We start from the raw sequence: 56627 nt of genomic DNA, 5'->3' as shown, positions 1-56627 counted from the left end.
AATAGCAGCGATATCGATCTGTTGGCGCGATTAATCCGTGCGGAAGCGGAAGAGGACGGGGATCTCGGGATGCTGATGGTGGGAAACGTTGGCGTCAATCGGATTTTGTCCAACTGCCTGGACTTTAGAAACATTCGGACCATGCGACAAATGGTGTTTCAGTCCCCCGGCGGATATGAAGCCGTTCAAAGACCGTATTTCTATCAACGTGCCAGGGATAAAGAGCGCCGTCTCGCCAGACGTGTAGTCGGTGGAGAACGACAGCATCCGGCATCCAGAGCATTGTGGTTTTTCCGCCCGACCGGCGGCTGCCCGCCCCAGTGGTTTAACCAGTTCAATACCGGACGATTCAAGGCCCACTGTTTCTTTGCGCCTTCAAGAACCGATTGCCCTCGCGTCTATTAAGAGTATGCGCCATCTTCATCTCAAGGCAGTGTTTCAGACAGATGTTTGGAGAAGCGAAACAGTAGAAGGAGAGATATGAACATGCAAAACCCGTATATTCAGCTTGCTAACCTGCAATACCCCGGTTATGACACCACTCAGTATTATCAACAAATGATGCCTTATCAAATGACGCCTCAGCAAGTAATGCCACAACAGGTCATGCCTCAGCAAATCACACCCATGCAGCCAAGCGGAACCATGATCCCGGGCATGACACAAACACCAGGAGCTTTCGTAGAAGAATCCTATATTGAGAACATTCTGCGCGCCAACTTGGGAAAAGTGGCAACCATCTACATGACCTTTGAAAATAACTCCCAGTGGAATGCCAAGGTCTTTAAAGGTGTTTTGGAAGCGGCCGGCCGCGATCATATCATCATCAGCGATCCGCAAACAGGCAGACGCTACGTCCTTTTGATGGTCAATCTGGACTACATTACTTTCGATGAAGAGCTGAACTATATCGCTCCTACCCTGCCGCCGGGAGTTCGTTAATAGAAGAAGAGGACCCGGCGCTTGAGGCTCCGGGCCTTTTCATGTTCGTTATTTCAGTATAAGATGTGTACCCTGGGCAGCACCAGCAAGCCTATCCCTGATCCGATCGCTGGTACCGCTTGAATCACGCAACCAAAAGCGGATGTCCTGGAATGAGTGATCGAGAATACAAAAAATCCTCATCCATTCGGGTGAGGATTTCTTTTTGCCTAAAGATAAATTAACCACGATCTTCGCATGACAAAAACTCGTCTCTGTCTTCTGTCAAAAACCTGCTGCCCGTCATTGTCCGATTTTGTCTTTTGCGGATCGCCAGAGTATTGATCAATTGGGATAGTCGCGCTATTTTGTCTTCATCCATGGTAAATTGCACACCATATTCTGTCAGATCTCCGCCCGCTGGTATCGAGCGGACCACATATCCGAACATTTTGATTGACTGCTGCAGGATAATGGTTTCGAATTCCAGCACGACATTTGGGCTAACAGGGAGCTGCAAATTGGTTTGAAACCGAAGTCCTCCTGCCCCCATGTCTACGATCAATACGGACGCCGCACCTGTCTCCAGCGTTTTGCCATTTACACGGACGATGGTCATATCCGCGCACAGCGGTGGATCTAAGTGTAATCGATAGTAATGACGAGCATTGTTCTCTACACTACTATGCATGAATAGACAGCACCTCAGGAGGTTGAACATGCCCAACCTAATTTTGTCACAATTTTACCATATCTGAAGGCCTATGGACAGTCACCTGCGCTTTTTTCCTGTTTTTTTCTTGATCCAAATGTCCTCGGGCTTAATAGGATAATTTTCCCATAAATATTGAAAATCATACTCCAGCGTATCGTTCTTCACAAAACGGAATAGGAGTTCTACCACTACCCAAACGAATAACAGCAAGGCGCATGTACCAAAAATGGCTTCAGGCATGTCCGCGACCCCCTTCCCTTGATGCTTCATTTTATGCACCCAGGAGAGGGAATATTCAGAAAATGTTCACTTGACTAAAAAGCTGTCATACAAACCGGTGGCTCCTGTGCCGCAAACAACCGATTCACGACATCTGCATAGGAGGGATCTGAAATGGTGGCAAGCTCGTACTGATGCAATCGCTTGAAAGAAACAGCTCCAACCAGTAAGGAGGAAAACGCTGCAATGTCCATCGCAATTTCCACGTCCCAATCCTCCCGATCATTCAATGTGGCTCGCCCATTGTTAAATTGTACGAGCAGACTGCCATCGTTCTCCGGCAAAAAGCTGTCGCGCACAGTCAGCTTCAGCCGGCACGTCTGTGCACCGAAGTCACGGTGGGAAAGCTGTTGGAACGCTTCCTTGGTATCCAGTACCCGATACATGATGCCGACTCCCGAGGCATGACTTTCGTGATAGACATGCGGAATCATGCGCTCGCTCCCATTTCCGGGATCGGCAAGCAGATGGTGAAACGAATCATCCTGCGTGCGAATGACAATGCGATGGATCTGATCATTCTGACTATGTAAAAATGCAAAGAAACTGGAGAGCACCTGCGGATTTTCATAGACCAGCTCCTTCACCACCAGGTTATTGAGCAAATTGTTCTCATCATGTGCCTTTTGAAAATGATAGACAAGATAGCCCAGCAGCTCTCCGTTTTCCCGGTACCCCACAAACAGATGCTCCGGATTGGCAAACAGCTGCTCGCTTTCAAACGCTGTCTTTGCCATCATCCCATGCGTCCGTTTCATCACGCGTTGATAGCAAGCGACAAGCTCATCACGATCCTGGCTGGTCAAATAGCAGAGCGACTGCTTGCTCCCCTTATTGGGCAGGCTCGCTGGTTTTACCCGATATTCATGCATCTTCGCGCCAATGCCAAAGCCCATATTTTTGTAAAAATCGACCCGGAATGGATACAGGGCGGCAAAGGCGGTTCCCTTACTGCGATAGTCGCGCAGATAGAAGGCGATCAGATCTTTGGCGACCTTTTCTTTTTTATGCAGCAAATCAACAGCGACCATACCCACGCCCCCCACAGCCACCTCTTCGCCAAAGAGATTCATCCGATAATCATAGAGCCTCATTCCCCCCAGCATTTGCCCCTCCCGAAAAAGGCCAATCAAACGCGAAGAGCGATCTTCATGAATGACCTTCTGCATACGGGCCATCATCTGTGCGTGCCCATCAGGGGTATACCATTTTCCGGACGGATATGCTTGTGCCAATATTCGGACAAATTGTTCCAAATGATTCTCGTTAAGCTGGTGGATCTGATTCATTTGTGTTTCCCCTTTCGTTTTGACAGAACTTTCCTTACATTCAAAAATATTTTATCGCATTTCGCCCAAAAAGGAAATTCATGTTACACTTCAATCGATGATGCTTGGATGGGAAAGGAGAAAAAGAAAATGAATTGGTTACTTGCGGGACTCGCCATGTTGGGAGGTGTTTGCGTCGGGTTGCAAGCGGCAATCAATGGTCAGCTGGGAAAAAAGATCGGCTCATTGGAAGGGGCATTCGTCTCGTTTGCTGTGGGCACACTGGCGCTCTTGCTCGTCATGATCTTCTTCGGAAAGGGAAACGTGCTTTCTGTCATGAACTTGCCAAGGTGGCAGCTCACCGGTGGACTGTTGGGGGCCGTATATGTAGTGGCATCCGTCCTTGCCGTTCCCAAAATCGGGGTGGCAACCACATTGATGGCAGTCGTCAGCGGTCAGTTATTGATGAGTGCCATCATCGATCATTACGGCCTGATTTCGGGTCAGCAGATTCCGTTTGATTGGAAACGCGCGCTGGCCCTCGTCCTGATGGCGGCAGCTCTCTATCTGTTTACGAAACGATAAACATCACCTCGTATGCGAGAACCCGTTGCTCCTTCCCTTAAGGAGCAACGGGTTCTATTTTTTCCTATTGTTTTCCCCGCGCTTCATAGGCGGCTTTTACCTCGGCCGCAATCTCGTCCTTTTCCGCTTGGCTCAAAATCAAGCTGACCATCGGAAAAAAGTAATGATCCTCTTTCTCGATATGCTTTTTCAACAGATAGGCCAGCAGGTTCATCTTTTGCACCAAATCCTTGCTTGGCTCAGCTGCATTCCGCGTTGTAAACAGCTCGGCCGCATCCCGGAAATTTTTGCGGATCGTCCCGTGCTCCTGCAGCAGCTTCATGCATGGTCCCACTTCATCCGTGGCAAAATACCTGCTTAATCTCGGTAAAATGAAGGTCTCTTCGTAATAGAAGTGCTGGGAAAGCTCTGTTTCAATCTCGCGAAGCGCCTGCTGATAAATCTCCTCGTCATATTTGATCCTTACTTGATCCATCAAATGACCCAGGGCCGCATGCTCTTCTACAAAGCTGTGCAGCTCTGGGGCTATGATGGAATACACACGTTCATATTCTTTTTCCGTAACAGTTTGCCAATCATTTAGATCTAATTTCGGCTGGTATCCAGACGTCTTCATGAGCGGTTCAACTCCTTGTGTAGCTTGCCCTTTCTATCAGCATACCGTTTTTTTCGAAACAATACTGTGAGAAAGATCACATTCCTTTTTTTCATTTTAGGACTAGTAAAACACAATATATATGGTATTCTATTAATCATCACCACAACATATAGTGTCTATCATTCTAGCAATACGTACATACACGAAAGGGGCTATCCGCCATGACAGCTCAACTCAAGCAATCTTTTTTGGACAAGTTTACCGGAGTGGATCCAAACTGGGGCGCACTCGGCTGGTTTACCTACAAACGAACCTATGCGCGGGAAAATAAGCGGGAAGGACGCACGGAGGATTGGAACGAGACCATCCGTCGGGTCGTGGAAGGCAACGTAAACATGATCCCTGGAGACCCGCTCGTCAATGATGCATACATGGAGAAGATGTATCAACAGATTTTCCATCTCGTCTGGACGCCGCCGGGACGCGGATTGTGGATGTCTGGCAGCGAGTTTGCCAAACGGACGGGCGACGCGATGAACAACTGCTGGTTCGTCCAAACACGCCCTTATCATTATGGCAGCACCAGCAAAATTTTTACCCGTACCGCGATCCAACCGGATAAGGCCTACGCTTCCTATCCGTTTATTTTCACCTTTGATCAGCTGATGAAGGGTGGCGGTGTCGGCTTCAGCGTGGAGAATCGGTTGCTGGAGCAAATGCCGGCCGTGGCGAATGAAGTGGCGATCTCCTTTTCCATCGCCGAGTCCCACCCCACCTATCCGGAAATCAAAGCGTTGTCCGCACAGCATGGCTTCTCGCTGAACCAACCGAAGCAACCTGCTGACGTCGAGCTTCTCATCGCCGATTCCCGCGAAGGCTGGTGCGAATCCCTCGCTGTCGTGATCGATCGCCATTTTGTCGGCACACCGCAGACGCTTTCCTTCGATCTGACTGAGCTGCGTCCACGCAACGCGGATATCAAGGGATTTGGCGGCAAAGCGAGCGGCAGCGGTCCATTGGTTGAGCTGCTCGTATTTGTCAGCGACATGCTGAATAAACGCCAAGGCAAACAGCTGTCCTCCAAGGATTGCACCGATATCTACAACATGATCGGCCGTACCGTGATCGCCGGAAACGTCCGTCGCAGCGCAGAGGTGGCGCTTGGCGATGCTGCCGACACCAGCTTCATCAATATGAAAAACTGGCGCCATACCGAGCATCTGTGGGTCTATGAAGGCAATGAGCGCCGTCTCAAAACAGCAGAGGAAGTCATGGCGGATACCTCCCTTTCCCGTGAAGAGGCGGAAGATCTGCTGTATGATGCCTGGGCGCAAAACAATCATCGCTGGAGCAGCAACAATTCTGTCATAATCGACGATCCGGCCCGCTACGACTTTGGCATCATCGCGCCAGCCATCGAAGTAAACGGAGAACCGGGCATCTACAATCGCTTTTTGGCCCGCAATTTCGGCCGGATCATCGACGGCTACCAAGAAAACTGTGACCCTGCCGATGGCGGCAACCCGTGCATGGAAATCTCGCTCGCTTCCTACGAGCCGTGCAATCTGGCGGAGCTTCATCTGCCGAAGCTGCTGGAGCATGGGCTTGATCCGGCAGACGTGCTGCCGCTCATGGTCCAGTATGCAAAACGGATTACCTTTGCCCAGTATGATTGGGAGTCTACCCGGGAGATTGTGAGCAAACATCGGCGGATCGGCATCTCACTGTCTGGCATCCAGGATTGGATCGTAATGAAGTGGGGAAAAAGCGCGATTAAGGAATGGCAGCTGTATCGGGAAGAAGACTGGGACGATATGGTCTGGAAACATCAAAACCGCCAACCGTACGCGGTCGTCGAGCAATTGCCGGAACAGTATGACGGTTATGCGGAGCCGGTCTACCAGCCTGAAATCATCGCGGAATTACATCGAATGTACACAATCGTCAAACAGGCGGATGAGGATTATTCCCGTCTGCTGTCCGAAGTGGTGGGCTATGAGGTGCAGCCGTCCATCAAGCTGACGACGGTGAAGCCGTCCGGCTCGGTCAGCCTGCTGTCGGGGATCACACCGGGCATTCACTGGTCCTACTTTGAATATGGCATCCGGCGGATCATGTGCCAAAAAGGGGACGTGCTTGCCGATCTGGCTGTGGAATGCGGGTATCATGTAGAGGATTCGGCTTATACCCCGCAATCGGTCGTGGTGGAGTTCCCTTACAAAGCATCATCGGCTGGTCTGCCGGGCTTCAAGTCGTGCGCGGATATTACCATTGAAGAGCAGTTCGCGATGCAGGCGTTGTTCAATATTTATTGGGCGGATAACATGGTATCATGCACGATCTCGTTCCACGAGCAGGAACGCGGGAAAATCGCCAAGCTGCTGGAGCAATACCGGATGCGGATCAAATCGACTTCGCTCCTCCCCTACAGCGGCCATGGCTACAGCCAGGCTCCTTATGAACCGACCAGCAAGGCGGAGTATGAAGCACGGCTCGCCAAAATCAACATGCCGATTGAGGAGTTTTACAAACGTCTGCGCTCCACGCAGCAAATCCAAGATCATGAGATGACATTGGCAGAACTGGCGGAATGTGTGGGTGGAGCTTGCCCGATTCGATAAATAGATAGATAAGGGTGGAGATTCAGATGCTTACCTGAAATCTCCACCCATTTTCTTTGGAGCCGTTTAACAAAAAAACGGATGCCGGAGCACCCGTTTTTTCGCTGTCAAACGGTTACCTAACCGAGTGACTACTCCCTTCAACGGTGAACGTTATTTCATGTTCATCCGAGAAAATTTGGCATATAAGAAGAATCCGGTGAAGATAATGACAATCCCCGACCAGAAAAACCACATCTGGACCCCATACTTATCGACGATCGGACCTGCCAGCGCTAATCCGATCGGTGAGGAAAGCAACGTGATGCTCGTCACGAACGAAATCACGCGCCCCAACTTTTCAGGCTCGTATGCCCTCTGAATCATCGCCATGTACGGCCCATTGAAAAAAGGCGCGGCTGCTCCCATAAAGAACGATAGAATCACGAATGCATAAAAGGCACCGCTATGAATCAGGCCACTAATGACACAGGTAATGCCAATCATGAGCAGACTCAAACTCATATATGCCGTGTCCTTCCATCTCGAAGCGAAAACGGACAGCATGGCGCCGCCAAGGATCATCCCGATGCCGAAAACAGCCTCCACGATACTCCCACTGTATCCTCCGCGTTCAAAATGTGAGAACGTCATAAGGGGAAACAACGTCGCAAGCGGCATAAACACGATGCCGAAGATAGCAGTAACGATCGTGATAACAACGATCGGCTTCACGGTAACGAATGCCTCCCAGCCCAGCTTGAATTCCGCGAAAAACGAAGGCGTTTGGGCAACCTCCACTCTCGGTTGGTGAATCGTGACAAGCATTAGCATGAGATTGGCGAACAATGCCCCAACCACATCCAAGAAAAGTACCGTTCCAAGGGATGCAGCCGAGTAGACCGCAATGCCGAGTGCGGGGCCAAGCACACTCGAAAAGGAAAAGACCATTTGATGCCAGCCTGCCACACGTGTCAATTGATCTTCAGGTGCGATGAGCGGAATGGACGCTTGGAATGCCGGGGCATGAAAGGCGGAAGCTGCTGAGCGTATCATGAGGATCACATACACGATCCATACGCTCGGATCTCCAAAAAAGAAATATGCTCCTAAAAGCAAGCTGAAGACCGCTATGACGCTGTCCGCGATGATCATCGTTTTTTTGCGGTTCCACCGGTCAAGCCAGACTCCGACGAATGGTCCCAGCAGCGCTTGAGGCAAGAATGCGGCAAGTCCCGCAATCATCAGTACCGCAGCCGAACCGGAAGTTACGGTCAAATGCCATATGATCGAAAACTGAACCATGGAAGACGTTAAAATTGAAATGATTTGTCCGCTGAATATGATCGCGAACGATTTTTTCCATTGAAGATGCATGCTAGTTGGTCTCCTTTTTTCCAAGCGTTTTACCGGACGCTTGCGGATGCTATCGAATAGATATCATTAGAGTAACTTGTTAGTTCGTCCAAACATCCAATCAAATTTCAGCACTTCCGAATGATTTTTTTATCCTTGATCTCGAATACAGTATCGGCAACGTTCTCTAGCAAGCGGACGTCGTGCGATATGAAAATAATGGTACCTGTATAGTCTTTCATCAAATTTTCCAGTGCTTCCACTGCGGGAAGATCGAGAAAATTGCTTGGTTCATCCATAAGCAAGATGTTGTATCTCCCGAGCAGCATTTTGGCAAGCTGTAATTTCATGATTTCCCCACCGCTCAATACAGACAACTCTTTTCGCACATCATGCTGAGAAAATCCCAGAGCTGCCAGTACAGCGCGAATTTCCGACATCTGGTAATCACAGTTTTCCTGCATGAACTCCATGACACCCTGATGACGGTCAACTTTGTAACCGTTTTGCGCGAAGTAGCCGATTGCCGCTTTTGGTGATATAGAAATGCCGTCTTCACGATCCAGTATCATTTTGAAAAGTGTTGTTTTTCCTGTTCCGTTTGCACCCGTAACCGCTATCTTGGCGCTCAACGGAAATTGGAAAGAAGCCTTGTCAAAAATGACCTTGTCGTCTACCCGTTTGCAGATCTCGTTCCCCGCAATTGGAAAGGGATTGTGAAGTTCTAACGATTTGCTCTGACGGAAATGGACGGGACGAATCGCCTCTCGAGGTTTCACATCACCAAGGGATTCGATTCGATGCTCCATATTTTTTGCAGCATTATGGAGCTTCTTCTGCTTACTGCCCACAGTTTTTTGATGGCCAAGTCGACCGCCGCTTTCCGAGCTGTTTTTTCTTGAAGCTCCTTTCGCCTTTTGGTCCATTTTTCGAGCCTGATTCTTTTTTTCGGCGATGGCTTTCTCCAGCCGGTCTCGTTCAGCGATAAACTGCTTATATTGTGCAGCCTGGTTTTTTTGTTCCTCTTCTTTTTGTGACAAGTAGTCAGAGTAGCCGCCCCAATACTCGGTAATCTTTCCGTCTTTCAACTCCCAAATTTTATCGACCACTCTATCGAGGAAATACCGGTCATGACTAATGACGAGCAAAGCGCCCTTGTAAAATGCAAGCTGGTTGATCAAAAAGTCGATACCTTCACGATCGAGATGACTCGTCGGTTCATCGGCGAAGATACCATGCACTCCTTCCGACAAAGCCTGTGCAATTTTTAGCCGTGATTCTTCACCGCCGCTCATATGCTCCATGTTCAGTTTGTCTACGCCAAGCTTGCCCAGTAATGCTTGATCCACTTCTTCATGAATGACAACATCATCCAGCTGCGGAATATAGGTAAAATTACCCTCCCTCACAATTTTCCCATGTGGCAAGGGAATTTCCCCCAGCAATACTTTTAGCAGCGTGCTCTTCCCTGCTCCGTTCGCACCGACCAATCCAATGCGATCATATTCATGAAGTTCCAAATCCTCAATCTCTAATACATCGCGACCCATATATTCCACGTGAATACCTTTTGCTTTCATTAACAAACTCATTATGATAACCTCCTTCATTAATCGCAGTTCTCTGTTCGCAGGATAACCTGCGATTTTTGAAGGGAGGATTATATGAAGAAGTACCAATGCATATATCGCATTGCTTTAGCCCCTTTCATGCTTTTGTTATCAACAAGAAACACCGATACCGCTTGGTTGAATAAAGAACACTTGTTTTTGGCAATAAAAAATGCAGATCCAAACCCACAAAGCAGGCTTTGATCTGCATGAATTACGAATACGGACACGGCGAAAAAAGCATAGCAAAAAAAGCTATCCGATATCGCGATCTATGTCTCCAAACGTAAAAATAAGCAGCTCAAAAAAGCCCACAGTTGTGGTAAAATCCGCTTTTTTATAGCCAGCTTATCGAATACGCATGGAGTGTAGCATAGATAACGTTCCTCCTATTGTTTAATGGATTGAATATTAACATGGACTTCACCTGCTGTCAATAAACCCTACAAGCCTCCACACATACATCAAATTTGCAGCACATAGGAGCAGCTATGGTTTCGCGCAAAGATTGGGGAAGGAGCCTAGTTTTCTATTCATCCGAAAAATCGGATGTGCCTGAGCTGTGTTCCATACCGATCCAGCAGCTTCCTAAGCTTTCCTCGTCGATCAGGTTGCAGTGGAATATTCACCATAGCAGCAATTTTTTCAACAACTTCCTCAATTGTCATTTGATCCGTTTCAAGATGGTCCCGGAAACAGTCGTGGGCAAGACCTTCGATACATCGATCGATTTGCTGCGCTGGCCAGGAACGTTTTCCTTCCCCTCTGGTGCGTAATCTTTGCAGCAATGTTTCTTTGGAAGCACATAAGGCAAAGTGATGGACCGTTACTCCATCCATTCGCAGCCTGCCTATGATTTCCTGGAAATATTGCGGATTGACGACGGTCATGGGTACCAAGATCGTTCCGTCGACTTCATCTGCGAGATAGGCTAGCATCGAATAAGTAGATTCACGCCACATTGGATAGTCTTGAAAGTCGGCCTTCGCCGCTTCCTTGGGTACATTTTTCCGTATGTAAAAGCCAGCCTGCTCGGGATCGAAAACATAAGAATGGGGTATTCTTCGGTGCAGTTCATGGGCCGTCTGTGTTTTTCCCGAGCCGAATGCGCCATTGATCCAGATGATCATCCTTGTCACCTCGTTTCCTCCTTGTCATTCCTGAATAGTTCCCACGCCGAGAGGAACACTCTCCTATTCCAAAAGGATTGTACCATCCGTTACGATGTTTGCTGTACTTACGAAAACGGATAAAAATCGAAGGGCGTGTAACGATGAATCATATGAAAAATCGGGTAAATCCTCCCTCTCCTCTATTGCGTAAAGCGCTGCAGCTCATTCAAGCCAACCTGTTAGAGGCTGCCCGGCATACGCTTTCCCAGATGGTCGGCAATACTACTCCCCATGGACCAGCGGAAGACGTCCTGTCCGACATGTTTGCAGCCGCCCTTTCCAAGCGGCTTACCGATGAAGCTTCCGCGGGGATCAACCTTTATCTCAAACAATACGAGCATGCTCAAATCGATTTGTTTAACCTTGCTGCTCAGCATCTGCCCTTCGTCGGGCAACCGGGGATCGTGGCCAACTCCTATTTGGCGCAGTTCATTGCAGGTCAAGAGGAGGTTACCCTGCTGGAAATCGGCATCGGTACGGGTAGGCAAGTATTGGACCTCCTGCAATTGCTGGAGCAAAGAAACGCCCTGCCGCGCAGCTTGACGATATTCGCAATCGAACCGATGGCCGACGTATTGGAAGCGGCAAAAGGAACGATCGCCAACGCATGCAAACGACTGGGTGTGGAGCTTTCTTTTCACGCGATTCCCCGTTTTATCGAGCAATTATCCACAGAGGAAATGAAAGCTCTGACCACCTATAACGGCCGACTTTGTGTGAATGCAGCATTTTCCCTGCACCATATACACGGAAGCAGGGCAGACATTCTGCGCAGCATCCATGCATTGAATCCGTCCGTGATCGTCCTGTGCGAACCGAATTCGGATCATTACGAGCCTGACTTGGTGAAGCGCTTTGAAAATGCCTGGGCGCACTTTGGAGCCGTTTTTGCTTTTATCGATCAGCTTCAGCTATCCCATGCGGAAACCGTTTCGCTGAAGATGTTCTTTTACCGTGAAATTGAGGATATCATCGGCAACCAAGAAGCATCGCGGTATGAACGTCATGAACCAGTCGGGACTTGGGTGAATCGTCTGCAAGCTGCAGGGTTTCGCACACATACATCCCGTGAAGCGCTTCGTGACATCACCGCCCACGCTCTCATCACCCCGAACCTGTACGAACATTATGTCGGATTCGATTATCAAGCCGAGACACTGGTCGCTGTGATTTGTGCTGTTCCTCGGTAATCTACCTTAGCCTTCTGTCCGCTTTTTCATGGCTGCCAGACGAATGAAAAATTCATCCCGTTCCCTGAGCTTTTGGACAACCGACTGTTCGTCATAGGCATAGATCCCTTTTCCTGTCTTGGTTCCCAAATCGCCCTTGTCTACACATCTTTCGATCACGTCAGGCGCCCGTTCCGATTTGTCCAATACGGGCGCCAAATTGTCGATGACCCGTTTCCACGTATCGAGACCGCCAAAATCGGCTGTTTCAATCGGACCGATGAACGACCAGCGGAAACCGGGACCTGCCGTTACCGCGAGATCAATATCGGCAGCCTCCGCCACTCCTTGTTCCATGAGGAAAAACGCTTCTCGCGCCAGTGCTGCTTGCAGGCGGTTGGCGATAAAGCCGGGCACGTCCTTTTTTAAAAGAACGGGAGACTTTCCAATCGCTTTCATCAGCTCGATGGTGGCCTCAACCACGTCCCCTGCTGTCTGTTCATGTCTGACAATCTCCACAAGCGGCACTAACTGAGCGGGATTAAAAAAATGCGTGATAATCATCCGGTGCGGGGTGGCCATCTTTTCCGCCAGGCGGGCAATCGGAAAGGTCGAGGTATTGGAAGCGATGATCGTATTCGGCTTTGCGAGACGTTCCAGCTTTTCATAGAGCTCCCATTTCATCTCGATTACTTCGGGAATGGCCTCGGTAATAAAATCTGCCTCTTGAACGGCTATGGCCAAATCTGTTGTAGATGTGATCCGGTTCAATGCCTGTTGCTTGCTCGCTTCTGTAATGATCCCTTCTTGGACCAGCAGAGACAAATGATCAGCAATGGCCTTCCACGCTTTTTGCAGATACTTCTCCTCTACGTCGTACATTGCGACCGGATAACCTGCCAGCGCATACAGCTGTGCGATACCATGTCCCATTACCCCTGAGCCGATGACTGCGACTTTTGTAATCATGTGCTCCTCCTCTATCCACTTGGTTATTCCTCTCCATCATAAGCGCAATCAGGAAAAGGGGAAAGTTTCCATTTGTTCGTGCCATAAAAAAGATGGCCCCAACCGATTGCTGGGGCCATTCATGTATGCGAATCACGTCAGATGCTGAGCTTTAATAACGTATCTTGTTCTTTGACCGAAAGCTCGGAGGTTGCCGCAATCTCCGTATAGTTAGCGGTATTGGTAATAATGATCGGCGTAACGGCCTGGTATCCGGCCTCCCTGATTTTGTCCAGATCGAACTCCAGTAGCAGATCGCCCACTTTTACCTGATCGCCTTGTTTAACATGAGCGTGGAAGAACTTGCCGTCCAGTTGAACGGTATCGATTCCCACATGGATCAAAATTTCCGCTCCGCTTTCGGAAACCAGTCCGATCGCATGCTTGGTTTTGAACGCTACGACCACGGTTCCGTTGACAGGTGAGACAACCTTTCCGGCACTCGGTTCAATCGCGATGCCTTTGCCCATCGCTTCCGATGAAAAGGCCGGGTCGGACACACGGGATAATGGAATCACAGTCCCTTCCAACGGGCTGGCGATCTCTTCGCCTGCTGCTACTCTCGCATGTTCCGCAGTGTCCTGCGTTTCCTCTTCCTCGACCGGATCTTCAAAGCCCAAAATGTACGTCAAAGCCGCAGAGACGACAAAGGCGACTGCGATACCCAGGAGAAGACCGGTGAATCCTTCGCCGCCAGGACCGTAGAAAATCGGGAGTGTCAACAGGCCGGGAGCACCTGATGCGAATGCTTTCGTACCTGCCTGCCCGATAATCGCCCCACCTACGGCACCACCGATGATTCCGGCGATAAACGGACGTTTTAACGGCAAGGTTACCCCGTATACAGCCGGCTCGGTAATTCCGAAAAGGGCAGTCAGCGTAGCAGATCCCGCTAATGTTTTGAGCTTTTTGTTTTTCGTTTTCAGCATGACCCCCAATGCGGCGCCGGTTTGGGCAAATACCGATGCGGTTGTCGCCGGCTTGATGCCGTCGCTGCCGTTCACGGCGACGTTATTGATAAAAATCGGAACCAAGCCCCAGTGTACGCCGAAAATAACGAGCAGCTGCCAGGAGGCTCCCAGGATCGCTCCGGCGATTAACGGACTAAACGAGAATGCCGCGAGAATGGCATCCGCGATCCCGTTCCCTACATTGACGCCGATGGGTCCGAACACGATCAAGGTCAACGGCACCATGACGACCAGGGAGATCAGCGGTGTGACAAAGTTCTTCACACTTTCATGAATGTAGCGATTACATACTTTCTCAAGCTTACTCATGACAATCACAGATAAGATTATCGGGATTACGGTAGAAGAATAGCTCATCATCGTGACCGGTATGCCGAAAAACGTAGTGGCTACCTTTTCCGCCTTGAGGGCGACAATCGAAGGATAAAGCAGCGCCCCGGCGATGGTTACTGCCGTAAAAACGTTGCCGCCGAACTTTCTTGCTGTAGTGATCGCCAACAATACCGGCAGGAAATAAAACAGGCTGTCTGCTGCTGCCGCGAGGATGATATAGGTCGTTTCTTTTGGGGACAACACACCTGCATTGCTGGCAATGAGCAATAGCCCTTTCAGAATCCCTGCCCCAGCCATCACACCGAGCAAAGGAGCGAAAATGCTGGAAATGACATCGACTGCCCGGCCAAAGAAGCTGCCTTTTTTCCCTTCGCTTGCTTGGTCTGATTTATTGGAGTCGGTCAATAGGTTGGAAATTTTCCCGATAGCGTTATACACCTCAGGAACGGTATTTCCAATGACCACTTGAAATTGTCCGCCGCTCTCCTTAACGGTAATAACCCCTTCTGTTCTTTCCAATTTTCCCTTGTTTGCCTTGGAAACATCCTTTAATACAAAACGCAAGCGGGTGGCGCAGTGAACGAGCGATTTCACGTTTTTCTCTCCACCGACCAGCTCTACTATCTCTCCCGCCAATTTCTCGTACTTCATGACTTGCACCCCCGTTTTTTCTTTTTGGCAAACAAAAAACCTAAGCCATTGGAAACAGTGGACATCGGTCCAACTATTTCCAGCGACTTAGGTTTTGCCTGCATAACCAGTAACAATCCCAGATTGTCATAATGAAGTTGTTATATTTCAATAATACTAAATTTTCCGTAATTGTCAACGTTTTCATTGAAATTATTTCGGTGGCGTCTATCGATTGACGACCCTTTCAATGTGAATCGTCAAATACAGCATTTCTTCGTTCGTGAGCGTGTGATTGTATTCCTTTTTGATATAATCCTTGATTTTCTCGGTACAGCTCGCCGCCTCTTTATGCTTTTGCTTAATCATGATATACAGGTAATCATCATCATTGTCGTAATGGGTTCCTTGAAACACACGCTGGGCGAAAAAGCGCAGATGGGTCACAAAGCGATGATAGTTTAACGAATCCTCTTCGAATTCGACGTTGAAATGATATTTTACGATGGTGATGATTCTTTGGATGAACTTGGTGATGTTCATCGTGTTGGTCATTTCTTCATTCATTTCGGCGTTGATGATGTGGATGGCAATGAAGCCCGCTTCGTCCTCGGGCAGAGCGATTCGAAACTTTTCGTTGATTTGCTCCAATGCCTTCAGCCCAACTGAAAACTCTTCTTTATACAGTTGTTTGATTTCCCAGAGCAGCGCATTCTTGATTTCGATCCCTTTTTGATGCCGCTCCATGGCGTAATTGATATGATCGGTGAGCGAGACATAAATGTTTTCATTCAGCTTTTTGCCCAATACATGTTTGGCGTACTGAATAATTTCTTCCACCACGACCATTAGATCCATCGGGACTTCACGGAGCAGCAGCTTAAAATTTTCGGACGTTTGCTTGTTTTTCAAGGCAAACACTTTTTGGATGCGATCCTTCTGTACCTCTTCGCCTGGTTTTTTCTGAAAAGCGATCCCTCTTCCCATGATCACAAGCTCCGTACCATCATCCTGTAATACGCTGATTACATTGTTATTGATAACCTTTGCAATCTTCATGGCCCTTTTCCTACCTCAATATGGGAGATTTGATGTTGAACGATGTCCGTTTATAAGTAAAAAAACCCAAGCCACAACAAGCATAAGACCCTCTAGTGGTCTTACCTTGCTACGTGACTTAGGTTTTGCCTGCATGACCAGTAACAATCCTAATCGTTCTTCCTATTCTCCTCTATCATAGCCATGCCCCCGCTGTTTTGTCAACGCTTTCAAACAACTGCCAGAAATCACAGAAATCCGACTTCGCAGCGGACTCCCGTGATCTTGTCGTACAGACAGCTTATTCGCTGCCCAAATTTTGCCCATTGGACTGAATCACGTTTTTATACCAGGCAAAGCTCTTCTTCTTGATTCGTTTTAACGTTCCATTCCCTTCGTTGTCCCGATCCACGTAGATGTACCCATAACGTTTTTTCATTTCCCCTGTGGATGCGCTGACGATGTCAATTGGACCCCAGCTTGTATATCCGATAATCTCTACACCATCTTTGATCGCCTCCGCCATTTCCGCGATGTGACGTCTCAAATAATCGATCCGATCATCATCGATGATTTCCCCGTCAGGTGTTACCTCGTCGACCGCGCCCAGTCCATTCTCCACCACAAACAGCGGCTTTTGATAGCGGTCATATAATTGGTTGGCAGTAATGCGGAAGCCTTTCGGATCAATCGTCCAGCCCCACTCCGATTTCGCCACATAAGGATTGGCGACCGAGCCAAAGACGTTGCCGCTTGTCGTATTTTTAATCACTTCCGGGTCCGTACTGGTTGTACGGCTTGAATAGTAGCTGAAGCCAATGTAATCGACCGTATGATTTTTCAGGATCGCTTCATCCTCTGGCTCCATTTCAATCTTCAGCTGATGATCGGCGAAGAATCTTTTCGCATAGGCCGGATATTCCCCGCGCGACTGCACGTCAATGAAGAAGTACGATTCGCGATCCTTTTGCATCGCCTGAAACACGTCTTCGGGATTGCAGGTATACGGATAAAAGGAGCCTGCCGCCAGCATACAACCGATTTTGGCATCCGGAATGATTTCATGACACGCCTTCACCACCAATGCACTCGCGACCAGCTGATGATGGGCAGCCTGATACTGAATTTGCTTATCGATTACGCCATTTTCAAACACAAGTCCTGCGCCCAAGAATGGCAAATGAAGCAGCATGTTGATTTCGTTAAACGTCATCCAGTATTTCACCTTGTCTTTATACCGGGTAAAGACCGTTTTGGCGTATGTTTCAAACAGACCGACAAGCTTGCGGTTTCTCCAGCTTCCGTATGTTTCAATCAAGTGGACAGGCACATCAAAGTGGGCAAGCGTCACAACGGGCTGTATGCCATGCTTGAGGCATTCGTCAAACAGATTGTCATAGAATTTCAGTCCCGCTTCATTCGGCTGCGTATCTTCTCCAGTCGGAAAAATGCGAGACCATGCAATGGAGACACGCAGCGCTTTGAAGCCCATCTCCGCAAACAGAGCAATGTCTTCCGGATAGCGGTGATAAAAATCGATCGCCTCATGGGACGGATAGAATAGATCAGGGAGTGGCGTCAACGAAGGGACGTCCCCCTTCATCATGCTTCTGCGCTTTTCACCACTTGGCAATAAATCGACAATCGTCAACCCTTTGCCATCTTCTAAGTAAGCGCCTTCCGCTTGATTGGCAGCAATCGCACCGCCCCACAAGAAATCCTTTGGAAATGTGTAAGTGGACATGAATCATACCTCCTGCGCGATAGATGAAAGAAATGATTCGACTAGATGAAATGTTCCCTGCATTCATGAAAAGAAAAAACCTGAGCACAAAATGAATACACGTGTCGTGTAAACAAATTGACTCAGGTTATGCCCTGCTGGTAACATTCCCTAAAAAGTACCGATTCAATTACTACTAAATCTAATCCTTCTTCCGCAGAATGTCAATCTCGAAGTACGCTTGTCAGGTTCGCAGGGCGAACATCCGGTCCGGGTGATTCGTCACGATGTTCAGCTGCGGATGAAGCTCCATCGCCCGCTTGATATGATCGGGATGGTCGATCGTCCAAGCCAGCATGGTAATGCCTTCGTCGATCATGCCGCTGATAAAGGATGGGGTCAAATAAGGGTAGGCCATGGATAGAATCGTAGCTCCTGTCTCTTGCAGCTGTTCCTTGATCAGGGTCGGCTTCCCGTAAATGATCAAGCCGGTCGGGATCCGCGTCTCCATGCCCTTGATCGTACGGATCGTCTCATGGTGGAAGGAGGTAATCATGACCTCGCTCTCCATCCCGTGATTGTTAATGAGATCAATGACCTTTGCTTCCATACCTTCGTATTCATTTCCGGGGCGCTTCAGCTCGATATTCAGCTTGCGCTTCCCTTTCACCGTCTGCAGCACTTCTTCCAAGCTCGGGATGCGTTCCCCTGCAAATGATGGCGAAAACCAGCTTCCCGCATCGAGTGCAGACAGTTCTTCATACGTATGATCCCCGACGAACCCGCTCCCATCGGTCGTACGTTCAAGCGTAAAGTCGTGGATCACGACGGGTACGCCATCCTTGGACAGCTGCACATCAATTTCGATCGCATCGATTCCCGGTTCTTCTGCTGCCATACGGATCGCCGCCAGCGTGTTTTCCGGCGCTTTCCCCGACCATCCGCGGTGGGCCATGCACGCGTTCATCCTGATTCCTCCCCTATTGGCTGCTTTACTTCCCTTACTTCCTTTACTCCCCTTACTTCTTCAACAATTTCACCGCTTTTTCCTCTGCTGCCTTCAGGGCGTCGTCTACACTTGCCTGACCCAGCACAGCACGTTGAATTTCCGTCATGATGACTTCCTGCAGCTCTTTGTAGCCAGGCACCATTGGACGCGGAGCGCCGTATTGCAGTTGATCGATCGCAACCTTGAAGTTCGGCTGTTTCTCATAGTAGGCTTTCATGTCTGCGGATTCCACCGCTTCATTGGTCACTGGCATATAGCCCGTTTCGGACGAGAAGCCGATGGTTTGCTTCGTATCTGTCATCCATTTGACAAACTGCCAAGCTGCCTTTTTCTCTTCGTCGCTGGATTTGGAGAGGACGACGAGGTTTGCCCCCCCTGTCGGTACGCCATAGCTTTTGTTCGCGGGCAGGAACGCAGCGCCTACTTCAAATTTTGCATTTTCCACGAGACCCTTCAAATCTCCAGTTGAAGTGAAGATCATGCCTACTTGCTGGTTCAAGAAGTCTTGCTTCGCGACATCCCACGCATTGTATTTTTCACCCGGAGGTGCTTTCATGATGCCCTCCTTCAAGAGACCTGTCCAGAACTCCAGAGGCGCCTTTCCTTCCGGGCTGTTCAGCATAAACTGCTTGCCGTCTTCACTCAACACCTTGCCACCGCTTTGGAACACGAGGGCTTCGTAGAACCAGATGTCAATTGGGGTAGAGAAGCCGTATGTAATCGTCTTGCTGCCTTCCTTCTTGGTCAGCTTTTGCGAATATTGCTTGAGCTCCTCCCAGGTTTTCGGACCATTTGGATCGAGACCAGCTGCTTTGAGCATGTCGCGGTTCACATAGAGCAGCGGTGTGGAGCGGTTGAACGGAATCGCGTACAGCTTGTCATTCCAGTAGGAGTTGCCCATCAAGCCTTTGATATATTTGCTTTCCTCTCCATTTGCGTACGGTCCGAGATCCTCGAGCACTTTGGCATCCGCAAAAGCGCCAATCGAAGCGATCTCGACCATGGTCACGTCCGGTTGGTTGCCGGAAGCTACTGCCGCCAACACCTTGGAATGGTTTTCATAGTAGCTGCCTTGATAAGCAGGTTTGACGATCACCTCTTTTTGCGAAGCGTTGAATTCTTTCACCATTTTTTCGATATACTCGCCATTTTTGCCACTCAGCGCGTACCAGAAATCAATTTCCACTGCTTTTTTGTCTCCTGCCGGCTGTTCCCCCGCCTGCTGTGATGACTGTGGCGCCGGTGTGCTGCCGGAAGATGCCTGATTTCCACAACCAGCCAGTATCGTGCTCATGCTGACCGCGAGCACCAGTAGATTCGTTTTCCATTTTTTCACGAGAAATACCTCCCACGCCTAATTGGCTTTATATGTGTATGGATTGCTCCATGACAACCACGCTTTACTTCGATTGATAAATAAAGGCTCGGATAATGTGGCGCTGTGCAATGAAGAACACAATCAGAATCGGGAACACCAGCATGACGTTGCCTGCCATGATCATGTTCCAATGCTTCCCGCCCTCTGACGCTTTCAGCATCCAGATCCCGATCGGCAACGTGCGGACACTGTCGCTGTTGGTCATGATCAGCGGCCAGAAATAATCGTTCCAGTGATAAATGAAGCTGAATAAGCCAAACGTCACCAACACCGGCTTTGCCATCGGAACCATGATCCGCCACATGATTTTCCATTCGCTGGCGTCATCGAGACGGGCCGCTTCTATCACTTCATCCGGCACCTGCATGAAGGATTGCCGCAGCAAAAAGATCCCGAATGCACTCGCGCCATACGGCAAAATCAATGCCCACAGCGTATCGACCAGCTGGAAGTGGCTCATCTCGACATACACGGGTAGAAAGACGATTTGCGGCGGGATCATCAGCGCGATCAGCGTGAGTCCAAAGAGCCAATTGCGCCCGCGAAACTTGTAACGGGCAAATGCATAAGCGGCTGGCACTGCAGTAAAAAATTGCAGAAGCAGGATCCCCACAGCCACCAGAAAACTGTTCAGCACGTATGTCAAAAACGGTCCCGTCTCCCATGCTTTCGCAAAGTTGCCAAACTCCCACTGCTCAGGCAACAGCGTCGGCGGGAACTGGTAAATTTCCGGCAGCGTTTTGAAAGCGGTCAACAGCATCCAGAGAAACGGAAAAACGAAAACCAGCGCGACGCCGATGAGCAAAACCCACTCCACCGCTTTTCGCGGGTAATACCACACACGATACATGCCAAGACCTCCTTTCTCTTACCGATAATGAACGCGCTTGGCAAGGAACAGGAAATGAAAGAGTGTCAATACCCCTGCCAAACCAAGCAAGACAACCGATGCAGCCGAGGCAATCCCGCCATTGTAGAAGTCCATGCCTTGCTCATAGATATAGTAAACGAGCATATTGGTGCTGTTCACCGGACCGCCCTGGGTCATGATATAGATCGTATCGAAGACCTGGAAAGAAGAGATCGTATTGATGACCAGCAAGAAAAAGATGGTCGGCGACAGCATGGGAATCGTGATTTTATAAAGCGTGCGCCATGCCGGGGAACGATCCAAGGCAGCGGATTCATAGATATCCTGTGGAATGCTCTGCAAGCCGGCGATGAAAATCAAGGTATTGTAACCGACGACCTTCCAGACGCTGACGAGCACGAGCGAATACAGGGCCGTGCCCGGGTCAGCCAGCCATGTTGACGGCGGCAAGCCGACGCTCTCCAGCATGGCATTGAGCAGACCGTATTGGGGGTCCATCAGCCACATCCAGAGCATCGAGACTGAAACAAGCGAGATAATGTGGGGACTGAATATCGCTCCCTGCACCAGGCCGTAGATTTTTGCCTTTCTGTTCAGCCAAAGCGCAAGGAAAAAGGCGATCGCGATTCCCAGAAATACGGTTAAAAACGTATAAATCAGTGTGTTCTTCAGCACCAGATGAAAGTCTGGGTCCGAAAAGAGCGTGCTGAAGTTGTCCAAGCCGACCCATTCCATCTCTTCCAGATTCAACAGCGTCCAATCCTGAAAGCTGAGATAGATCATATAGACTATGGGATAAAAGAAGAAGAGAGCAAAGAACAGCAGGGCCGGTGCGACATACAGATAAGGCCGGAGCGTTTCAGACCATGGTCGTGTCTGCTCCTGGACCTGCGTTACGGCGACCGGCGAGGATTCCGCTACAGCAGATGGTTCTCTCATGAAACAATCCCTCCCAGCTGCTCTCCAGTCGCAAGCCGGATCGATTCATGGCGCACCCTCGCACCCGACTCTTTGTCAAAGCGGTACAGATCTTTTTCTTCCACACTCAGCTCTACCAGTATGCCTTCCTCGATGAACTCATCCGCACTCGACTTCGCGATGATGCGCCCCCGATTGGTATCCAGATAGTAGAGGACCTCAGAGCCGAGAATCTCTCGCGTGATGACTCTTCCTTCGAGCTTGAGCGCTGCCGTTGATGTGATTTCCTTTGCCATGCTTCGCAGTTTGACTTTTTCCGGTCTAAAGCCGATATGCTCAGCTTCCGTTCCCTGGGCATGAATGATATTCATCGGTGGCGAACCGATAAACTGGGCGACAAACAGGTTTTCCGGATCGTGATACAGCGATATCGGGGAGGCTACCTGCTGGATCACTCCTTCATTCATCACGACGATCTGGTCGCCCATCGTCATCGCTTCTACCTGATCGTGGGTGACATAGATAAATGTCGATCCCAGCTGCTTATGCAGGCTGGTCAATTCAATGCGCATCTGGCTGCGCAGCTTGGCGTCGAGATTGGAAAGCGGTTCGTCCATGAGAAATACTTGCGGCTTTTTCACCATCGCGCGAGCAAGAGCCACGCGTTGGCGTTGTCCCCCCGAAAGCTGGGAAGGCTTGCGGTCGAGATAAGGGGTCAGACCTACGACTTCGGCAATCTCTGCAACCAATCGTTTGCGCTCCTGCTTGGGTACACCCCTGTTTTGCAGCCCAAACGCAATATTTTCAAAAACGCTCATCGTCGGATACAAGGCATAGTTTTGAAATACCATGGCGAGATCCCGCTTCCCCGGGGGCACATCATTCACTTTTTTTTCTCCGATCCAGATCTCTCCCTCGGTCACATTCTCGAGTCCGGCGATCATCCGCAGCGTCGTCGATTTTCCACAACCGGAGGGGCCGACCAGCACCGTAAAGGATCCGTTGGGAATGACCAAATCCAGCCCTTTCACAACTTTCTGTCCTTCAAACGATTTACCGACATGATGCAAGGATACTTGAGCCATGTATGTACACGTCCTTTCATTGGTCTGTATGCAGCGTAAACCTGTTGCAAGGCAAACAAAAAAACCCGAAATAGCCATCTCTCCAACAGCGCGATGGGACGTACTATTCACAGGTTTTTCTCCATGGACTCCAACCCAGTGACTTCTATATGCTTGTCAGTCTCTATATTACTGACAGTATATTAACCTTCATTGCGAAAATTGTTAAAAAATTGCATTTACTGTTAATCAAAATTAAAGGAATTTGGGTTCGGATCGCTTTTTCGGTACTTTGGTGGTGGGGGAAGGGCAGAGAGGGCGGGGCTGCGTTCTTGCCACACCCGCAAGAGAGTTCTTACTGTCCGGTTCCGCATCCAAAAACGATACGTCACGCAAAAGTTTCGAGGAAGCCNCGGTTCCGCATCCAAAAACGATACGTCACGCAAAAGTTTCGAGGAAGCCGATTCATACGTAGAGGTTGCGCGACAAGCGTGTACCGTTTTTGAATGCTCCACCTCTGTAGGTGTGACAAAGACTCCGCCCGTCCCTCTCTTCCCTTCCGCGTACGACATTCTCATAAAGTCGAACCAAGAAAAGATGAAATGCACGCCAACTAGATGCACTCTCACCACCGCAGCCCCTTCACTTGAAAATGAAAAATACCCCGGAACAGCTTGAAGCTGGGCCAGGGTGGCTGTCATCGTTATGATGGATGAATTTTTTAAGGCTTTGCCAAAATCGTCTGCGCGATCCCGATAAAATACTCCGATTCCCTGCGGATGTGATTGAGCACCGTAATTGCTGTCGGATTGGTCTTGATGGGTTGGCTTTCCGCTGCCAATTGATTCAGGAGCAGGATAAATTGCTCGCTCTGCTTGAGGGCAAATTGCACCAGCTCCAGGATTTGCTGCAGAATCTGCTGGCTGACCTGAATGCCGCTCCTGACGACAGTCTCAATATAGCGCACAAACAGCCCCTGTGTCTGGCTAAAGGCCTGTTCCCACTGCTGCAGGGCATCGACGAACGGTGCTTCCAGAGTGGGCACCAGCTCCCGGATGACGACCGTATGCTCACTCTCCTGCAGCTTCCAGAACTCTCCCTCATCCAGCACGCGCAATGGCATTTTCTCATCATAGTAGAACTGCAACGAAGTCTCCTCCATTCATCTATTCATCCTTCTATAGACTATGGCGGAGATGCGGGCACGTGCATGTTCGTTTTGGGGAAACACCCTCTCCCTTGCAGGCGAATATACTGGGCGTGAGGTGATCCTAGATGGTGACAAATCGTAACTTTCGCGCAGGAGATATACTTGTCGCCTGTGACAATGCATTCAACATTCCCTACGGCTATTGGGGACATGCAGCGATCATGGCCAATGAAAATCAGGTCTTGGAAGCAACGGATACCTTCCCCTATATCCGCGTCCTGCCTATCGAGCAATTTCTGCAAGACCACCCCAACCATGCGCAGTATCGCCCGAAAGACCCCATGATCGGGGCTAATGCGGCATCATGCGCGATCGACTATCTCGAAAAGTACAACCAGAATGTTGCCAACGGTATGCAAAGACCTGTTTTTTCCTTTTTCGGACCTTCTCCACTACATGATCCATGGGAGACTGTTTACTGCTCGAAGCTGGTGTGGCTAAGCTATTACTATGGAACCGGCATCAAATTTCTGAATGATTACTTCCTGTTTACACCGGAAGATCTCGATACCATTCTGCAAAGAGATGACCGTTTTCAGTTGATCTACCGGCATCCCGACTTTCAATTTCTGATCAATACGTAGTCCCGTTGCGCTATTGGCGGATGGTGACCGCCTTGCTGTATGGCTCCCAGTCCACTTTCGCACCCAACGCTTCCGATACAAATCGGAGCGGTACCATCGTTACCTTCCCTTGATACAGCTGCGGCGGCTCTTCCAGTGTGAGCTTTTGTCCGTTCACAAAAGCAATGGGGGAGCCAATCGTGATGTCCACGACAGTTCCGCCTTTTTTGGCTCTCACGCTCTTGTTCGCGGAATTCCAGGTTACCTCTGCCCCCAGCGCCTCAAAAATCGAGCGGAGCGGAACAAAAGTCTTTCCTTTGATCAGTACAGGAGCTTGCGGGTAGGACTGCAGCTGCCCATTCAGAAATATAACCGGGCTGTCGCTCTGGTTGACCGGATAAAAGGTCGGCAGCGACTGCGATGCTTGAGCGGACACCTGATCGATCAGCTCCAGCACCAGCTGGTACCCGCCTGTTCCCAATGCGAGATCCCTTTTTGATACTTCTGGACGCAGCGGATCAAGCTTTATCCGTTTTACTTCCTTTTTGTTCAAATCGAGGACAACCAGGTAGCTTAGCGCGGTAGCTGGGATCTGCTCCCGCTCAAGTGTCAAGGAAATCCTGCCGTCCTCCTCTATGGCAATCGTACCGGGAAAGTCCTCCCCTCTCGGAAGCGAGATGGAGACTTGCTCCTCGATTTCCCATGTTTTCCGATTGGAGCGCAGCACTTCCTTATCCTTCGCCCACTCCAGATACACTTCGTACGTACCTGGAGACAGCTGCAAGCTGGAAGCTGCAAACCGGATGTCTTGGGGAGCAATCGGAACACGCCTCACCACTTTATCGCTGCGCTCGCTGATCACGACGACATAGAAGCTCCCTTCCCCACGATCCGAACGGTTCTGCTCCACGTTGACCCAGATGGTGCCCTCCTCCTCTACCTCGATGCTGCCAGGCGGTTCATCTTGGTCGTATTCCTTTTTAACCGACCATTCTGCAGAAGCCGAGCGAACGGTCTCGCCATTCAGCTCCATTTCCAGTACAATGTCGTATTCTCCCGCGTCAAGATTCAAGCTTTTCAGATCAAATTCTTCATCGTCTTCATCGATGGTCCGCCTCTTTGCTTCCTTGCCCCGTTCATTCAGGACAAGCAAGGAAAAGATCGCATCCTCATATTCCTCTGCAGATTGAATATCAATTTTTACGGTTCCATCACTTTTCACCCGAATGGTCCCCGGAAATGCGTCGGTCTGCGTGGATTCCACATTGACAAGGGACGCTGCGTTTGCCCCATCAAAAGGCAGCAGCAATGCGCTGGCCATAACTGCCATGATCGCCTTCTTTTGAAAGTTTCTCATCTTCCCGTTTCCCCTTTGCAAATTGCTTGTGCTTCGATGCCCCCAGTATACCATATGAGACAGGTAGAAAATCCACCAAACAATGCCAATGATTGCCTATCTTGGGATGCAATTGGCTAACGATTCTGAAACGTTTGTACAGAACCGCTCCATTTGGTGTCTTTTTGGTTCACTTCCTGATACTCGCATCCGGTATACTCCCTGATCACATGCCGCCAAAACGCTTGAGCGGGTATGTTGGAAGCCAGCTGAGCGACCCGCCATTCTCCTGGATGGGTGGTAAACAGCTGAAAGGCCACTCTTTTTCCCAAGCCAGTACGGCGGTATTGCTTTAAAATGAAAAATTGATCCATGGAGTAACGATTGACTCCCTCCACTTTTACAATGGCAAAGCCTGCAATCTTGCCGAAATAACGCACCACATAAGGATGGTAATCCCCGTTTTGGATATAGCGATTGATATATCCTTCGACAAATCTTCCGTGATCATCCAATTCCACATTCATATAAACGCTAAAATCATAGGTATACAATTCAAATAGATTACTGAACAGTTGCCTGCTTCCGGACGTCAGCCTTTGAAGCTCGATCACCATGTTCTTCGCCCTTTCTGGTGGTAATGACCTCTAGCTTATTCACGAAGGATACTGGAATACCAACCAGAAATCACCATTTCCTGTTGACTCCCATGAAGGCGCTTACTTTTTATTCAAATATTATTCTAATTTTACGGGACTTTTGACCTAGACACTTTCTGCAAAAGAGGTCTATAATACCAAGTGTTTGTCGAAAGAAATTACTACATATCTGAGGTGCTCAAGTGACAATTCTCATTTTGCTGTTGGTGTTTGCCGGTTTTTTGTTTATCGCTTTCTATTCATTTTCGAAAAATAGCCGTTTTCTCCATATATCTGTGATTTCCTTTTTTTCCGCTACCGCTGTTGCTTGTCTGCAAATTGTCCTTCATCAATCTTAGTTTCCCTGCTTTTTTCACGCTCTCTTTCTACCACGCTTCACTATTTCCAAACAGACATGAAAAAGAGACCCTTCCGTGTGCAAAAACAGCAGAAAGGTCTCTTGGAATTTGAAAGATTATGAATAGATGCCGTTATTTATTTGCTGTTGGACAGATTTCCAAAGATGTAGAGAGCGTCTCCGTGCTGCGGAAGCACCGCAGTGCTTTCAGCTGCTGGCATTGCTCCTCCGAAAATATACTGAGGTGCTTGGTTCGAGAGTTGAACAGACGCCGCTGCTGGAGCGCTTACTGTCCCACCGCCAAAAATGTACTGAGGTGCCAGTGTAGATGGAAGCTGTACAACAGGTGCTTTTTCAGCAGCTGGCATTTTCCCACCCATGATATATTCACCAGTTTCTACAGTTGCTGCTGGAGCTGGGGCAGCTGCAGGAGCAGTGACCGTTTCAGTTGCTGTTGTGGTTGCTGGAGCAGCCGTTTCCTCAGCTGCGAATGCTGCAGTTGCTGCAAAAGCATTTGCCATAATGACAGTACTGAGCAGAGCAGATTTCAATAGTGTATTTTTGCGTTTCATAAACACACCCATCCTTTTTCTGTATATTCATTTTTGCACTGCTAGTACTAGGCGCACCTTGAGAATAACTGCTTGCTGTATGTTTGCACAAGTAAATTAATATTAAATAATTTAAATAGTTCTAAATCCGAATCATTCTGATAATTCAAAGTCGAAAGTTGTGTGACAAAGGAGCATGTATGCACAAAAGCCCGCCTCCCCAAAAGGGAGCCGGGCTTTAACAGACAACGACTGTGCTTGCCTATTAGTTTCTGTTATCGTTGCGAACGCTGTTAACGGTGTGAACAGATCCACCAAAGATATCGATCGAAGAAGTTTGAGTCACTGCTGGTGCAGCAGCTTGCACTTGAACTACTACTGGGTTACCGTATACGTCACGGATTTCCACATAAGTGCCTTCGTCAATGCGGAATGTTGTACCAGCTACAGGAGCAGCCACTGGTGCAGCTACAGTAGTTTCTGTTTTGGTTTCAGTTGCAGGTGCAGCTGTTTCAGTAGCAGTTGTTTCAGTTGCTGCAGGAGCTGCAGTAGTTGTTTCTTCAGCCGCGAAGGCGGAAGCACAGGCGAAGATGTTTGCCAAAGCTACTGTGCTAAGAAGAGCTGTTTTCATCATATTTGTGCGTTTCATTATCGAACACGTCCTTTGTTTTTGATTTTTTTGCCGCAAGCACTTGTCGCAATTTGAAGTCTACTCCTCCCCTTTTTCATTTACAAGTAAAACAAAATCAAGAAAGTTAAAAGGTTCTAAAACTAAACCACTCTGTAAATTCAGAAAAAGGAGATAAATCCAAAAGTGCCAAACGCTCTTGACGAATCATGTGAATTCTTTTATTTTAAGGGTACTTATTTCTGTTTATGAAACATTTATTTTGTGAAGGAGATTTCCAATGACGGAGCGCGATCTCTTGATAGAAAGAGTCCAAAACAATATTCATCTCATTTCACGTGAACAAAGACGCAGCATAGCGGAAATCCCCAAGAACAATCTAACAAGCTTTGAATATTATGTCCTGAAATTTTTATACAGCTGCGGTTCTCCCAAGACGGTTTCCGTCATTGCGCAGGAAATGTGCGTGTATCCAAGCTTGATCACAGCTACCGCAGATAAATTACATACAAAAGGTCTGGTAGAGCGAAATCGCTGCGAGAAGGATCGTCGTGTCGTGCAAATTGCCCTGACACCCCTCGGGCGTCAGCAGATTGATGAAATCCAGCCGAGAATTCACGCCCATCTTGTAGAGAAATTTGCGAATGTGCCAACGGAAGACATTGAACAGCTGTTAAAAATCTTGAAGCTTGTATTGCGTACGGAAGAAGAATAGAGAGAGAAGAGATAACATGGATAGGTTTATGATCGTGGAGGGATACAAATGAAAAGAGATACGTTTGCCATACGACCGATGTCTCTTACCGAGCTCACTCCTTTTCTGGCCAAGGAGTCCCCTAGTTTGGATCTGTTTTTAAACTTTTTTGGCACGTACCGCGTTGTATCGTCCACCGTGGAGCAGCACCTCGAGAAATTCGGCTTGAATGAAGCGAAATGCAGCATTCTGATGCTTCTCCTACGGCACCAAGACGGCATGGCTCCGTCCCAGCTCGCTGATTTTTTGAATGTGACCCGCGGCACCGTTACTTCTTTGATTGAGTCTTTGAAGCACGCTGGCTTTGTCGATCGGCATCCCAATCGTTTTGATCGCCGGACAGTCACGATTCGTTTGACGGAGAAAGGAAGCGAGTATATTACGGCATTCCTCTCTACCGTGCCCAAGCTTCGCGAAGAAATATTGGCCCAGCTGGAAGCCAGCAGTCAGATTATGAGGGCGGATGAATCCGAGACTTCTGGCAAAAAGCCGAAAAAATTGGCTAAGGGATAACAAGTCAGCAGCATGCAGGCACACGATGGTCATGAGGGAGAGGCCAGTCTTACGAACAAAAAAGAACCGTCTCAACGATCGGTTCTTTTCCTTCTCCCGTCATTTCTTGGCCGCTTGCACTTTGACATAATCGATCAGCCCTAATTGAAAGCCTCTGTTGGTTAACAGCCGCTTCGCTTCGTAAGTACCGGAGTAAAAGGCGAGCACATGCGGATCATTCTCCAAAATGTCACGATACTCCTTGTGCTGCCACAGCTCCTGGTACCAATCCGCCTGTTTGATCTGTTCGACCAATTCCTCATAGGCGGGCTCCGGTTTTTTCCAAGGGTTTAATCTGTGTAAGATCTCCCCAAAAATCGCTACTACGACCAAGATTGCGATCAGAAACATGGTGGCCACCCCGATTGACTTATCTTCCAGTGTCCCGGCTTTCCATGGAACAGCCGTCTCTTGTCCTATTCTATCAAAGCCACCCCAAATGAAAAGCGTTCATTTTCCGACTAAGGTCTGAGTGCAGTTAGGTCTCCTTGCCGTTTTCTTCCAATCCCTGACAATCTATCATAGATGACAGGAGGTGCAGATGATGCAAAAAGAGACATCGTTTCAAGATATGTTCCTCGACTTCTTTGAAATTTACCGGATTGTGCATGCGACGGTAGCCAGCCATTTGCAGCGCTATGGATTAAATGAAAAAACGTTAAGCATTTTATTGATGCTGACCCGCCAGAAGACGGGAATGGCGCCCTCCCGCCTGGCGAAAGGGTTGAATCTGACAAAGGGAGCAGTCAGCACCATGGTGGAATCTCTCGCCCATGCTGGATTTGTCGAGCGCCAGCCGAACCGTTTTGACCGGCGTACCGTAACGATCCAGCTGACTGAAAAAGGACGTTCCTATATATCGACCATCCTGTCTAGCGTGCCAAAGCTGCGTGCTGAGATATTATCGCAGCTCAAACCCGAGCAGCAGCGCGGGCTCCTCGAGAAATCAATCTTGGGCATTCAGAATCCGTAAACGACCTGAACCGTTGCCTCCACTTTCAACTGCCCTGGAGAGATCTCCGTTTCTGCGGCTTTCGCTGCCAGATCCGAGCTCAGCTGCCTTTGCATATAAAATACCGGCGGTTGTCCAGCACCACTCTCCGTCATGGACACTACTCCCCTAATCCTCACCCCGGCTGCAGCCGCCAACGCATCCGCTTTGCTTCTTGCGTCCTTTACAGCAAGGCTAAGCGCTTGCTTCTCATATTCGTCCATCTTCTCGGAAGAAAACGCCAAAGATTCAACTCGATTGACACCTGCGGCAGCCAGTTGATCCAGCAGCTTGCCTACATGGTCCACATCTCGGTACGTGACGCGAACGATATTTTGCACGCGGTATCCGGTCAGTTTTTGATCCTGGTAAATCGGGTACGTATTAAACTGTACCGTTTGGATGTCGGCATCAGCTACTCCCGCTTGCTTGATCGCTGCTTTGACCCCTTCAAAAATTTGCGCATTTTTTTGCACGGCTTCATTTGCCGTTTTTCCGGATGTTTCGACGCCAAACTGGACATAAACGACATCCGGCTTAATTGTAATGGAGCCTTGTCCTGTCACAGCGATCTGTTTTGTTTGCGAATCCTGTGCGGCCGATGCGCTGTCAGGAAGTGCGACTTGCCCGATACCAACCGAAGTGAACAGCAACCCTGCCGTCAAAAAAATCGGTGCCCATCTTGTCTGTTTCATGACTAAACAGCTCCTTTGCCTGTTGATTCCCGTATGTTTTCCTTTTTTAGCATGTTCAACAGAAGCTGGCTGTAGTTTGGAAAAAGTTGGTCACGCCACGTCTTTGGCGGAGCCAAGTTGCTCTTATGTCGGATGGGGCAATTTTTAAAATTCTTTTCCCCTCGAAAATAAAGCGCTTTATTTTTTCCTTCATTATATATAGAAAAAGGAACCACATTTCTGTGGCTCCCTATCCCTTCCTTTATTGCAAAGCCGGATCGATGGTAAAGGTTGCTTCGGTCTGCCTTACCACTTCCTCGAGGGTGACTCCCTCTTGCAGCTCGGTTAACACCATTCCTTCTGAAGTGAATTCGAATACCGCCAGCTCCGTAATCAAGCAGTCGACGACGCGCTGACCGGTCAGCGGAAGCGTGCAGGCTTTCTTCACCTTGGACTCACCATGCTTGTTCACATGCTCCATGACGACGACGATCCGTTTGGCCCCGTGTACGAGGTCCATCGCGCCGCCCATGCCCTTGACCATTTTACCCGGGATCATCCAGTTGGCCAGGTCTCCTTGCTCGGATACCTCCATGCCTCCCAGGATCGCCAAGTCAATATGACCGCCGCGAATCATCGCAAAGGATTCGGCACTATCGAAGAAAGCCGCTCCGGGAATCGTGGTGATCGTTTCTTTACCAGCGTTGATCAGATCAGGATCAACTTCATCTTCACGTGGATATGGACCGATGCCCAGCAGTCCATTTTCCGATTGCAGCAAGACGTTATATTCCTGCGGGATCATATTGGCTACCAGCGTAGGCATGCCAATCCCCAGATTCACATTCATGCCATCCTGAATTTCTTTCACCGCGCGCTGAACAATTTTGGTGCGTGTATCCGCCATTTTGCTTTCTCCTCCTCGTTCGGTGCTATGCCGCCGGCGAAGACTTACTGCTTCGCCACGGTTAGCCGTTCAATCCGTTTTTGATAGTGACTTCCCTGGATCACTCGCTGCACGTAGACACCCGGTGTGTGGATCTCGTCCGGATCCAGCTCCCCGATGCCCACGATTTCTTCCACTTCTGCGATTGTGATTTTTCCAGCAGTTGCGACTACCGGATTGAAGTTTCTGGCTGTCTTGCGGAACACCAGATTTCCGAGCGGATCAGCCTTCCACGCTTTGACCAGCGCAAAATCTCCGACAATGCCCCGTTCCATGATATAGGTGCGGCCGTCAAATTCCTTCTGCTCTTTTCCTTCCGCTACCAACGTACCGACCCCGCTGGCCGTATAAAAGGCAGGGATACCTGCGCCGCCCGCTCGCAGACGCTCGGCCAGCGTACCTTGAGGGACGAGCTCAACCTCCAACTCGCCGCTCAAAAATTGCTGTTCAAACAGCTTGTTTTCGCCCACATAGGATGCGACCATTTTTTTGATCTGACGATTGGCCAAGAGCAGTCCGAGCCCCCAGTCATCCACCCCGCAGTTGTTGCTGACCACTGTCAGATTCGTTACTCCTTTTTCCTGCAGACCGACAATCAGGTTTTCCGGAATCCCGCACAAGCCAAACCCGCCTACAACCAGTGTGGCGCCATCCTGAATATCATGTATCGCCTCTGTGATGGAAGAGACTACTTTTCCCTTTTTCACGATTGATCCCTCCGTATCCGATTCGTTATTGAGCCGTATAGCCACCGTCGATGACAGCCGCCGTGCCGGTCACGCCGCGCAGACGATCGCTTGCCAGCAAGACCGCATAGTCTGAAATCTCTTCTACGGACAGCAGCCTTTTTTGCGGCACAAGGGGATAGATGACCTCTTCCAGCACATTTTCCAGCGGCACATTTCTCGTTTTGGCCAGATCCTCCAGCTGATTGCGCACCAGCGGAGTGTCTACATAGCCCGGACACAGCGCGTTGACCGTAATCCCGTGGGCCGCTCCTTCCAATGCCGCCACTTTGGTCAGGCCGATTACGCCATGCTTGGCGCTGTTATAGGCAGCCTTACCCGCAAATCCGATCAACCCATTGATCGACGCTACGTTGATGATGCGGCCGTACTGCTGCTGCTTCATGATCGGAAATGCATGCTTGATCGCCATGAACGGCGCTGTCAGCATCACTTTGATCAGCAGCTCGAATTTCTCGGTAGGAAACTCCTCAATGGGAGATACATATTGCAAGCCGGCATTGTTAACCAAAATATCCAATCGGCCGTATTGATTCACGGCTGTCGTCAGAGCCTGCTGCAAGTCTGCTTCTTTCGTCACATCACAGCCGAGGCCGATGGCGTCAAAGCCTTTTTCCTGCAAGGATGCGGCAGCCTGTTGTGCCCCTTCTTCCCGAAGATCGGCGATGACGATCTTGGCACCTTCAGAAGCAAACTTCGTCGCCATTTCAAAACCGATTCCACTGGCAGCACCTGTAATGAGTGCTACTTTTTCTTCCAACAGTCTGTTCACTCCACTCACTCCAATACAAGATTGATTGTTGCGATTGATGACTAGATAAAGATCGATGCCGCAAAGGCGAGAATGAAGACAGTCAACGTCTTAATCACTGTGATGGCGAAAATATCTTTGTACGACTGGCGATGGGTCAACCCGGTAATCGCCAAAAGGGTGATAACCGCACCATTGTGTGGAAGCGTATCCATACCGCCAGACGCCATGGAAGCGATCCGGTGCAGCAGCTCAGGGCTGAGACCAATCGTGTTGGCAATCTCCAGATACTGCTTGCCCATCACCTCCAACGCAATCGACAGACCGCCGGAAGCAGATCCGGTAATTCCCGCCAGTACGTTAACCGCTACCGCTTCGGAGACTAGCGGATGACTGCTGGAGTTCAGAATCCACTCTTGTACCACCTTAAAGCCAGGCAGCGTTTTGACCACATTACCGAAGCCAACCTCAGACGCTGTATTGAAAATCGCTAGCAAAGCACCTGCAGCTGCGGTAGTCAGACCAGTCGCGAGCTTCGTTTTCACGCGCGGCATATTGATCAACAGGGCGGTAATGACGCCTACGGTTAGCGCCAAAATCAAAGCCCAGGAGGATGTAACCGTTTTCACGTTTTTGATGGCAAATGTGCTCTCGAGCATTTGCGGATCATACCAGGAAGCAACCGTTAAACCGGTACGGCTGAATACATAGTTACAGACAAGCACGAGGACGAGCGGCAGCACAGAGAGCCAAATATTCGGATAACGCTCTTCCTGATTCGCCAGCTCCGGTTCGTTTGTATGGCCTTCACCATAACCTTCGCCAGCCGCTTCTGCTTGCTTTCTGCGTCGTTCCAGCCAGTACATCCCACCGAGAAACACCATCAATCCACCGATGGTACCTACCACTGGCGCAGCAAAAGCATCAGTCGAAAAATAAGTGGTCGGGATGATGTTTTGAATTTGCGGCGTACCGGGAAGTGCATCCATCGTAAAAGTAAAGGCACCGAGCGCGATCGTACCAGGGATGAGCCGTTTTGGGATGTTGGCTTCACGGAAAATCGCCGCTGCAAACGGATATACCGCAAAAGCAACGACAAACAGGGAAACGCCGCCATAAGTCAGCACAGCACCGGACAATACGACCGCGAGAATCGCACGCTTGGAACCAAGCGCTCTCACGATTGCCTGCGCGATCGAAGCTGCAGCGCCGCTCATTTCCATTACTTTTCCAAACACAGCTCCCAGCAGGAAGATCGGGAAAAAGTTTTTGACGTAGTTCGCTGCATTGACCATAAACGTCTCGGTATAACTAGGCAGAAGTGCGAGCCCCGAAAGAATGACAGCTAACAATGTAAAAATAGGGGCGAAAACGATGACGGGAAAGCCTCGATACGCAAAAAACATCAGCAGACCCAGAGAAAGAAAAATGGCTAAGACTTCAATAAACAAATGGTCAACCTCCTTTGATCGTATAAATAGGACTGTCGCATTCTTATATAAGCAACTATCGTGCCAACTCGATCCACGCGGATTTTTACGGAAGCCGTTCACAAAATCGTCCAATTTTCTGGAATAAAACAGCTCGTCCATTTTTGAAAAACGATGATGGGACAAGGCGAATATTCAGAAAAAGGTAAGCGTTTTCAACACTTCCGCTCTCTCCCTTAAAAAAGTCCAGAATTCTGGACAACATTCCAAAATTCTGGACTCTATTATTCTCCTTGTATCCCGTACTTCTCCAGCTTCGCATACAAGCTTGATTTGCTGATGCCGAGACGCTTTGCTGCCTCTAATCGGTTTCCACTTGTCAAGTCCAGCATGTCGATCAACGCTGAGCGCTCCGCCTCCTCCACGATCTTCTTCAATGTCCGGTCTTTTTCTTGCACCGCAATCTGCTCCTTTTCGTTCACCGGGAGCAGCAGGCAGTCCGCCCGCAGGATTCCATCCTCCATCAGATGAAGACCGCGTTCCAAGACATTGCGCAGTTCGCGTATATTCCCCGGCCAGCTGTAGGCGCGCAGCGCTTGCCAGGCGTCCGGCTGAATTTCTTTGATGACGATGCCTGTGGATTCCGTCAGCTGTTCCAACAGCTTATGTACCAGCATGGGCAAATCATCCAGGCGCTCGCGCAGCGGTGGAATATGGAGAGAGACGACATTCAGCCGATAAAACAAGTCTTCGCGAAATCTCCCTTCTCCCACCAGCTTTTTCAGATCCTGATGGGTCGAGGCGATCACCCGCACATCAATCGAGATGGGGCGTGTCCCCCCCACTCGCTCCACTTCTTTTTCCTGCAGCACGCGCAACAGCTTTGCCTGCAAAGAGAGCGGCATATCGCCAATCTCATCGAGCAGAATCGTGCCGTGGTTCGCCAGCTCAAAGCGACCTTTTTTGCCTTTGCGGGAAGCTCCGGTAAACGCCCCTTCATCGTAGCCGAACAGCTCGGACTCCAGCAAAGCTTCCGGGATCGCTGCACAGTTGATGCGGATGAACGGCCCCATCGCCCGGTGACTTTCCGCATGCATCGCATGGGCAAACAGCTCTTTGCCGGTCCCGCTCTCACCTGTAATGAGTACCGTGGAATCGCTTTTCGCAACCCGTTTGGCCAGCTGTGTGACCGGCTGCATCGCTTGACTTGCCGTGATGATTTCCTCGAAACGATAGGCAGCGCCCAGCTTGGAACGAAGCTCTCCCTTGTAGTAGGCCAGCTCCTGGGTAAGCTGCTCGACCGTAGATGCCAACGCATGGAGCTGTTGAACATCCCGGAAAAAGACCGTGCCCAGGATCGCTACGATTTTCCCGTCTTTGCGAATGGGCACACGATTGGCAATCATATCTCTGCCTTTGATTTTATGGATATCTGCCAGCTCGGCCTTCCCCGTCTTGCCGATGAGATGCATGCGTGTATTTTCAATTACCTGTGTCACATGTTTCCCGACAACATCTTTTTCCCCGAGAAACTGGAGATAGGATTGATTCATGAAGAGAATGATGCCCTCGGGATCGGTGATGACGATGCATTCGTTTGCTCCATCAAGCACTTCTTTCCAGATGGTGGCCAACTTTTCTTCCGGCTCAGCTGCCATTTTCGCCAGCTCCTTTCCTTCCGACTGTAGGGAAACTTGGCTGTAGCCGCAATTTGCAAAAGCCAAGGAATTTTGTAAAACGTTTTCACATTCATAATGTTATCTTGTTTTACGGACAAAAAAAAGAGACCCTCAAAATCTTGTGAGGGTCTGCCAAAATAGGAGTGGGAAACCATGTAAGTAATTCTAACATAAAATGGCTGTTAGTCAAGGTTTACACGAAAGATTTTGAATTTTTATGTAAGATTTTCTGACATCCACGTGTTACTCCTTGTCTTTGTCATGAGAAAAGTCCGCCGAATGTATCGACGGACTTCGCTGCCGCTAGCATGAAATGCGTTTTGGCTCTTTATTTTTTAATTCGTCAATGCGTTTCACTATCCATTGAACCTTTTCATAAATTTTCATTCTCCCTTGCCAATTTAATTGAGGATCCGTTACCTGGTCCTGATATTCTTTCTTTAAGCGTTCCAACTCCCTGATTTCATCGCTTTCGATAGAAACACGCTTCCATTCCATCATAACCATCCCCTTTCGATGTTTGGCATTCCTTAGGAGGAAAACTTGTCTCAAAAGTCCCTTCCCTTCCACAGACGGGATGACAAGCCAAAAGGTTTCGGCAAAAATTGAATATTCACATAGATTAAGTTTCCATCATTTCTTTTTTCCAGTAGATCATGTTCATTTGTTACAATAAGGAAAAGGAGCTGAAGTCATGGAGAAATCTTTCTATTATACGGTTGATCCCGAGGAAGTCGATGAATATAAAAAAATACTCGATTTGATGAATATTCCCTACGAGATCGAAAAACCAATCGTCCTGCTGCAGATCGGCTCTGATCAGCGTATCATTGCCTTTCCCGATGTGCCTGTCAGGCTGTACAGTATGATTCGCAAACTATTTAAACGCGACGGATTGCCCTATCCAAAATGAGGGCTTGCCATAAAGAAAAAACGAGCGCTTGCCACACCGGCAGCTCTCGTTTTCTCATGGGATCGCTCTTCTCTTATCTGATCGCCAGCTCGATGATCATCACAATCAGCACGAGCAACTGGATGAGTACGGCATTTCTCATTCCCGATCGCCTCCTTCGTGCAAGGATGGACGCATCGCGGCTGACAACCGTTGGAGAAGTCCCTTACGTTTCCCTATTCCATACATACGTTTCCTTCGGAGCTTTTATGCTACTCGCTTGAATTAAAACATTTAATGAACGTCTCCGATTGCGGAAGCGATTCTCCAACCTCTGTTCTGTTCATAGACGAACGAAATCGTAAACGTTTCCGAGTCGCTTTCACCTGCTGGCACTTTTGCCTGCACCGTTGCCTTTTGACCATTTTGCTCCAGCTTGATGATTTCGGCGCTTCCCCATTCCAGCAAGCTGCCGCCATCTGCATTCGGTTGTGCCAAGCGTTCCCCGTCATCGATCAGCGATTTTTGTTTCAATTGCTGCTCCAACCAGGTGTTGACCGTGGATTTCGCATACACATCCTCGAGGTAGCTGCTCAGCTTTTCTCTGGTCCCGATATCTTCACTCAAATAGCGGTAATCGGTTTCTCCTGCCCCCGGACGAAAAGTAGCGACGACCCCGCCTGTACTTTTGCCCCCGCTCATGACATACCAGAAGCGTTGCTGGGCCTCCTTCACCAGACCAAGGACACTGCGCTCATTCAGCTTTTCATCCTGCAAATCGATATCGCTTGTGAATTTCACCTGCTTGTAGTCTGAAATACGCCAGCTGGTCCCTTCTTTCTTGAGGCTGACTGTCACTTGCTCCGTTCCCATGAACCCTGTGGAGGTGTACTCCATCAGCTCAACGGTATAATCCATCGTTGTTTCATTCTTTTCATCGACTTTATTGATCCGATACCCCTTCACCCAAGGAGAGGATACGCCCAACACCCAGTTTTGCTCCACAAAGGTAGCGAGATTGCTGCGCTGCTGCTCGGGTGTCAGAAGCGCAAAGAGCAGCGCTCCGTTGCGGCTTTCATGACTTTTGACAAACAATTCAATTGCTTCTTGAGCCGTTTCGGGCTGCAGCGCCAGCTCCAATTGCTGAATGCGCAAATTTACCTGATCCACCGACTGGGACTTCGTTACGGCCACTGCCGCATTCACATTGCCATTGCTGCCAGTCTGCTGTGCCCATGCAGGTATCTGGCTGACTGCTCCTATGGTCACACTTGCTGCCACTACTGCCGCTGCGAATCCCCATCTTTGCTTTTTCATGATTTAGATCCCCTTTTGCTGTCATCTTTTTCCTATTGGTAAGACGAAGCACCGATCGAAATGTTGCGTAAAGAAAGGGGCTTTAGAAAAAAATTTTTACCGAACAATTACTCAAGCATGCTGGACATACAAAATTCGGCATGACGACCCTACAGGATATTTCTTCATAATAGCGTATACTAATACTGTTGGTCATACATACACATCATACGAGCACAAGGAGGAGGACAGAGCTATGCAATTTCAAGGGGCAGCTGTCAAAATACAAGGGGTCAAAGTCGGCATCGTCGCGGTGAAGGAATGGGTACTCGAAAACCATGATGAGGGACAACGGTATGTTGATCTGTTCACCCCTGTTTTCAAAGGCAACCCGGTGATTCTCATGGCCGTTAATGCGGAAGGAAAGCCCCGGTACGGTTCACTTAAACGGCACCAAAGCATTGCCAGATTGTTGCAAAACCTCGATCCAAACAAAATCCCGTGGAGAAAATTTGTTTTGACGAAGCAACCACACTAGGTTGCTTTTTTATTTGTACGAGCGATGTTCACAAAAAAATTTGACTTTCCCGCATAACAAACTATCATAAAATAGCGTCTATTTCTAAGAGAGAGAATATCTACAAATTCTTACAAGTTCGGAGGATTTGCATCATGATTTTTCGCAAATGGTTTTCCTTGTTGTTGGTATTGGCACTTTGTCTCCCTTTGATCCAGCACCCGGTTCAGGCGCAATCGACTGGAATCAGCATTTACCTGGACGGGCAAGAAGTGAAAAGTGACATCGCCCCCTACATTCTTCCGCAAGTGAATGTCACGATGGTCCCGCTGCGCGTGATCAGTGAAGGACTGGGCGCAACCGTTTCCTGGCATCAGGACATCCAGACCGCGACCATCAGTACGGCACAGACGACGCTGACGATGACCGTCGATGATCAATATGCCATGGTCAATGACAATTACGTAAAGCTGGATGCAGCCGTGCAAAACCGGCAAGGACGGGTGATGGTTCCGCTGCGTTTTGTGGCTGAACAGCTTGGTTTGCAGGTAAATTGGGATCAGGCCACTCAAACCATATCGCTGGACTCGGGGCAAGGACAAGCCCCCGTTGTCGAGACTCCGCCTGTAGCCATCGATACACCTGAGCCTGAGATTCCGCAACCACCCGCACCCCAGATTCCTCCTGCAGCAAATGACGATCAGCTCAAAGGAGTGTGGGTATCCACTGTTTTCAATCTGGATTGGCCTTCCACGAGTTCATACAGCAATGCGGCCAAGCAGCAGCAGGAGTACATAAAGCTTCTCGATGACATGCAAAATACGGGGATCAATACGGTGTTTGTCCAAGTCCGTCCTGCAGCGGATGCGCTTTACCCATCCTCCCTCGTCCCGTGGTCGAAGTTTTTGACTGGTACGCAAGGGATAAACCCCGGCTATGATCCGTTGGCTTTCATGGTGGAAGAAACGCACCGTCGCGGCATGGAGTTTCATGCGTGGTTCAATCCGTTCCGCGCCAACACGGATGCGAATACAACCAAGCTTGCTGCCAATCATGTCGCCAAGCTTCATCCCGAGTGGATCGTAAACGCAAAGAACAAGCTGTATATTAATCCGGGCATCCCCCAAGCTCGTCAACGCATTATTCAGGAAATCATGGAAGTGGTGAATCGATACAATATCGACGGGGTCCATCTCGACGATTATTTTTATCCTTCCGACGGAGTATTCCCTGATGATGCCACTTTCAAGGCATACAACAGCAAGAAGTTCGCTACCAAAGCGGAATGGCGCCGGGATAACATCAACGCATTTATCCAGCAGCTTGGACAAGCCATCCACGCAGCGAAGCCGCAGGTGAAATTTGGCGTCAGCCCTTTTGGTGTATGGCGCAACAGCTCCGTGGATCCAACCGGCTCTGCGACGAACGCCGGGGTAACGGCATATGACCATATGCACGCTGATGTTCGTACGTGGATCCAGCAAGAATGGATCGATTATGTCATCCCGCAAATTTATTGGAGTCTTTCCTTCTCCAAAGCGCAATACGGAACCCTGGTTGATTGGTGGACTAATGAAGTGAGCGGGACTGATGTCCATCTCTACATTGGACACGCCCCATATAAGCTGGGAACCAACGAGACAGGATGGCAGAACGCCCAGGAGATTATTCATCAGCTGGAATACAATCGCCAGTACCCACAAGTAAAAGGCGATGTCTTTTTCAGCGCCAAGGACTTGCGAAAAAACCCGCTCGGCATCTTGGATGCATTGCGTGCTTACTATACGAAATAATGAAAATGGTTTGTCCATTTGGGAAGGTCACTCCAGCCGTTAAGCTGGTGTGGCCGTTTCTTTTTGTATCGAACCATCCTGATGGAGAAAACGATCGAAAAACTTGAGCAGGCCCTCCGTTACGGAGGAATAAAAAAGGTCACATCAGCCCGAAAAACTGCACGTGACCTTCCACCTAGGACGATGACCGTCCTATTTTTTTCGGCTCTCCAGGAATACAAACGTATTGAAAAGCCATTTTGACAGAAACACGATTGGAACATAGACGTATAGAAACAATTCCAAAAAGCTAAATCCTTTGTGCAGACGGAACAAATCAAGCGTATTCATGAGTGGCTTTAGAACAAAGGCGAATATAGCTGCGAGAATCAACCCGTACAAATAGTAATTCTTCTGTTTTTCCATCGCCCACTGATAGAGCAGCATAAACACCACTGGAATCAAGGAACTGTCTAATCCAAGCGCCACTGGGAAGAGAGGGATAGCAAAATAGGGATAATCCCAGTACCCCAGCCTCCAGCCTGCCAGATCTGCATAAGTAGTGACGACATGCACACAGAGTCCCAAAAAACCGATTTTAAAGACTTGGCTTCTATCGATCAAAAAATATAAGACGATGAGCGGGACAACCAGCATGGATACGGCAACCCAAAATTGCCATGCGTCAAAGCTGGAAAAACGCTTCCAATAATCCACCAGCTGATCAAGTATTTGGTGTCGGAGCTCATATAGGCGTGTAAACATTTCATTTTTGTTCAACCGTAATCCCCCTGTTTACTCTTCCATGCAGCTCCGCTGATAGAAGAGAGCCTTCACATTCTTACTATGCGCTCTCTTTGATCAACCTATCCCCATCGGCAGGCTGGTCGATGGAAGAATAATTTTTTCATCTCAGCGAAAGATATCGATATAAATCGATTCATAAGGGGGCCTCACGAATGAAAAAACGATGCTCACTTGCCTTATCGCTTGCGGTTGTAGCGGTATTGGCATGCCCAGCCTTTGCCGAAATGACGGGAACTGGCAACACCGGAAACACAGGGACAATCGGCAGCAACGGAACCATCGGAACTACAGGGACAACCGGAACTTACAGCGGCACCGGGACAACTACCGGATCTGGCGGAGCCTATGGTGGAACCGGAACAACAACTGGAACCATCGGAACCTATACGAATAATGGTACGGGAGCAAACGGAAATCGCGGTACAATGGGCACTGCTGGAACCAGAGGAAATAATGGTGACAATCTCTCCAATACCAATACTTTCCGAACCACTGCCGATGACGATAACAAATTCGATATGTCCTGGCTCGGTCTGTTGGGATTGGTCGGACTTGCCGGCCTGTTTGGCAGAAATCGAAATGAGAATCCAACCAGGACGTAATCAAAACCGCTTCCCTCCTGCAACGACGATAGCGCCCGTCACCAGACTGGCGCTATCCATCTACCAACGGATCTATCCGCAGCATTCACATCTTATCCCCATGCATAACTGCGATAACCCGCTCATTGATTCCAGGCTTTTAGCGCAATGACAGCATTATGTCCGCCAAAGCCAAACGAATTTGATAAGCCGATGCTTACATTCGCTTCACGCGCCACATTCGGCACATAGTCCAAATCGCACGCTGGATCCTTCTGCTCCTGATTGATGGTCGGTGGGATCAATTTTTGCTCAAGCGTTTTCACCAATGCGACAGCCTCTACCGCACTAGCTGCACCCAGCAGGTGGCCCGTCATAGATTTATTTGCAGTAACCGGAATCTGATACGCCTGTGCTCCAAACAGCTTTTTGATGGCGAACGTTTCAGAAAGATCACCAATCTCCGTGCTTGTCGCGTGAGCGCTGATGACGTCGACTTGATCAAGGCGAATGCCAGCTTCCTGAATCGCCTGTTTCATCGCCTGATAAGCACCGCGTCCTTCTGGATGGGTGGCAACCATATGATACGCATCAGAGCTGGCCCCATAGCCGATCACTTCCGCATAAATATGTGCGTTTCTTTGCAAGGCATGGGAAAGCGATTCTAGCACCAGGATGCCTGCGCCTTCTGCCATTACGAATCCATCACGTCCCGCATCAAAAGGACGACTGGCACGGGCTGGCTCATCGTTACGGGTAGAGAGCGCATTCGAATTGCCAAAGCTGGCCAATGGTACGTCCGCAATCGCCGCTTCTGCTCCCCCTGCAAAGATAATATCCGCTCCCCCGTAGCGAATCACCCGAAATGCTTCCCCAATCGACGTATTCCCGATCGAACAGGCCGTGACGGGAGACATGCTCGGGCCCCATGCCCCGATTTTCATACTGATCAACGCCGCCGCCATGTTTGATATCATCATGGGTACCAGCGTCGGGCTTACCCGTTCAGGCCCGCGCTCGCGGAAGATGGCCTCTTGATCAAACAAGGTCTGAATTCCCCCGACGCCAGAACCTACGTATACCCCCACACGTTCACGATCTACCTGATCAAGCGAAAGTCCGGCATCCTGCAATGCTTGCTCGGCTGCCGCCATAGCGAATTGGCAGTACCTGTCCATACGTCGTGATTCTTTCCGGCCAAGAAGAGTTTCCCCATCAAAATCCCGTACGATTCCGGCGATTTTGGCTTTAAACCGGGTGACGTCGAACGTATCGATTTTGGAGATTCCCGATTTTCCGTTACTCAGTCCATGCCAAAAGCTGTCTACCGTATTGCCAAGTGGTGAAACCACTCCCATTCCCGTGATGACTACCCTTTCCATCACAAGCCCTCCTTTTATTCCCAAGCTTGCAATTATCTTGTCACGTAATTTATTCTATTACAAGTTGTCAGTTATCCTAGTATAATCAGTACCATGATAAAGACACGAAAGGTGAGCGCATGTCATGGATCGTGAAACCAGGCTTCAAGCATTATCCGTTTTTCTGAAGTCAAAACGGGCGAAAATCACTCCTGAATCAGTCGGATTGGCAGCTGGCACCCGAAGAAGAACGCCTGGCCTGCGTCGGGAGGAGGTGGCCCAGCTGGCTGGAGTCAGCACCACCTGGTATACGTGGCTGGAGCAGGGACGAGACATCCGGATGTCTACCACCGTATTGGATTGTATTGCTTCGGCCTTGCAATTGACCGTCGACGAACGGAAATATCTCTACTCCTTGGCTCTGGAATCAGGGACCGGCGCTCTCCTGCCGCAGGAAGAGCAATATGAAATCACGCCTTCTCTGCAGAAGATCCTGCATGAATTGCGAACCTGCCCCGCCATCATTACAGACCGACGCTATTACATTGTCGGGTGGAATGAGGCGGCCTCCCACGTTTTTTTGGATTTTGATCAGATCCCTTTGGAGCAGCGCAATATGATTCGCCTGCTGTTTACCAGAAAGGAGCTGCAGCGGCTGGCTGTGAACTGGGAGCATTTTGTGCGGGGATTCCTTGCCATTTTTCGCGCCTATTACGGCCAATATGTCGAGGATGACTGGTACGAGGAGTTTCTTGCGGAAATGAAGGAGGTTCATCCGGACTTTGACCATCTCTGGCAGCAAAGCGAAGTCAAATCCGCTCCGGAGGTATTGATCGAATTTCGCCATGCCAAAGCCGGAAAGATGCTGTTTCATCTAACCTCGCTGCAGATCCAGGGAAGCAGCGATTTGCGCTGCAGCATCTACACGCCCGCTCCAGATTCCACCACCGAACATAAACTGAAAAAATTAATGGAACGACATTAGCGACTTCCGCTTACGAGGCAGCGTGGCTGGCGGTTACGGCGGATCTATACGGGGGATCGAGAAGTCCTTTTCGTTTTCCCGCAGGACTTCGATGGGACTGATCCCTTCTGGAGGAGAGGAGTTTCACATACGCCAAAAATGGTTGGGAAAATTTGGCGTAAGTTCGATATAATTTGCATAGGAAATCTGCAGGGAGTGAGTCAAAGCCATCTGCCGAATGGGAGGAGAACAAATGAGCGATCTGAATGCTTTGTTTCGCAAACGAATCGGTCTTTCAGAAAACAAACGGATCACGTTTGAAGACCTGGATCACATCCTGGAGAAAACGGCGAAATCAATCCCGTTTGAAAATTTTCGCGTAATTGAAAAGAACGCGAACGTCATCACGAGAGAGAATTTGGTGGACAAAATATTGATACATAGCGAAGGCGGACTTTGTTATGAATTAAACCCGCTTTTCTATCTATTTTTACGCGAAAACGGGTTTCAAGTAGTACTAGCACGCGGGATCGTCTACAATCACGAGCAGCAGCGCTATCCCGCCTCTGGAAGAACACATATCACCATCCTGCTCACACACGAAGACCAGACATATGTAGTCGATACCGGCTTTGGGGGAAATGTGCCGCTAAAACCTGTACCTTTGACCGGTGAAATGGTGGCCTCTGCGAATGGAGAATTTCGCATCAAACAAACGCCTACGGAGTACGGTGACTACATCTTTGAAATGAAATTGAAGCATAAGGATACGGATTGGAAGATCGGATATGCTTTCGACTCTAGACAGCCGATGACCGATGTCTCCGCATGTGATGTCGTCCGCCAGATTATTGTGGAGCATCCGGAATCCCCCTTTAACAAAAGCCCGTTGATCACGAAGCGGACAGATACGGGTTCTGTGACGTTGACCGAGACTTCCTTCACCCAGTGGGAGAACGGGCAGATGACCAAGGAACCAATAGATGGAGCAAGGTTTACCGAATTGTTGAGAACGCATTTTGGAAGATAGGTTTGGCACAGTCCGATTTGCCACTTGATACCCCTAAAGAAATAGACCGCCTTCCCAATGTCTGCGGTCTATTTCCTGTTTGTACAGCCCCTACATGGCTTCGATTTTTGCCCGAAATTGCCCTGGTGTTACCCCCGTCCATTTTTTAAACGCATTTTGAAAGGCACTCGGCTCGGAATAATGCAGCAAATAGGCGATTTCCCCGATCGAGCACCCTTTTTTGATATAACCAATGGCGATTTCTTTCCGCACACTCGCTGCCAGTTCATTGTAGGAGGTATGCTCCTCTTTTAATTTTGCTTGAAGGGTTCGAGGGCTCATCTGAAACGCTTTCGCGGTCTCCTGCAACGTAGGGAGAAAGGCTGGCATGCGGGACATCATCCATTGAAAGACTTGGTTTGAAAACACCCGCCCTTGCATCAGTTTCCGCTTGATTTCTTCGGCTATCGGTTCAAACGCCGTGCGCAGCCTGTAATCCGAATACAGGATCGGATACTGGAAAACCTCTTTGCTCAATCGGAGCGTATTTTCTTTTCCTGAAAAGCGAGGGACTGTCCCGAAAACCTCCCGATATGGAACGACATCGCTTGGCGCTGCATGTGTGAATTGCATCTCTAGTATCGGAATTGCCCGATTGCTCATACGGACGATCAGATGGTACAACGAGCTGACCATATCTTCCATGCAATGACGCGATATTTGCTCCGGGGTTGTCTTAACAAAACGAAGCACCATGTCGCTCCCCCGCTCTTCCCACTCCACGTTATACCCATTGCAAAGGATCACGTTATAGCGCTGAAATGCCAACAGAGCATCCACGATTTTCTCCGAATGCATCATGACATATCCGAGGATGCCCATATCCGCAATATCGGTTAACTGTCCCTGATGCAAGCCGAAGTGATCATCCTGCGTAAATGCCGCAGCCTCGTTCATCAAACGGATCAGCTCTTTTTCTTCGATACGTGCCTCCACATCCTGCAGCAGACTGCTGTCAAAAGAGACCTGGCGGCAAAAATCTTCAAAATCCAGACCTTTGTGAACGATTGTCTTTCGAATCGGATACACCATGGAGATGGCAAAGCCCTGGACATCAGTCATCAGTCATCAGTCAACACCCCCTCCCCCTTTTGCGTGAAACATCAAGATCTATTCGCGTTGGATCATTCATCTGTCTCCCGGATCACGGTATGCTGAATGCAGTCCTGATTCTCATACTATCACAAAAGTTGGAAACGGAAGTACGATCCAAAAGGAGGATACGGTAACGTGAACATACTCGTAATCGTCGGCCATCCCGATCCGGAGAGCTATTGCTCCGCCTTGTCTCGCGCCTATATGGAAGGAGCCTCTGGCCGAAACGCACAGATTCGCACCATTGACCTCAGCCGGATTTCATTTGACCCGAATCTGAGGTATGGCTATCGGAAAAGAACGGAGCTAGAGGAAGTGCTCATAAAAGCGCAGGAATTCATCAAGTGGGCGGACCATCTTGTCATTGTCTACCCCACTTGGTGGGGCACAATGCCCGCCATCCTTAAAGGATTTTTTGATCGTGTGCTGCTGCCTGGTTTCGCTTATCAATATCGCAAGGATTCCTCGTTTTGGGATAAACTTTTGGCTGGCAAATCCGCCCGCTTGATCGTCACCATGGACACGCCAGCATGGTATAACCGCTTGATCTACTGGCACGCTGGCCATCATGTGATGAAGCGAAACATTTTGGGTTTTTGCGGGATCAAACCAGTGCGTGTGACTGAGATCAGCCCGGTCAATACTTCAAGCGAGGAGCAGCGCAGCAAATGGCTGGAAAAGGTAAAGCGGCTGGGATCCGCGCTGGCATGACAGCTCAAGGCGAGTATGGCTCACACGATCTGGAAATGCTAGCTAAAAAGGAGGGATCATGATGCCGTTTGATGTTTCACTCATCCAACGTGTCGGCAAAGAAATCGAGGAATCCGGGAAACGATTGCAGGACTACATAAATGCGCCGAACGAGCTCCAGAATGAGCTGCAAAAGATCGAAGCAAACATGAACAGCCTGAATACCCTGTTGCAAGGGACAAAGGCGGCCGGGTCGAATGCAGGGACGATCATGCCGCAATAGGGGGATTGTAAAGAGCAAAAACGCAGCCAGCTTGGCTGCGTTCTTTTTGTCAATGTAAGACCATTGCGAACGATACTTTTCTTACAATTCCTTTTTGATGTTGGCAATCAATCGATCGGAGCTATTTTCATCGTTATCGAACATCACCAAATTATTCACCTTGATGCCATCCACCGTTTGAATGGCTTGAGACATTTTATCGGTTAATTCTTGCATTTCTACATTGCTTGTCATCTCAACATCCAACACTAGTACGATTTTTTTCTTCATTCCGTTCTTCCTCCAGTAGTCAAATGAATCCTTTTAAATAGTATCATTCGAGCGGTATAAATCTCAAACACATTCCAAATAACCGTGTATGAAAAAAGAGTCCCTTATTCTGAAAGGAACTCCCAGCGAAATGTACATGTGATTCGCTATCTTAAGCGAAAACTCGTTGTCGCTACCCACGTTCCAGGCGATCCCGCCCACGTCGAGGGTGGCTTCATTCTTAACGTTCCCCTTAAAACATAATGCCTCATATTGATCGGTGGCTCGTCAAAAAATGTTAAAAACCCAACATATGTGGCATAGGGTGTATCAAATGAGATTTGTCTCGTGCTTTCATTCCATGTCCCCTGAATCCGGAGTGCCCTACCACGAAAATTGACTGTACCGCTTACCCTGTTGTTCATGACAGAGTTGATGACGAGTATTCCAGTGCTTTGCGGTCTTCCTCCAACACTTGTGTTTAGTTCCCACCTTGATGGGAATGGCAAGGTGACCTGCGTAGGAATCTGTCCAATTGCCACAACGTCCCCTCCTTGCAATTAACTATATTTACCATTCAATGTATGCCGGATTGTCGAATAATTCATTAGGTTACCGTGTATTTCTGCTCGCGGTCATTTTCTTTTGAAATTCCGGTCCAAAAATATCCATGCTATAATAATGGGAATTTCTCACATAATGTTTTTACTGGTTGAAATTGTTAGATAAAGGGGAAATCAACCTTGTCACACAGAGTATATTTATACAACATCAGCACGCCTTCCGAAGCACAAGATACCGATAAGATGATGATGGAATGGGGCTATGAAATGCCTCTTTTATTACAGCCTCTCTTGTTTGACGGAGGATTTATCGGTGGCAACAATTACAACAACCACACAGAGCCCGATAATGCCGGACTATTTTACCCTGCCCAGGCGGGTATCGAAAACCTGAAACGCTTTTATCATTTTCTGGAGAAACAGGACAATCTGATCGCAAACAAAGAAGCCTTTGCTAAAGCCAAAAACAAGCTTTTCAACTACCTCGACAAATTGGAGCACCCTTATTTCCACCTGGATGCATGGGACGTATTCAATATGGACGACATCCCCCATGCTGAACAGGCACAAAGCTGGCTAGCCAATATTGCCCATAACAACACGGTCATCCATAAAGCAATGGAAAACGACGACATCTCGTTATTGCGCTACTCCGATTTGTTGGACGTCAATCCCGGATTTCACTCGTTTGCCGAGCTCCTCAATTATGAAGCATACCAATATGGCTGGGGGCACATCTGGCAACCCTACGAAGAAGAATCAGCTGTAGAAATTTATGAAGAGAATGGTCTGTGGGGGCTAAAAGACAAGGATGGGAAAGTATTACTGGATTCACAATTTGATGAGTTTTACGAATTTGGTCCCGAGGATCTTGCTGTGGTTGTCAAGGCAGGCAAATATGGCTATGTAAACAAATCAGGCAATATCGCAATCCCGTTGGTATGGGATGATGCCTACGATTTTGAATATGGTTCCTCGTTGGCCATTGTCAAACAAAACGATACATTAGGTCTCATCGACATCCACGGAAATACGGTCGTCCCTACAAATTATGAAGAACTAGAAGCACTCGACTACAGCGGATATTTTACGGCAAAGAAAGATGGGAAATGGGGAGTATTGGACGGCAAAGGAGGCGTTGCCATCCCTTTTGAATATGACGAAGCTTTCGAGTATGGTGAGCATTTTTACCATACCGCAGTGAAAGGGAAAAAGAACAAGCACATATTTAACGAGTATTTTGTATACCTCGGTGAATTTCCATTATCCGCAGTAGACCACATTGCGGAGGGGATTATTCTCGTAAAACTGCACAAGAATGCCAACCACAGCACCCTATACAAAAAAGACGGAACCGTATGCACGTCCGGCTTCGATAAATTAAACAGGCAATCCCACTTCCCCAATTTGCTGATCCTGCGCAAGGGGAAAAAGTATGGCGCTTTGGGCATACAGCAGGAAAGCCTTCTACTCCCCTATGAATTCGAGGCGCTGATTGAACTCCATGCCTATATCGACTCACGGCCGAGCAATCTGGTGCTGGCGCAAAAGGACGGGAAAAAAGGCATATTTGATGGGGATCCCATTCATCCCTCGTGGTTATTTCCTTTGGATGATTACCAAGATATCCATTGGGTCTACGAAAATACGTTTGCCCTGCAGCGAAATGGATTATGGGGGATTGCCAGCTCGTCTGAAAACTGGCTGAGCGATTTCGAATTTGATCTTGTCGTACGGAAAACGCCTGTTAACGGTTTCGCCTATGCTTTTAAGGGATCCGCGTCTATGTGTTGGATGCATTCGGGGTGTCGAGAGCCGATAAAAACCTGGTACTGGAAGATGTCGAAGATGAATATACTCACTATGATTTTGACGCTAATGTGCGAAAGCGCTTGCTGGACTATGCGTTAGCGGCTTCCACCGATAACGCTAGTGTTGATGAATACACAGCGGTGCATACTTTGTATAACCTGAGCATGGCAGCCTACGACTCAGGCGATTACGAAAAATCTATCTACTACGATACCATAGCGGCTAAAAAGGGCTACGCCCCCTCCATGAACAACCTTGCCCACATCTATTACAGTGTAGAAGGCCATATCGATGAAGATTTGGCTTTTTACTGGTATGAAAAGGGCGCTGCAGCAGGTGACTCCTATGCCATGAACGGTTTGGGCGCTTGCTACAAATATGGTATTGGAACGATGCCCCATGCAGAAAAGGCATTGCATTGGTTAGGCAAAGCTGCAGACTACGGTCTTGCATTGGCCCATAAAAATCTTGGCGCCATCTATTATGAGGGACAACTGGTACCGCAAGACATCGACAAGGCGCTCTGGCATTACCAGCAGGGGGAAATACTGGGCGAGCCCGACCATTCCTGGCTAGGCTACTTGCACGATTTGAAAGGGAATCATGAAATGGCAGTCCATTATTATCAACTGGATTATGAAAATGGCAGCGATGTAGGGGCCTATAATTTGGGGATCTGTTACAGCCAGGGCATAGGCGTAAGCAAAGATCTTTCCTCGGCCATCACCTACTTTCATGCCGCTTTGGAAAGAGCATATCCACATGCCCATCTCGAACTAGCACGGATATACGTTAGCGAGGAAGATTTTGCAGATGAATCCTTGGCGAAACATCACATCTCGGAGGCGGAAAAGGCTGGCCTTGAAATCCCTCAAGAACTTTTATCTTAAAGAAAAGATACATATACAGAGTGGAACTTTTCTTTCCTTTCTTCACGGATGAAGGTGGAGTAACATACTAAAAAACGCAGCCTTTGTTGGTTGCGTTTTTTACATGAGGTGGAGCATGGCGGGATCGAGCCTTTGACCTCCACATGGCCCGCATATCGCACGCACTCTTGCAAAGGCTTGTTTCACAGTCCCACTATTTCAACTGATCCGGGTTTAACCCCTTCAACTCATCAATGACAAACAGGCCATCTTTTCGGATTAGCATGTCGTCAAAGTATATTTCTCCCCCGCCATATTCGGGTCTTTGAATCTGCACAAGATCCCAATGGATGCTTGAGGAGTTACCGTTGTAAGCCGCATCATAGCATTGACCTAGCGCCAAATGAACGCTGCCCGCTATTTTTTCGTCAAACAAAATATCTTTCATGGGATGCAGGATGTAGGGATTTACTCCGATCGCGAATTCCCCTAAATATCTTGCTCCTTCGTCTGTATCAAAAATAGCATTGATTCTAGCCGTATCATTGGCGGTCGCCTCTACTATTTTTCCGTTTTCAAAGCGCAGCTTGACCTTTTCAAATACAAACCCATTGTATGGACTTGGCGTGTTGATCGTGATGGTACCGTTCACGCTATTTTTAACTGGCGCTGTGAACACCTCTCCATCCGGGATATTGCGTAAACCTGATGATTTCACCGCCGGAATATCCTTGATCGAAAAAGTCAGTTCCGTTCCAGCCGCTACCACACGAACTTTATCCGTCTTATTCATTACCTCTACAAGCGCATCCATGGCTTTGCTCATCTTTGCATAATCCATGGTGCAAACATCGAAGTAAAGGGTCTCGAATGCACCAGTACTCATCTCTGCCAACTGTGCCATGGAGGGATGCGGGTAGCGCAGGATCACCCACTTTGTATTTTTTACACGGAGGGAGAGATGAACCTTCCGATTATATAGCATGTTGTAAAGTCTCATTTTATCATCTGGTATGTCCGATAATTCATAGATGTTATGACCGCCGCGAATGCCTATATAGGCATCCATCTTCGCCATTTGATGAGCATCAAAGTCCGTCCACATTTGCATTTGCTGTTCGGTTGCGTGCATCAGCAGCTCTCTAGTCACTTGATAATCGCGCAGGTTTACATATGGATGCGCCCCCGTTTCATGAACTTTTTTTACTACGGCCTTCACCAAGGCGTTATCAATATGAAAGGCTTCGATTAAAACATGCTCTCCTGGTTTAACCCTGGTTGAATAATGGACCAGCACATCTGCTACTTTTTCTACTCGGGAATCGAACATCGTTACTGTCCCCTCCTGCTTCCGGCAACAGCCTCAATTCCCACTTTGCATCCAAAATGTAGCTCCTTCACGACAACCACTGATCTCGCAGGTTTATGAGTCCCGAAAAACCGGCTATACACCATATTCACTTTGTCCCAATCGGCGATATCTGTAATGTACACCGTCGTTCTGATCACGTCGTCTCTATTGCTGCCCGCTTCTTGAAGAATCATTTCGATGTTTGTCAATATTCGTTCTGTTTCCTCTTCGACCGTTCCCTTCTTCTTTTCGCCAGTATCCGGGTCGATCGGCAATTGATTGGAGATATAGATCAGTCCATTATGAATAACTGCTTGAGAGTAATGACCGGAGGGTTTTAACGCATTATCAGTAGATACATACATCATTTTTTCCACTTCTCCTATTCTTCTCTTATAAAATCAGTTCAGATTGAAATACAATCACCGCGTTGCCTGAAACACTGACCTCAACTGGTTTTCCATTTTTTATTTGTACGTCAACCTCTATCGTTCCGGAGCGTTCGATTGCTTCCCCTTGCTTCGCTTTGAATCGGAAAAAAGAACCATGATGCCGGGCGAGTTTATGATGGACCAGATATGCGCCAAGGGGGCCATTTGCATTGCCGGTTACGGGATCCTCGTTTATCCCGATTGCCGGGGCAAACATCCTTCCATTTGCCAGGATGTCATCCTCCGCAGAATCCAGCGTAAAGGTATAGTAGCCGTTGCACATGATGCGTTGGCTTAATTGCGCAAGCGCTTGATAATTCGGCTTGAGCTGATGCAATACGGAACTGCTTTTCAGCCCAATCATCACTTTGGAGTGACCCGTCGATACGACTTGAATCGGGCAATCTGCCATGATATCGCCTTCTGTAATGTGTAATGCATCCAAGAGAATCTCCCTGTTCTCCCCTTCTAAGACCGCGCCAAACTCAATCTTCCCTTGCGTCATGATGATTCGATAATCGTCCGCTTCCCTGATGATCTGCACTGGCAAAATGCCTGCCCCTGTTTTATGAATGACTCGTGTGGTATCCAGCTGTTGTTCGACAGCCCGTGCATAGTGTGCTGCGATGGTAGCATGTCCGCAAATGGGCACCTCCATGGTGGGTGTAAAGAAGCGAACATGGACATCATAGGCAGGGTCACTTGAGGAAAAGATGAAAGCCGTTTCCGAATTGTTTAGCTCACGAGCGATCTTCATCATTTCGTTTTCCGTCAATCCATCCGCATTTGTGATCACTCCGGCAGGATTCCCCGTGAACTTCTCTTTGGTAAACGAATCTATCTGATATAATCGGTATTTTCTGGTCATCCTACTGCCCTCCCTTCCGCACTTTGAGATTTCGGCTTACCGTTAACCAGGACGATGCTTGTAAGTATCAGGACAAGACCCGCCACCAGCTTGAAGGTTATCGTCTCTCCCATAAAAAGGACGCTGATGATGAGTGCGATTAGCGGTATCAAAAAAGTATAGGAGCCCACTCTGCTCGCTTCGCCCGAGCTGACGAGTTGAAAGAAAGCCAGCCACCCCAGGGCCGTCACGAAAACCGAAATAAACAGCAAATCCAACAGAAAGGGGGGCGCCCAGACGATATCATCCCAGCTTTCAAAGATTGAACCTGTACCTAATAATAGGACTCCGCCAATCAGGATCTGAAGCGCAACCACCCAGACAGCATCAACCTGATCCGCCGTTTTCTTCATATATAACGTACCGAACGTCCAACAGACCGCACTGGCTAATCCCAGCAAAATCCCGGCAGTTGAGAGATCCTCAGTACCTCCGTTTATGCTGATTGCAGCGACCCCGAGGAAGCCAAGAAACAAGCCAACCATTTTCCCGAAGAACATTTTTTCCCCCAGCCACAGCCAAGAGCAGATGCCAAGCAGCACTGGCTGAAAGAACACAATCGTCGCAAAAAGACCGGCAGGCAGATATTTCAACCCTATGGTTTGGAAGATGTAAAACAAAAAAATGTTCACCGCTGAGGAGATAAGATAGATATGCCAGGTACGTTTCAAATCAAGCTTCTTGTAGTGAGGAAGCGCAAAGAGCACTAAAAGAAGTCCCCCGATAAAGATCCGCAAGCCGGCAAAGAGCAAGGGAGGGGAGAACTCGAGTGCATATTTGGACAGCGGCCAGTTCACCCCCCACATGATTACAAGAAACGCCAGATATACTGCTGTACGCGTACGCGAAAGTGGCAGCATCTTTTCATCAACTCCTGTTGTCGATTATTTCCTTTTGATGATACAATGGCTCTTAAAATAAATAAAATGAATGTTCATTATAGGGAGGATAACAAAATCGTTATGACCCAATCACAACTGAGCCTCTTTGTGAAAATAGCAGAGACGGGAAGCTTTACAAAAGCCGGTCAGGAATTGAACATGACACAGCCTGCTGTCAGTCGCGCCATCTCGACGCTCGAATCAGAATTAGGCGTGACTCTCATGATTCGAGATCGAAAAAATGGAATCATGCTTACGGAGCTGGGTGAGCGTTTGCTCGTGCTATTCAGAGAAATTTTGCATGGTTTTCAAAAGGTGGAGCAAGAAGTGACAGCTGCTAAGGGCTTTGAAGTGGGGACCATTCGCATCGGGTCATTTCCGATTGTTTCCGCTCACTTCTTACCGAAAATTCTGCGGGTTTTTGGAGAGAAGTATCCGGGGTTGACATTTGAACTGTATGAAGGAACCATCGATGAAATCAAGGAATGGTTATCCTCCCGAATCATCGATGTAGGCTGGGTTATTCCGTCAGATGACGAGTTTGAGCTGATTCCATTTCTCAAAGACCATATGTGTTTGCTCCTGCGCGATGATCACCCTTTGCAGAAGCTTGCTGAGATACACATAACCGATTTGAGTAACGAGCCCATGGTACTTTGCAAAGGCGGATTTGAAACGCCGATCTATGAGCTGTTCCACAAAGCCGGAGCCACTCTCCACGCAAAATTTGATGTTCATAACATCACCACCGCGTTAAGCATGGTACAAGAAGGTCTCGGTATGGCGATCGTATCGAAAATATCGTTATCTTTGTCGGCATTGCCGCCCAATGTCCTCATACGTGAAATTCATCCACAGCCGTACAGAGAGATTCACTTGGCGGTCCCTTCTTTACGAGAGGCTTCGATTGCGGTGAAACTTTTCATTCAAACAGCGAAAGATTTATTTTTATCCGGGAATCCAGTCACTACAGCTACTGGCCGCTAGGGTTTCCCATCGTCTGACTGCTCGAATATTATTTGAATAGCGCACGACAAAGTCTCTGGGACAGCCGAATGAATGGTTCGTTTCGGAGATTTTTCTTTTCAGATTGGGTTTTATACGAAGTCTACAAGCGGTAAATGTAGACGAAATGTTATGGATATGCGGGAATAAAAAAACGGCATTTCTGCCGTCAGGCTGTCGAGAAAGTCGACAGCCTTTTTATTTCTCTA

At 48.7% G+C, this 56627-nt stretch carries 58 protein-coding genes (1 of these 58 running past the window's edge); 21 read left to right on the top strand and 37 right to left on the bottom strand.

The features are described from left to right. Both EIZ37_RS11045 and gerQ read left to right on the top strand, forming a co-directional pair. Nucleotides 1-405, top strand: partial view of a cell wall hydrolase gene (locus EIZ37_RS11045; protein ID WP_134684664.1) — the 3' portion only. The gene continues 18 nt to the left of window position 1, outside the view; 405 of the gene's 423 nt are visible here — the last part of the coding sequence; its start codon lies off the left edge, out of view; its stop codon occupies nucleotides 403-405. A 75-nt stretch (nucleotides 406-480) separates the two neighbouring features. After that, on the top strand, nucleotides 481-942 hold the full coding sequence (gerQ, locus tag EIZ37_RS11040; protein WP_407921136.1) for a spore coat protein GerQ: 462 nt from the start codon (nucleotides 481-483) through the stop codon (nucleotides 940-942). 220 nt (nucleotides 943-1162) lie between these two features. On the opposite strand, the gene EIZ37_RS11035 is transcribed toward gerQ, so the two are convergent. Then, nucleotides 1163-1612, bottom strand: coding sequence for a PilZ domain-containing protein (locus EIZ37_RS11035; protein WP_167568795.1), 450 nt, complete (start codon nucleotides 1610-1612; stop codon nucleotides 1163-1165). Nucleotides 1613-1950: 338 nt separating this feature from the next. After that, entirely contained in the window at nucleotides 1951-3204 is a 1254-nt protein-coding gene (locus tag EIZ37_RS11025; protein ID WP_134684661.1) for a GNAT family N-acetyltransferase, read from the bottom strand. 129 nt (nucleotides 3205-3333) lie between these two features. Between EIZ37_RS11025 and EIZ37_RS11020 the strand changes: the two genes are divergently transcribed. Beyond that, on the top strand, nucleotides 3334-3768 hold the full coding sequence (locus tag EIZ37_RS11020; RefSeq protein ID WP_134684660.1) for a DMT family transporter: 435 nt from the start codon (nucleotides 3334-3336) through the stop codon (nucleotides 3766-3768). A 64-nt stretch (nucleotides 3769-3832) separates the two neighbouring features. On the opposite strand, the gene EIZ37_RS11015 is transcribed toward EIZ37_RS11020, so the two are convergent. Further along, nucleotides 3833-4384 (bottom strand): hemerythrin domain-containing protein, encoded by a 552-nt coding sequence (locus EIZ37_RS11015; RefSeq protein ID WP_134684659.1) that lies wholly within the window; start codon nucleotides 4382-4384, stop codon nucleotides 3833-3835. A 203-nt stretch (nucleotides 4385-4587) separates the two neighbouring features. Here EIZ37_RS11015 and nrdJ point away from each other — a divergent pair, with 203 nt between their 5' ends. Further along, complete coding sequence (nrdJ, locus tag EIZ37_RS11010; protein WP_134684658.1) at nucleotides 4588-6987, top strand: ribonucleoside-triphosphate reductase, adenosylcobalamin-dependent; 2400 nt, start codon at nucleotides 4588-4590, stop codon at nucleotides 6985-6987. 153 nt (nucleotides 6988-7140) lie between these two features. On the opposite strand, the gene EIZ37_RS11005 is transcribed toward nrdJ, so the two are convergent. Together EIZ37_RS11005 and EIZ37_RS11000 are read right to left on the bottom strand one after the other, a co-directional pair. Beyond that, a complete protein-coding gene (locus tag EIZ37_RS11005) occupies nucleotides 7141-8343 on the bottom strand; it encodes an MFS transporter (RefSeq protein ID WP_134684657.1) in 1203 nt (400 codons plus the stop codon). 107 nt (nucleotides 8344-8450) lie between these two features. Then, entirely contained in the window at nucleotides 8451-9914 is a 1464-nt protein-coding gene (locus EIZ37_RS11000; protein WP_134684656.1) for an Msr family ABC-F type ribosomal protection protein, read from the bottom strand. A gap of 72 nt (nucleotides 9915-9986) precedes the next feature. Here EIZ37_RS11000 and EIZ37_RS25910 point away from each other — a divergent pair, with 72 nt between their 5' ends. After that, nucleotides 9987-10136: a hypothetical protein gene (locus EIZ37_RS25910; RefSeq protein WP_167568794.1), complete on the top strand. Its 150-nt coding sequence runs from the start codon at nucleotides 9987-9989 to the stop codon at nucleotides 10134-10136. Nucleotides 10137-10465: 329 nt separating this feature from the next. Here EIZ37_RS25910 and EIZ37_RS10995 read toward each other — a convergent pair whose 3' ends face one another. Beyond that, nucleotides 10466-11062, bottom strand: coding sequence for an AAA family ATPase (locus EIZ37_RS10995; protein ID WP_134684819.1), 597 nt, complete (start codon nucleotides 11060-11062; stop codon nucleotides 10466-10468). Nucleotides 11063-11205: 143 nt separating this feature from the next. Between EIZ37_RS10995 and EIZ37_RS10990 the strand changes: the two genes are divergently transcribed. Then, nucleotides 11206-12294, top strand: a complete 1089-nt coding sequence (locus EIZ37_RS10990; protein WP_134684655.1) for a GRAS family protein — start codon at nucleotides 11206-11208, stop codon at nucleotides 12292-12294. A gap of 6 nt (nucleotides 12295-12300) precedes the next feature. Here the strand turns inward: EIZ37_RS10990 and EIZ37_RS10985 are convergent, their stop codons facing one another. The 10 genes from EIZ37_RS10985 to EIZ37_RS10940 form a co-directional block, all read right to left on the bottom strand. After that, nucleotides 12301-13242 carry a 3-hydroxyacyl-CoA dehydrogenase family protein gene (locus EIZ37_RS10985; protein ID WP_134684654.1) on the bottom strand — a complete coding sequence of 314 codons (942 nt, stop codon included), beginning with the start codon at nucleotides 13240-13242 and terminating at the stop codon, nucleotides 12301-12303. A gap of 137 nt (nucleotides 13243-13379) precedes the next feature. Then, the gene (locus EIZ37_RS10980) at nucleotides 13380-15236 is read right to left on the bottom strand and encodes a beta-glucoside-specific PTS transporter subunit IIABC (RefSeq protein ID WP_134684653.1); all 1857 of its coding nucleotides are present in this window, start codon (nucleotides 15234-15236) and stop codon (nucleotides 13380-13382) included. Between the two features lie 207 nt (nucleotides 15237-15443). Beyond that, nucleotides 15444-16274, bottom strand: a complete 831-nt coding sequence (gene licT / locus EIZ37_RS10975; RefSeq protein ID WP_134684652.1) for a BglG family transcription antiterminator LicT — start codon at nucleotides 16272-16274, stop codon at nucleotides 15444-15446. Between the two features lie 280 nt (nucleotides 16275-16554). Continuing rightward, nucleotides 16555-17997 carry a 6-phospho-beta-glucosidase gene (locus EIZ37_RS10970; protein ID WP_134684651.1) on the bottom strand — a complete coding sequence of 481 codons (1443 nt, stop codon included), beginning with the start codon at nucleotides 17995-17997 and terminating at the stop codon, nucleotides 16555-16557. Between the two features lie 223 nt (nucleotides 17998-18220). After that, nucleotides 18221-18943, bottom strand: a complete 723-nt coding sequence (locus EIZ37_RS10965) for a glycerophosphodiester phosphodiesterase (RefSeq protein ID WP_134684650.1) — start codon at nucleotides 18941-18943, stop codon at nucleotides 18221-18223. A 52-nt stretch (nucleotides 18944-18995) separates the two neighbouring features. Beyond that, on the bottom strand, nucleotides 18996-20321 hold the full coding sequence (locus tag EIZ37_RS10960; protein ID WP_407921135.1) for an ABC transporter substrate-binding protein: 1326 nt from the start codon (nucleotides 20319-20321) through the stop codon (nucleotides 18996-18998). A gap of 64 nt (nucleotides 20322-20385) precedes the next feature. Further along, entirely contained in the window at nucleotides 20386-21213 is an 828-nt protein-coding gene (locus tag EIZ37_RS10955) for a carbohydrate ABC transporter permease (RefSeq protein WP_134684649.1), read from the bottom strand. An 18-nt stretch (nucleotides 21214-21231) separates the two neighbouring features. After that, nucleotides 21232-22173, bottom strand: coding sequence for a carbohydrate ABC transporter permease (locus tag EIZ37_RS10950; RefSeq protein ID WP_134684648.1), 942 nt, complete (start codon nucleotides 22171-22173; stop codon nucleotides 21232-21234). Then, nucleotides 22170-23237, bottom strand: coding sequence for an ABC transporter ATP-binding protein (locus tag EIZ37_RS10945; RefSeq protein WP_134684647.1), 1068 nt, complete (start codon nucleotides 23235-23237; stop codon nucleotides 22170-22172). The genes EIZ37_RS10950 and EIZ37_RS10945 overlap by 4 nt, the downstream gene beginning before the upstream one ends. A gap of 700 nt (nucleotides 23238-23937) precedes the next feature. Further along, on the bottom strand, nucleotides 23938-24363 hold the full coding sequence (locus tag EIZ37_RS10940) for a DUF2935 domain-containing protein (RefSeq protein ID WP_134684817.1): 426 nt from the start codon (nucleotides 24361-24363) through the stop codon (nucleotides 23938-23940). A 128-nt stretch (nucleotides 24364-24491) separates the two neighbouring features. Between EIZ37_RS10940 and EIZ37_RS10935 the strand changes: the two genes are divergently transcribed. Continuing rightward, nucleotides 24492-25010 carry a YiiX/YebB-like N1pC/P60 family cysteine hydrolase gene (locus tag EIZ37_RS10935; RefSeq protein ID WP_134684646.1) on the top strand — a complete coding sequence of 173 codons (519 nt, stop codon included), beginning with the start codon at nucleotides 24492-24494 and terminating at the stop codon, nucleotides 25008-25010. Nucleotides 25011-25020: 10 nt separating this feature from the next. On the opposite strand, the gene EIZ37_RS10930 is transcribed toward EIZ37_RS10935, so the two are convergent. From EIZ37_RS10930 to EIZ37_RS10915, 4 genes are all read right to left on the bottom strand, one after another. Beyond that, nucleotides 25021-26346 (bottom strand): copper amine oxidase N-terminal domain-containing protein, encoded by a 1326-nt coding sequence (locus EIZ37_RS10930; RefSeq protein WP_167568793.1) that lies wholly within the window; start codon nucleotides 26344-26346, stop codon nucleotides 25021-25023. Nucleotides 26347-26462: 116 nt separating this feature from the next. Then, the gene (locus tag EIZ37_RS10925) at nucleotides 26463-26942 is read right to left on the bottom strand and encodes a GNAT family N-acetyltransferase (RefSeq protein WP_134684644.1); all 480 of its coding nucleotides are present in this window, start codon (nucleotides 26940-26942) and stop codon (nucleotides 26463-26465) included. A 516-nt stretch (nucleotides 26943-27458) separates the two neighbouring features. Continuing rightward, nucleotides 27459-27893 carry a hypothetical protein gene (locus EIZ37_RS10920; protein WP_134684643.1) on the bottom strand — a complete coding sequence of 145 codons (435 nt, stop codon included), beginning with the start codon at nucleotides 27891-27893 and terminating at the stop codon, nucleotides 27459-27461. 244 nt (nucleotides 27894-28137) lie between these two features. Continuing rightward, the gene (locus EIZ37_RS10915) at nucleotides 28138-28521 is read right to left on the bottom strand and encodes a hypothetical protein (protein WP_134684642.1); all 384 of its coding nucleotides are present in this window, start codon (nucleotides 28519-28521) and stop codon (nucleotides 28138-28140) included. Between the two features lie 259 nt (nucleotides 28522-28780). Between EIZ37_RS10915 and EIZ37_RS10910 the strand changes: the two genes are divergently transcribed. Continuing rightward, the gene (locus EIZ37_RS10910) at nucleotides 28781-29215 is read left to right on the top strand and encodes a MarR family winged helix-turn-helix transcriptional regulator (RefSeq protein ID WP_134684641.1); all 435 of its coding nucleotides are present in this window, start codon (nucleotides 28781-28783) and stop codon (nucleotides 29213-29215) included. Nucleotides 29216-29263: 48 nt separating this feature from the next. Next, nucleotides 29264-29767 (top strand): MarR family winged helix-turn-helix transcriptional regulator, encoded by a 504-nt coding sequence (locus EIZ37_RS10905; RefSeq protein WP_134684640.1) that lies wholly within the window; start codon nucleotides 29264-29266, stop codon nucleotides 29765-29767. Between the two features lie 99 nt (nucleotides 29768-29866). Here EIZ37_RS10905 and EIZ37_RS10900 read toward each other — a convergent pair whose 3' ends face one another. After that, complete coding sequence (locus tag EIZ37_RS10900) at nucleotides 29867-30157, bottom strand: hypothetical protein (protein WP_134684639.1); 291 nt, start codon at nucleotides 30155-30157, stop codon at nucleotides 29867-29869. 190 nt (nucleotides 30158-30347) lie between these two features. On the opposite strand from EIZ37_RS10900, the gene EIZ37_RS10895 reads away from it, so the two are divergent. Next, nucleotides 30348-30779, top strand: coding sequence for a MarR family winged helix-turn-helix transcriptional regulator (locus EIZ37_RS10895; protein WP_134684638.1), 432 nt, complete (start codon nucleotides 30348-30350; stop codon nucleotides 30777-30779). On the opposite strand, the gene EIZ37_RS10890 is transcribed toward EIZ37_RS10895, so the two are convergent. From EIZ37_RS10890 to EIZ37_RS10860, 7 genes are all read right to left on the bottom strand, one after another. Then, nucleotides 30767-31492 (bottom strand): SIMPL domain-containing protein, encoded by a 726-nt coding sequence (locus EIZ37_RS10890; protein ID WP_134684637.1) that lies wholly within the window; start codon nucleotides 31490-31492, stop codon nucleotides 30767-30769. The two genes, EIZ37_RS10895 and EIZ37_RS10890, sit on opposite strands and share 13 nt — an antisense overlap. Nucleotides 31493-31733: 241 nt before the next feature. Next, nucleotides 31734-32378, bottom strand: a complete 645-nt coding sequence (locus EIZ37_RS10885) for a 3-oxoacid CoA-transferase subunit B (RefSeq protein ID WP_134684636.1) — start codon at nucleotides 32376-32378, stop codon at nucleotides 31734-31736. Between the two features lie 44 nt (nucleotides 32379-32422). Continuing rightward, entirely contained in the window at nucleotides 32423-33124 is a 702-nt protein-coding gene (locus EIZ37_RS10880) for a CoA transferase subunit A (protein WP_134684635.1), read from the bottom strand. Between the two features lie 25 nt (nucleotides 33125-33149). Next, on the bottom strand, nucleotides 33150-33926 hold the full coding sequence (locus tag EIZ37_RS10875; protein WP_134684816.1) for a 3-hydroxybutyrate dehydrogenase: 777 nt from the start codon (nucleotides 33924-33926) through the stop codon (nucleotides 33150-33152). A gap of 50 nt (nucleotides 33927-33976) precedes the next feature. Next, on the bottom strand, nucleotides 33977-35365 hold the full coding sequence (locus EIZ37_RS10870) for a GntP family permease (protein ID WP_134684634.1): 1389 nt from the start codon (nucleotides 35363-35365) through the stop codon (nucleotides 33977-33979). Nucleotides 35366-35628: 263 nt separating this feature from the next. After that, the gene (locus EIZ37_RS10865) at nucleotides 35629-37002 is read right to left on the bottom strand and encodes a sigma-54 interaction domain-containing protein (protein WP_134684633.1); all 1374 of its coding nucleotides are present in this window, start codon (nucleotides 37000-37002) and stop codon (nucleotides 35629-35631) included. 324 nt (nucleotides 37003-37326) lie between these two features. After that, entirely contained in the window at nucleotides 37327-37524 is a 198-nt protein-coding gene (locus EIZ37_RS10860) for a hypothetical protein (RefSeq protein WP_134684632.1), read from the bottom strand. A 193-nt stretch (nucleotides 37525-37717) separates the two neighbouring features. Here EIZ37_RS10860 and EIZ37_RS10855 point away from each other — a divergent pair, with 193 nt between their 5' ends. Next, a complete protein-coding gene (locus EIZ37_RS10855) occupies nucleotides 37718-37936 on the top strand; it encodes a hypothetical protein (protein ID WP_134684631.1) in 219 nt (72 codons plus the stop codon). Nucleotides 37937-38209: 273 nt separating this feature from the next. Here the strand turns inward: EIZ37_RS10855 and EIZ37_RS10850 are convergent, their stop codons facing one another. Further along, a complete protein-coding gene (locus EIZ37_RS10850; RefSeq protein WP_134684630.1) occupies nucleotides 38210-39232 on the bottom strand; it encodes a DL-endopeptidase inhibitor IseA family protein in 1023 nt (340 codons plus the stop codon). A 235-nt stretch (nucleotides 39233-39467) separates the two neighbouring features. Here EIZ37_RS10850 and EIZ37_RS10845 point away from each other — a divergent pair, with 235 nt between their 5' ends. After that, complete coding sequence (locus tag EIZ37_RS10845; RefSeq protein WP_134684629.1) at nucleotides 39468-39749, top strand: hypothetical protein; 282 nt, start codon at nucleotides 39468-39470, stop codon at nucleotides 39747-39749. A gap of 134 nt (nucleotides 39750-39883) precedes the next feature. Then, nucleotides 39884-41521 carry a family 10 glycosylhydrolase gene (locus tag EIZ37_RS10840; protein ID WP_134684628.1) on the top strand — a complete coding sequence of 546 codons (1638 nt, stop codon included), beginning with the start codon at nucleotides 39884-39886 and terminating at the stop codon, nucleotides 41519-41521. A 192-nt stretch (nucleotides 41522-41713) separates the two neighbouring features. Here EIZ37_RS10840 and EIZ37_RS10835 read toward each other — a convergent pair whose 3' ends face one another. Further along, complete coding sequence (locus EIZ37_RS10835) at nucleotides 41714-42280, bottom strand: CBO0543 family protein (protein WP_134684627.1); 567 nt, start codon at nucleotides 42278-42280, stop codon at nucleotides 41714-41716. A gap of 179 nt (nucleotides 42281-42459) precedes the next feature. On the opposite strand from EIZ37_RS10835, the gene EIZ37_RS10830 reads away from it, so the two are divergent. After that, nucleotides 42460-42909, top strand: coding sequence for a WGxxGxxG family protein (locus EIZ37_RS10830; RefSeq protein ID WP_134684626.1), 450 nt, complete (start codon nucleotides 42460-42462; stop codon nucleotides 42907-42909). Between the two features lie 122 nt (nucleotides 42910-43031). Here EIZ37_RS10830 and fabF read toward each other — a convergent pair whose 3' ends face one another. Further along, complete coding sequence (gene fabF, locus EIZ37_RS10825; RefSeq protein WP_134684625.1) at nucleotides 43032-44270, bottom strand: beta-ketoacyl-ACP synthase II; 1239 nt, start codon at nucleotides 44268-44270, stop codon at nucleotides 43032-43034. 124 nt (nucleotides 44271-44394) lie between these two features. Between fabF and EIZ37_RS10820 the strand changes: the two genes are divergently transcribed. Together EIZ37_RS10820 and EIZ37_RS10815 are read left to right on the top strand one after the other, a co-directional pair. Next, nucleotides 44395-45234, top strand: a complete 840-nt coding sequence (locus EIZ37_RS10820; RefSeq protein ID WP_134684624.1) for a helix-turn-helix transcriptional regulator — start codon at nucleotides 44395-44397, stop codon at nucleotides 45232-45234. Between the two features lie 232 nt (nucleotides 45235-45466). After that, nucleotides 45467-46243 carry an arylamine N-acetyltransferase family protein gene (locus tag EIZ37_RS10815; RefSeq protein ID WP_134684623.1) on the top strand — a complete coding sequence of 259 codons (777 nt, stop codon included), beginning with the start codon at nucleotides 45467-45469 and terminating at the stop codon, nucleotides 46241-46243. 90 nt (nucleotides 46244-46333) lie between these two features. Here EIZ37_RS10815 and EIZ37_RS10810 read toward each other — a convergent pair whose 3' ends face one another. Then, on the bottom strand, nucleotides 46334-47344 hold the full coding sequence (locus EIZ37_RS10810) for an AraC family transcriptional regulator (protein WP_134684622.1): 1011 nt from the start codon (nucleotides 47342-47344) through the stop codon (nucleotides 46334-46336). Between the two features lie 168 nt (nucleotides 47345-47512). On the opposite strand from EIZ37_RS10810, the gene EIZ37_RS10805 reads away from it, so the two are divergent. Together EIZ37_RS10805 and EIZ37_RS10800 are read left to right on the top strand one after the other, a co-directional pair. Then, entirely contained in the window at nucleotides 47513-48088 is a 576-nt protein-coding gene (locus EIZ37_RS10805) for an NAD(P)H-dependent oxidoreductase (protein WP_134684621.1), read from the top strand. 58 nt (nucleotides 48089-48146) lie between these two features. After that, nucleotides 48147-48350 (top strand): hypothetical protein, encoded by a 204-nt coding sequence (locus EIZ37_RS10800; RefSeq protein ID WP_235827963.1) that lies wholly within the window; start codon nucleotides 48147-48149, stop codon nucleotides 48348-48350. Nucleotides 48351-48431: 81 nt separating this feature from the next. On the opposite strand, the gene EIZ37_RS10795 is transcribed toward EIZ37_RS10800, so the two are convergent. Beyond that, a complete protein-coding gene (locus EIZ37_RS10795) occupies nucleotides 48432-48620 on the bottom strand; it encodes a hypothetical protein (RefSeq protein ID WP_134684620.1) in 189 nt (62 codons plus the stop codon). Between the two features lie 722 nt (nucleotides 48621-49342). On the opposite strand from EIZ37_RS10795, the gene EIZ37_RS10785 reads away from it, so the two are divergent. Continuing rightward, on the top strand, nucleotides 49343-51073 hold the full coding sequence (locus EIZ37_RS10785) for a WG repeat-containing protein (protein ID WP_235827961.1): 1731 nt from the start codon (nucleotides 49343-49345) through the stop codon (nucleotides 51071-51073). Further along, nucleotides 51055-51864, top strand: coding sequence for a tetratricopeptide repeat protein (locus EIZ37_RS26385; protein ID WP_235827959.1), 810 nt, complete (start codon nucleotides 51055-51057; stop codon nucleotides 51862-51864). The genes EIZ37_RS10785 and EIZ37_RS26385 overlap by 19 nt, the downstream gene beginning before the upstream one ends. A gap of 193 nt (nucleotides 51865-52057) precedes the next feature. On the opposite strand, the gene EIZ37_RS10780 is transcribed toward EIZ37_RS26385, so the two are convergent. From EIZ37_RS10780 to EIZ37_RS10765, 4 genes are read right to left on the bottom strand one after another with little or no spacing between them, the layout of a single operon-like run. After that, nucleotides 52058-53173 (bottom strand): aminopeptidase, encoded by a 1116-nt coding sequence (locus EIZ37_RS10780; protein WP_134684618.1) that lies wholly within the window; start codon nucleotides 53171-53173, stop codon nucleotides 52058-52060. A 2-nt stretch (nucleotides 53174-53175) separates the two neighbouring features. Continuing rightward, nucleotides 53176-53562, bottom strand: a complete 387-nt coding sequence (locus EIZ37_RS10775; protein ID WP_134684617.1) for a Rid family detoxifying hydrolase — start codon at nucleotides 53560-53562, stop codon at nucleotides 53176-53178. A 25-nt stretch (nucleotides 53563-53587) separates the two neighbouring features. After that, nucleotides 53588-54493: a PhzF family isomerase gene (locus tag EIZ37_RS10770; RefSeq protein ID WP_134684616.1), complete on the bottom strand. Its 906-nt coding sequence runs from the start codon at nucleotides 54491-54493 to the stop codon at nucleotides 53588-53590. Further along, nucleotides 54490-55392: a DMT family transporter gene (locus EIZ37_RS10765; RefSeq protein WP_134684615.1), complete on the bottom strand. Its 903-nt coding sequence runs from the start codon at nucleotides 55390-55392 to the stop codon at nucleotides 54490-54492. The genes EIZ37_RS10770 and EIZ37_RS10765 overlap by 4 nt, the downstream gene beginning before the upstream one ends. 102 nt (nucleotides 55393-55494) lie before the next feature. On the opposite strand from EIZ37_RS10765, the gene EIZ37_RS10760 reads away from it, so the two are divergent. Continuing rightward, nucleotides 55495-56400: a LysR family transcriptional regulator gene (locus EIZ37_RS10760; RefSeq protein ID WP_134684614.1), complete on the top strand. Its 906-nt coding sequence runs from the start codon at nucleotides 55495-55497 to the stop codon at nucleotides 56398-56400. Nucleotides 56401-56627 lie beyond the last annotated feature (227 nt).

It is taken from the genome of Brevibacillus migulae, from assembly GCF_004521915.1.
Classification (GTDB): Bacteria; Bacillota; Bacilli; order Brevibacillales; family Brevibacillaceae; genus Brevibacillus_F; species Brevibacillus_F migulae.
Note: the sequence above shows the minus strand (reverse complement) of the source record. Positions and strands in the feature narration are given on the sequence as shown.

Excerpts from the sequence above, each read along its gene's own strand:
- EIZ37_RS10850 (WP_134684630.1), bottom strand. The coding sequence starts at position 39,232 with ATGAAAAAGCAAAGATGGGGATTCGCAGCGGCAGTAGTGGCAGCAAGT.
- EIZ37_RS11025 (WP_134684661.1), bottom strand. The coding sequence starts at position 3,204 with ATGAATCAGATCCACCAGCTTAACGAGAATCATTTGGAACAATTTGTC.
- EIZ37_RS10810 (WP_134684622.1), bottom strand. The coding sequence starts at position 47,344 with ATGACTGATGTCCAGGGCTTTGCCATCTCCATGGTGTATCCGATTCGA.
- EIZ37_RS10935 (WP_134684646.1), top strand. The coding sequence starts at position 24,492 with ATGGTGACAAATCGTAACTTTCGCGCAGGAGATATACTTGTCGCCTGT.
- EIZ37_RS11020 (WP_134684660.1), top strand. The coding sequence starts at position 3,334 with ATGAATTGGTTACTTGCGGGACTCGCCATGTTGGGAGGTGTTTGCGTC.
- EIZ37_RS10945 (WP_134684647.1), bottom strand. The coding sequence starts at position 23,237 with ATGGCTCAAGTATCCTTGCATCATGTCGGTAAATCGTTTGAAGGACAG.
- EIZ37_RS10995 (WP_134684819.1), bottom strand. The coding sequence starts at position 11,062 with ATGATCATCTGGATCAATGGCGCATTCGGCTCGGGAAAAACACAGACG.
- EIZ37_RS10955 (WP_134684649.1), bottom strand. The coding sequence starts at position 21,213 with ATGTATCGTGTGTGGTATTACCCGCGAAAAGCGGTGGAGTGGGTTTTG.
- EIZ37_RS10885 (WP_134684636.1), bottom strand. The coding sequence starts at position 32,378 with ATGGCGGATACACGCACCAAAATTGTTCAGCGCGCGGTGAAAGAAATT.
- fabF (WP_134684625.1), bottom strand. The coding sequence starts at position 44,270 with ATGGAAAGGGTAGTCATCACGGGAATGGGAGTGGTTTCACCACTTGGC.
- EIZ37_RS10900 (WP_134684639.1), bottom strand. The coding sequence starts at position 30,157 with ATGTTTCTGATCGCAATCTTGGTCGTAGTAGCGATTTTTGGGGAGATC.
- EIZ37_RS10820 (WP_134684624.1), top strand. The coding sequence starts at position 44,395 with ATGGATCGTGAAACCAGGCTTCAAGCATTATCCGTTTTTCTGAAGTCA.
- EIZ37_RS11015 (WP_134684659.1), bottom strand. The coding sequence starts at position 4,384 with ATGAAGACGTCTGGATACCAGCCGAAATTAGATCTAAATGATTGGCAA.
- EIZ37_RS10855 (WP_134684631.1), top strand. The coding sequence starts at position 37,718 with ATGGAGAAATCTTTCTATTATACGGTTGATCCCGAGGAAGTCGATGAA.
- EIZ37_RS10915 (WP_134684642.1), bottom strand. The coding sequence starts at position 28,521 with ATGAAACGCACAAATATGATGAAAACAGCTCTTCTTAGCACAGTAGCT.
- EIZ37_RS10985 (WP_134684654.1), bottom strand. The coding sequence starts at position 13,242 with ATGATTACAAAAGTCGCAGTCATCGGCTCAGGGGTAATGGGACATGGT.
- EIZ37_RS10865 (WP_134684633.1), bottom strand. The coding sequence starts at position 37,002 with ATGGCAGCTGAGCCGGAAGAAAAGTTGGCCACCATCTGGAAAGAAGTG.
- EIZ37_RS10930 (WP_167568793.1), bottom strand. The coding sequence starts at position 26,346 with ATGAGAAACTTTCAAAAGAAGGCGATCATGGCAGTTATGGCCAGCGCA.
- EIZ37_RS10815 (WP_134684623.1), top strand. The coding sequence starts at position 45,467 with ATGAGCGATCTGAATGCTTTGTTTCGCAAACGAATCGGTCTTTCAGAA.
- EIZ37_RS10920 (WP_134684643.1), bottom strand. The coding sequence starts at position 27,893 with ATGAAACGCAAAAATACACTATTGAAATCTGCTCTGCTCAGTACTGTC.
- EIZ37_RS10860 (WP_134684632.1), bottom strand. The coding sequence starts at position 37,524 with ATGATGGAATGGAAGCGTGTTTCTATCGAAAGCGATGAAATCAGGGAG.
- EIZ37_RS11000 (WP_134684656.1), bottom strand. The coding sequence starts at position 9,914 with ATGAGTTTGTTAATGAAAGCAAAAGGTATTCACGTGGAATATATGGGT.
- EIZ37_RS11005 (WP_134684657.1), bottom strand. The coding sequence starts at position 8,343 with ATGCATCTTCAATGGAAAAAATCGTTCGCGATCATATTCAGCGGACAA.
- EIZ37_RS10905 (WP_134684640.1), top strand. The coding sequence starts at position 29,264 with ATGAAAAGAGATACGTTTGCCATACGACCGATGTCTCTTACCGAGCTC.
- EIZ37_RS10965 (WP_134684650.1), bottom strand. The coding sequence starts at position 18,943 with ATGAACGCGTGCATGGCCCACCGCGGATGGTCGGGGAAAGCGCCGGAA.
- EIZ37_RS10910 (WP_134684641.1), top strand. The coding sequence starts at position 28,781 with ATGACGGAGCGCGATCTCTTGATAGAAAGAGTCCAAAACAATATTCAT.
- EIZ37_RS10780 (WP_134684618.1), bottom strand. The coding sequence starts at position 53,173 with ATGTTCGATTCCCGAGTAGAAAAAGTAGCAGATGTGCTGGTCCATTAT.
- EIZ37_RS10795 (WP_134684620.1), bottom strand. The coding sequence starts at position 48,620 with ATGAAGAAAAAAATCGTACTAGTGTTGGATGTTGAGATGACAAGCAAT.
- EIZ37_RS10845 (WP_134684629.1), top strand. The coding sequence starts at position 39,468 with ATGCAATTTCAAGGGGCAGCTGTCAAAATACAAGGGGTCAAAGTCGGC.
- EIZ37_RS10970 (WP_134684651.1), bottom strand. The coding sequence starts at position 17,997 with ATGTCCACTTACACATTTCCAAAGGATTTCTTGTGGGGCGGTGCGATT.
- EIZ37_RS10800 (WP_235827963.1), top strand. The coding sequence starts at position 48,147 with ATGATGCCGTTTGATGTTTCACTCATCCAACGTGTCGGCAAAGAAATC.
- EIZ37_RS10830 (WP_134684626.1), top strand. The coding sequence starts at position 42,460 with ATGAAAAAACGATGCTCACTTGCCTTATCGCTTGCGGTTGTAGCGGTA.
- EIZ37_RS25910 (WP_167568794.1), top strand. The coding sequence starts at position 9,987 with ATGAAGAAGTACCAATGCATATATCGCATTGCTTTAGCCCCTTTCATG.
- EIZ37_RS10775 (WP_134684617.1), bottom strand. The coding sequence starts at position 53,562 with ATGATGTATGTATCTACTGATAATGCGTTAAAACCCTCCGGTCATTAC.
- gerQ (WP_407921136.1), top strand. The coding sequence starts at position 481 with ATGAACATGCAAAACCCGTATATTCAGCTTGCTAACCTGCAATACCCC.
- licT (WP_134684652.1), bottom strand. The coding sequence starts at position 16,274 with ATGAAGATTGCAAAGGTTATCAATAACAATGTAATCAGCGTATTACAG.
- EIZ37_RS10895 (WP_134684638.1), top strand. The coding sequence starts at position 30,348 with ATGATGCAAAAAGAGACATCGTTTCAAGATATGTTCCTCGACTTCTTT.
- EIZ37_RS10925 (WP_134684644.1), bottom strand. The coding sequence starts at position 26,942 with ATGGTGATCGAGCTTCAAAGGCTGACGTCCGGAAGCAGGCAACTGTTC.
- EIZ37_RS10760 (WP_134684614.1), top strand. The coding sequence starts at position 55,495 with ATGACCCAATCACAACTGAGCCTCTTTGTGAAAATAGCAGAGACGGGA.
- nrdJ (WP_134684658.1), top strand. The coding sequence starts at position 4,588 with ATGACAGCTCAACTCAAGCAATCTTTTTTGGACAAGTTTACCGGAGTG.
- EIZ37_RS10990 (WP_134684655.1), top strand. The coding sequence starts at position 11,206 with ATGAATCATATGAAAAATCGGGTAAATCCTCCCTCTCCTCTATTGCGT.
- EIZ37_RS10950 (WP_134684648.1), bottom strand. The coding sequence starts at position 22,173 with ATGAGAGAACCATCTGCTGTAGCGGAATCCTCGCCGGTCGCCGTAACG.
- EIZ37_RS10890 (WP_134684637.1), bottom strand. The coding sequence starts at position 31,492 with ATGAAACAGACAAGATGGGCACCGATTTTTTTGACGGCAGGGTTGCTG.
- EIZ37_RS10770 (WP_134684616.1), bottom strand. The coding sequence starts at position 54,493 with ATGACCAGAAAATACCGATTATATCAGATAGATTCGTTTACCAAAGAG.
- EIZ37_RS10765 (WP_134684615.1), bottom strand. The coding sequence starts at position 55,392 with ATGCTGCCACTTTCGCGTACGCGTACAGCAGTATATCTGGCGTTTCTT.
- EIZ37_RS11035 (WP_167568795.1), bottom strand. The coding sequence starts at position 1,612 with ATGCATAGTAGTGTAGAGAACAATGCTCGTCATTACTATCGATTACAC.
- EIZ37_RS10980 (WP_134684653.1), bottom strand. The coding sequence starts at position 15,236 with ATGAAGTACGAGAAATTGGCGGGAGAGATAGTAGAGCTGGTCGGTGGA.
- EIZ37_RS10840 (WP_134684628.1), top strand. The coding sequence starts at position 39,884 with ATGATTTTTCGCAAATGGTTTTCCTTGTTGTTGGTATTGGCACTTTGT.